Source organism: Granulicella mallensis MP5ACTX8, from assembly GCF_000178955.2.
Taxonomy (GTDB): domain Bacteria; phylum Acidobacteriota; class Terriglobia; order Terriglobales; family Acidobacteriaceae; genus Granulicella; species Granulicella mallensis.
On record NC_016631.1, the window covers coordinates 3,966,011 to 4,023,555 of the forward strand.

Annotated in this window: 52 protein-coding genes and 1 riboswitch (2 of these 53 running past the window's edge); of the genes, 28 read left to right on the forward strand and 24 right to left on the reverse strand. The window is 59.6% G+C overall.

Translation table 11 applies throughout. From position 1 onward, the window contains the following. Positions 1-409, reverse strand: the beginning of a protein-coding gene (locus ACIX8_RS15740) for a transglycosylase SLT domain-containing protein (protein ID WP_223295355.1). The gene continues 1,706 nt to the left of window position 1, outside the view; only the first 409 of its 2,115 coding nucleotides appear in the window; it begins with the start codon at positions 407-409; its stop codon lies off the left edge, out of view. Positions 410-808: 399 nt separating this feature from the next. On the opposite strand from ACIX8_RS15740, the gene ACIX8_RS15745 reads away from it, so the two are divergent. Together ACIX8_RS15745 and ACIX8_RS15750 are read left to right on the forward strand one after the other, a co-directional pair. Continuing rightward, a complete protein-coding gene (locus ACIX8_RS15745; protein WP_014266356.1) occupies positions 809-1,480 on the forward strand; it encodes a sigma-70 family RNA polymerase sigma factor in 672 nt (223 codons plus the stop codon). Further along, the gene (locus ACIX8_RS15750; protein ID WP_014266357.1) at positions 1,477-1,722 is read left to right on the forward strand and encodes an anti-sigma factor family protein; all 246 of its coding nucleotides are present in this window, start codon (positions 1,477-1,479) and stop codon (positions 1,720-1,722) included. Before ACIX8_RS15745 ends, ACIX8_RS15750 begins: the two co-directional genes overlap by 4 nt. Positions 1,723-2,065: 343 nt before the next feature. On the opposite strand, the gene ACIX8_RS15755 is transcribed toward ACIX8_RS15750, so the two are convergent. The 4 genes from ACIX8_RS15755 to ACIX8_RS15770 form a co-directional block, all read right to left on the reverse strand. Continuing rightward, complete coding sequence (locus tag ACIX8_RS15755; protein WP_044178824.1) at positions 2,066-2,986, reverse strand: hypothetical protein; 921 nt, start codon at positions 2,984-2,986, stop codon at positions 2,066-2,068. A gap of 142 nt (positions 2,987-3,128) precedes the next feature. Continuing rightward, complete coding sequence (ftcD, locus tag ACIX8_RS15760) at positions 3,129-4,076, reverse strand: glutamate formimidoyltransferase (protein ID WP_014266359.1); 948 nt, start codon at positions 4,074-4,076, stop codon at positions 3,129-3,131. Between the two features lie 112 nt (positions 4,077-4,188). Beyond that, positions 4,189-4,920, reverse strand: coding sequence for an acyloxyacyl hydrolase (locus ACIX8_RS15765; RefSeq protein WP_014266360.1), 732 nt, complete (start codon positions 4,918-4,920; stop codon positions 4,189-4,191). Positions 4,921-4,991: 71 nt separating this feature from the next. Further along, the gene (locus tag ACIX8_RS15770) at positions 4,992-5,732 is read right to left on the reverse strand and encodes a YebC/PmpR family DNA-binding transcriptional regulator (protein ID WP_014266361.1); all 741 of its coding nucleotides are present in this window, start codon (positions 5,730-5,732) and stop codon (positions 4,992-4,994) included. A gap of 215 nt (positions 5,733-5,947) precedes the next feature. Between ACIX8_RS15770 and ACIX8_RS15775 the strand changes: the two genes are divergently transcribed. Both ACIX8_RS15775 and ACIX8_RS15780 read left to right on the forward strand, forming a co-directional pair. Continuing rightward, a complete protein-coding gene (locus ACIX8_RS15775) occupies positions 5,948-6,232 on the forward strand; it encodes a CopG family ribbon-helix-helix protein (RefSeq protein WP_014266362.1) in 285 nt (94 codons plus the stop codon). After that, entirely contained in the window at positions 6,220-6,513 is a 294-nt protein-coding gene (locus ACIX8_RS15780; RefSeq protein WP_014266363.1) for a type II toxin-antitoxin system RelE/ParE family toxin, read from the forward strand. The genes ACIX8_RS15775 and ACIX8_RS15780 overlap by 13 nt, the downstream gene beginning before the upstream one ends. Positions 6,514-6,548: 35 nt before the next feature. On the opposite strand, the gene lysA is transcribed toward ACIX8_RS15780, so the two are convergent. The 3 genes from lysA to ACIX8_RS15790 all read right to left on the reverse strand — a co-directional run bounded on the left by lysA (position 6,549) and on the right by ACIX8_RS15790 (position 9,429). Next, a complete protein-coding gene (gene lysA, locus ACIX8_RS15785; RefSeq protein ID WP_014266364.1) occupies positions 6,549-7,820 on the reverse strand; it encodes a diaminopimelate decarboxylase in 1,272 nt (423 codons plus the stop codon). Next, complete coding sequence (locus ACIX8_RS25300) at positions 7,817-8,137, reverse strand: PspC domain-containing protein (RefSeq protein ID WP_014266365.1); 321 nt, start codon at positions 8,135-8,137, stop codon at positions 7,817-7,819. Before ACIX8_RS25300 ends, lysA begins: the two co-directional genes overlap by 4 nt. 68 nt (positions 8,138-8,205) lie before the next feature. Continuing rightward, positions 8,206-9,429, reverse strand: a complete 1,224-nt coding sequence (locus tag ACIX8_RS15790; RefSeq protein ID WP_014266366.1) for a tetratricopeptide repeat protein — start codon at positions 9,427-9,429, stop codon at positions 8,206-8,208. A 138-nt stretch (positions 9,430-9,567) separates the two neighbouring features. Here ACIX8_RS15790 and ACIX8_RS15795 point away from each other — a divergent pair, with 138 nt between their 5' ends. The 3 genes from ACIX8_RS15795 (at position 9,568) to ACIX8_RS15805 (ending at position 11,818) form a co-directional block, all read left to right on the forward strand. Beyond that, positions 9,568-9,840: a hypothetical protein gene (locus ACIX8_RS15795; RefSeq protein ID WP_014266367.1), complete on the forward strand. Its 273-nt coding sequence runs from the start codon at positions 9,568-9,570 to the stop codon at positions 9,838-9,840. An 89-nt stretch (positions 9,841-9,929) separates the two neighbouring features. After that, the gene (locus ACIX8_RS15800) at positions 9,930-11,318 is read left to right on the forward strand and encodes a peptidase associated/transthyretin-like domain-containing protein (RefSeq protein WP_014266368.1); all 1,389 of its coding nucleotides are present in this window, start codon (positions 9,930-9,932) and stop codon (positions 11,316-11,318) included. Beyond that, positions 11,315-11,818 (forward strand): DUF4149 domain-containing protein, encoded by a 504-nt coding sequence (locus tag ACIX8_RS15805; protein WP_014266369.1) that lies wholly within the window; start codon positions 11,315-11,317, stop codon positions 11,816-11,818. The genes ACIX8_RS15800 and ACIX8_RS15805 overlap by 4 nt, the downstream gene beginning before the upstream one ends. Before the next feature lie 255 nt (positions 11,819-12,073). On the opposite strand, the gene ACIX8_RS15810 is transcribed toward ACIX8_RS15805, so the two are convergent. Further along, positions 12,074-13,234, reverse strand: coding sequence for a VWA domain-containing protein (locus tag ACIX8_RS15810; RefSeq protein WP_223295357.1), 1,161 nt, complete (start codon positions 13,232-13,234; stop codon positions 12,074-12,076). A 599-nt stretch (positions 13,235-13,833) separates the two neighbouring features. Between ACIX8_RS15810 and ACIX8_RS15815 the strand changes: the two genes are divergently transcribed. Further along, on the forward strand, positions 13,834-15,075 hold the full coding sequence (locus ACIX8_RS15815; protein WP_014266371.1) for an ABC transporter permease: 1,242 nt from the start codon (positions 13,834-13,836) through the stop codon (positions 15,073-15,075). A 271-nt stretch (positions 15,076-15,346) separates the two neighbouring features. Here the strand turns inward: ACIX8_RS15815 and ACIX8_RS15820 are convergent, their stop codons facing one another. Beyond that, a complete protein-coding gene (locus ACIX8_RS15820) occupies positions 15,347-16,417 on the reverse strand; it encodes an IS5 family transposase (RefSeq protein ID WP_014263964.1) in 1,071 nt (356 codons plus the stop codon). A gap of 217 nt (positions 16,418-16,634) precedes the next feature. Between ACIX8_RS15820 and ACIX8_RS15825 the strand changes: the two genes are divergently transcribed. Further along, a complete protein-coding gene (locus ACIX8_RS15825; protein WP_014266372.1) occupies positions 16,635-17,324 on the forward strand; it encodes an ABC transporter ATP-binding protein in 690 nt (229 codons plus the stop codon). A gap of 211 nt (positions 17,325-17,535) precedes the next feature. Here the strand turns inward: ACIX8_RS15825 and ACIX8_RS24685 are convergent, their stop codons facing one another. From ACIX8_RS24685 to ACIX8_RS26360, 4 genes are all read right to left on the reverse strand, one after another. Then, positions 17,536-19,611, reverse strand: a complete 2,076-nt coding sequence (locus ACIX8_RS24685; RefSeq protein ID WP_014266373.1) for a pectate lyase family protein — start codon at positions 19,609-19,611, stop codon at positions 17,536-17,538. Between the two features lie 165 nt (positions 19,612-19,776). Further along, the gene (locus ACIX8_RS24690; RefSeq protein ID WP_014266374.1) at positions 19,777-20,898 is read right to left on the reverse strand and encodes a M23 family metallopeptidase; all 1,122 of its coding nucleotides are present in this window, start codon (positions 20,896-20,898) and stop codon (positions 19,777-19,779) included. Positions 20,899-21,013: 115 nt separating this feature from the next. Further along, complete coding sequence (locus ACIX8_RS15840) at positions 21,014-22,108, reverse strand: serine hydrolase domain-containing protein (RefSeq protein ID WP_190273675.1); 1,095 nt, start codon at positions 22,106-22,108, stop codon at positions 21,014-21,016. A 665-nt stretch (positions 22,109-22,773) separates the two neighbouring features. Then, a complete protein-coding gene (locus ACIX8_RS26360) occupies positions 22,774-22,902 on the reverse strand; it encodes a hypothetical protein (protein ID WP_263053371.1) in 129 nt (42 codons plus the stop codon). On the opposite strand from ACIX8_RS26360, the gene ACIX8_RS15845 reads away from it, so the two are divergent. Together ACIX8_RS15845 and ACIX8_RS15850 are read left to right on the forward strand one after the other, a co-directional pair. Then, positions 22,901-25,378: an ATP-dependent Clp protease ATP-binding subunit gene (locus tag ACIX8_RS15845; RefSeq protein ID WP_014266376.1), complete on the forward strand. Its 2,478-nt coding sequence runs from the start codon at positions 22,901-22,903 to the stop codon at positions 25,376-25,378. The genes ACIX8_RS26360 and ACIX8_RS15845 overlap by 2 nt on opposite strands. 321 nt (positions 25,379-25,699) lie before the next feature. Beyond that, positions 25,700-25,972, forward strand: a complete 273-nt coding sequence (locus ACIX8_RS15850) for a cupin domain-containing protein (RefSeq protein ID WP_052310631.1) — start codon at positions 25,700-25,702, stop codon at positions 25,970-25,972. A gap of 77 nt (positions 25,973-26,049) precedes the next feature. Here ACIX8_RS15850 and ACIX8_RS15855 read toward each other — a convergent pair whose 3' ends face one another. Together ACIX8_RS15855 and ACIX8_RS15860 are read right to left on the reverse strand one after the other, a co-directional pair. After that, the gene (locus tag ACIX8_RS15855) at positions 26,050-26,346 is read right to left on the reverse strand and encodes a YtxH domain-containing protein (protein WP_014266378.1); all 297 of its coding nucleotides are present in this window, start codon (positions 26,344-26,346) and stop codon (positions 26,050-26,052) included. 98 nt (positions 26,347-26,444) lie between these two features. Beyond that, positions 26,445-27,284: a uracil-DNA glycosylase gene (locus ACIX8_RS15860; RefSeq protein WP_014266379.1), complete on the reverse strand. Its 840-nt coding sequence runs from the start codon at positions 27,282-27,284 to the stop codon at positions 26,445-26,447. Between the two features lie 97 nt (positions 27,285-27,381). Here ACIX8_RS15860 and ACIX8_RS15865 point away from each other — a divergent pair, with 97 nt between their 5' ends. The 8 genes from ACIX8_RS15865 to ACIX8_RS15895 all read left to right on the forward strand — a co-directional run bounded on the left by ACIX8_RS15865 (position 27,382) and on the right by ACIX8_RS15895 (position 37,685). Beyond that, positions 27,382-28,671 carry an aldose epimerase family protein gene (locus ACIX8_RS15865; RefSeq protein WP_014266380.1) on the forward strand — a complete coding sequence of 430 codons (1,290 nt, stop codon included), beginning with the start codon at positions 27,382-27,384 and terminating at the stop codon, positions 28,669-28,671. Between the two features lie 156 nt (positions 28,672-28,827). Continuing rightward, a complete protein-coding gene (gene tig, locus ACIX8_RS15870; RefSeq protein ID WP_014266381.1) occupies positions 28,828-30,264 on the forward strand; it encodes a trigger factor in 1,437 nt (478 codons plus the stop codon). Between the two features lie 108 nt (positions 30,265-30,372). Next, positions 30,373-30,963, forward strand: a complete 591-nt coding sequence (clpP, locus tag ACIX8_RS15875) for an ATP-dependent Clp endopeptidase proteolytic subunit ClpP (RefSeq protein ID WP_044176876.1) — start codon at positions 30,373-30,375, stop codon at positions 30,961-30,963. Between the two features lie 243 nt (positions 30,964-31,206). Then, positions 31,207-32,493 carry an ATP-dependent Clp protease ATP-binding subunit ClpX gene (gene clpX / locus ACIX8_RS15880; RefSeq protein ID WP_014266383.1) on the forward strand — a complete coding sequence of 429 codons (1,287 nt, stop codon included), beginning with the start codon at positions 31,207-31,209 and terminating at the stop codon, positions 32,491-32,493. A gap of 228 nt (positions 32,494-32,721) precedes the next feature. Then, complete coding sequence (gene lon / locus ACIX8_RS15885) at positions 32,722-35,151, forward strand: endopeptidase La (protein WP_014266384.1); 2,430 nt, start codon at positions 32,722-32,724, stop codon at positions 35,149-35,151. Positions 35,152-35,305: 154 nt separating this feature from the next. Further along, a complete protein-coding gene (locus tag ACIX8_RS25305) occupies positions 35,306-35,458 on the forward strand; it encodes a DUF3309 family protein (RefSeq protein WP_014266385.1) in 153 nt (50 codons plus the stop codon). Positions 35,459-35,526: 68 nt separating this feature from the next. Then, entirely contained in the window at positions 35,527-36,726 is a 1,200-nt protein-coding gene (locus tag ACIX8_RS15890) for a pyridoxal phosphate-dependent aminotransferase (protein ID WP_014266386.1), read from the forward strand. A gap of 164 nt (positions 36,727-36,890) precedes the next feature. Further along, positions 36,891-37,685, forward strand: coding sequence for a TIGR03435 family protein (locus ACIX8_RS15895; protein ID WP_014266387.1), 795 nt, complete (start codon positions 36,891-36,893; stop codon positions 37,683-37,685). A 170-nt stretch (positions 37,686-37,855) separates the two neighbouring features. Here ACIX8_RS15895 and ACIX8_RS15900 read toward each other — a convergent pair whose 3' ends face one another. The 3 genes from ACIX8_RS15900 to ACIX8_RS15910 form a co-directional block, all read right to left on the reverse strand. After that, positions 37,856-38,137 carry a MoaD/ThiS family protein gene (locus ACIX8_RS15900; protein ID WP_014266388.1) on the reverse strand — a complete coding sequence of 94 codons (282 nt, stop codon included), beginning with the start codon at positions 38,135-38,137 and terminating at the stop codon, positions 37,856-37,858. Further along, a complete protein-coding gene (thrC, locus tag ACIX8_RS15905; protein WP_014266389.1) occupies positions 38,134-39,426 on the reverse strand; it encodes a threonine synthase in 1,293 nt (430 codons plus the stop codon). The genes ACIX8_RS15900 and thrC overlap by 4 nt, the downstream gene beginning before the upstream one ends. A gap of 116 nt (positions 39,427-39,542) precedes the next feature. Then, a riboswitch (SAM riboswitch) is annotated at positions 39,543-39,645 on the reverse strand. A gap of 416 nt (positions 39,646-40,061) precedes the next feature. Next, positions 40,062-41,783 carry an alpha/beta hydrolase-fold protein gene (locus ACIX8_RS15910; protein WP_014266390.1) on the reverse strand — a complete coding sequence of 574 codons (1,722 nt, stop codon included), beginning with the start codon at positions 41,781-41,783 and terminating at the stop codon, positions 40,062-40,064. 193 nt (positions 41,784-41,976) lie between these two features. Between ACIX8_RS15910 and ACIX8_RS15915 the strand changes: the two genes are divergently transcribed. The 4 genes from ACIX8_RS15915 (at position 41,977) to ACIX8_RS15925 (ending at position 44,968) form a co-directional block, all read left to right on the forward strand. After that, positions 41,977-42,657, forward strand: a complete 681-nt coding sequence (locus tag ACIX8_RS15915; protein WP_014266391.1) for a heme exporter protein CcmB — start codon at positions 41,977-41,979, stop codon at positions 42,655-42,657. 26 nt (positions 42,658-42,683) lie between these two features. After that, the gene (gene ccsA, locus ACIX8_RS15920; RefSeq protein ID WP_014266392.1) at positions 42,684-43,409 is read left to right on the forward strand and encodes a cytochrome c biogenesis protein CcsA; all 726 of its coding nucleotides are present in this window, start codon (positions 42,684-42,686) and stop codon (positions 43,407-43,409) included. Next, a complete protein-coding gene (locus ACIX8_RS26365; RefSeq protein WP_014266393.1) occupies positions 43,399-43,530 on the forward strand; it encodes a hypothetical protein in 132 nt (43 codons plus the stop codon). Before ccsA ends, ACIX8_RS26365 begins: the two co-directional genes overlap by 11 nt. A gap of 235 nt (positions 43,531-43,765) precedes the next feature. Then, a complete protein-coding gene (locus ACIX8_RS15925; RefSeq protein WP_014266394.1) occupies positions 43,766-44,968 on the forward strand; it encodes a YncE family protein in 1,203 nt (400 codons plus the stop codon). Positions 44,969-45,204: 236 nt separating this feature from the next. Here ACIX8_RS15925 and ACIX8_RS15930 read toward each other — a convergent pair whose 3' ends face one another. Together ACIX8_RS15930 and queG are read right to left on the reverse strand one after the other, a co-directional pair. Further along, on the reverse strand, positions 45,205-46,164 hold the full coding sequence (locus ACIX8_RS15930) for a YihY/virulence factor BrkB family protein (RefSeq protein WP_014266395.1): 960 nt from the start codon (positions 46,162-46,164) through the stop codon (positions 45,205-45,207). Positions 46,165-46,296: 132 nt separating this feature from the next. Further along, a complete protein-coding gene (queG, locus tag ACIX8_RS15935) occupies positions 46,297-47,412 on the reverse strand; it encodes a tRNA epoxyqueuosine(34) reductase QueG (RefSeq protein ID WP_014266396.1) in 1,116 nt (371 codons plus the stop codon). A gap of 61 nt (positions 47,413-47,473) precedes the next feature. Here queG and ACIX8_RS15940 point away from each other — a divergent pair, with 61 nt between their 5' ends. Together ACIX8_RS15940 and ACIX8_RS15945 are read left to right on the forward strand one after the other, a co-directional pair. Beyond that, positions 47,474-48,208 (forward strand): ZIP family metal transporter, encoded by a 735-nt coding sequence (locus ACIX8_RS15940; protein ID WP_223295360.1) that lies wholly within the window; start codon positions 47,474-47,476, stop codon positions 48,206-48,208. A 133-nt stretch (positions 48,209-48,341) separates the two neighbouring features. Continuing rightward, positions 48,342-49,451 (forward strand): hypothetical protein, encoded by a 1,110-nt coding sequence (locus ACIX8_RS15945; RefSeq protein ID WP_014266398.1) that lies wholly within the window; start codon positions 48,342-48,344, stop codon positions 49,449-49,451. A 58-nt stretch (positions 49,452-49,509) separates the two neighbouring features. Here ACIX8_RS15945 and htpG read toward each other — a convergent pair whose 3' ends face one another. Together htpG and ACIX8_RS15955 are read right to left on the reverse strand one after the other, a co-directional pair. Next, positions 49,510-51,375: a molecular chaperone HtpG gene (gene htpG, locus ACIX8_RS15950; RefSeq protein ID WP_014266399.1), complete on the reverse strand. Its 1,866-nt coding sequence runs from the start codon at positions 51,373-51,375 to the stop codon at positions 49,510-49,512. Positions 51,376-51,588: 213 nt separating this feature from the next. Further along, positions 51,589-52,470 carry an alpha/beta hydrolase gene (locus ACIX8_RS15955; protein ID WP_014266400.1) on the reverse strand — a complete coding sequence of 294 codons (882 nt, stop codon included), beginning with the start codon at positions 52,468-52,470 and terminating at the stop codon, positions 51,589-51,591. A gap of 265 nt (positions 52,471-52,735) precedes the next feature. On the opposite strand from ACIX8_RS15955, the gene ACIX8_RS15960 reads away from it, so the two are divergent. Together ACIX8_RS15960 and ACIX8_RS15965 are read left to right on the forward strand one after the other, a co-directional pair. Beyond that, positions 52,736-54,031, forward strand: a complete 1,296-nt coding sequence (locus ACIX8_RS15960) for a nucleotide disphospho-sugar-binding domain-containing protein (RefSeq protein ID WP_014266401.1) — start codon at positions 52,736-52,738, stop codon at positions 54,029-54,031. A 247-nt stretch (positions 54,032-54,278) separates the two neighbouring features. Beyond that, positions 54,279-55,367 carry an IS30 family transposase gene (locus ACIX8_RS15965; protein WP_014263695.1) on the forward strand — a complete coding sequence of 363 codons (1,089 nt, stop codon included), beginning with the start codon at positions 54,279-54,281 and terminating at the stop codon, positions 55,365-55,367. Between the two features lie 70 nt (positions 55,368-55,437). Here ACIX8_RS15965 and ACIX8_RS15970 read toward each other — a convergent pair whose 3' ends face one another. Next, positions 55,438-56,901, reverse strand: coding sequence for a hypothetical protein (locus ACIX8_RS15970; protein WP_014266402.1), 1,464 nt, complete (start codon positions 56,899-56,901; stop codon positions 55,438-55,440). A 285-nt stretch (positions 56,902-57,186) separates the two neighbouring features. Here ACIX8_RS15970 and ACIX8_RS15975 point away from each other — a divergent pair, with 285 nt between their 5' ends. Further along, positions 57,187-57,545 carry the start of a TonB-dependent receptor gene (locus tag ACIX8_RS15975; protein WP_014266403.1) on the forward strand. The gene runs 3,079 nt beyond the window's last position, so only the first 359 of its 3,438 coding nucleotides appear in the window; the start codon lies at positions 57,187-57,189; its stop codon lies off the right edge, out of view.

Below are 57,545 nucleotides of genomic sequence, written 5' to 3' on the forward strand. Positions count from 1 at the left end.
TCCCAAGGTAAGCGTTCGCCAGCAGGATGGGCGCGGTAGGCACAAACAGGCTCCCCGGGTGCCGCTCCGCAAAGTGATCCAGCAACGCATAGGCATCGCTCGCCCGGTTTCCCTGCACCGCTGCCTGGGCTCCGAGGTAGTCGGCATAATCATCCAGCGACTGACCGCGCTGCCCTGCCTGCCGGAACGCGCTCTCCGCCTCCGCATAGCGGTGGTCCAACATATAGGCGTGTCCTACCGAAAGGTCCGCCGCCGCGCCGGCCTCCCCCGAGTGCGACGACGCATAGCCCAGCACGCCGTTGTAGGCCGCCGCGCTGCGTGTCGCGATGAGCTGCTGCGCCATGGGCCGAAGCTGCGCGGACGCCGTAAAGGCCAGCGTAAGCCGCCGGCTCTCCGCCGTGGGCGCCACTTCAACCCTCATGCGTGCGTGGTGGCCCTTTGAAACCACAACTTCGCGATTTCTGCCACGCGCGTTCTTCCCCCTGGCTCCCTTTGCCGATGCCTTGCGGCTCGTTCCCCGGCCCGCCTGCGAAGCGTGCGAAGTCGTTTTAGATCTGTGAGTTGCAACCGAACCCGAAGCCTTTTTCTTATGTTTGCCGGATGTTTGCGCTGAGACAACACTCGTATTTGCCAGCACAGCCAGCAATCCTATCGCGACAAATCTGACGCCCCACCACCTACCGCTCATGCTGTCCATCATCTCTTTAGACTTTAAGGCGCAAACGCTCCTTGTGCCTTTCTGACCTGAAGCTGCGCGAACCATGCGAGGTAACTGGCCCGCGTCCTGTACACTTACAAGCAACGCACTATGGCTGTTCAAACCCAATCCACTACGGAAGACCTGACCGACCTGCCGCCTGAAATTGTTGCGACGCTGCAGGCGGAGCCTCCCCATCCGGACCTTGAGCTCGTCGAACGCGCCAAGGCGGGGGATACGAGCGCCTTCGAGCAGCTCGTCCGGCAATATGACCGCCAGATCTTCCGCACCGCCCAGCACATCACGCAGAACCGCGAAGACGCTGAAGATATTACCCAGGACGTCTTCTTCAAGGCCTTCCAGAAGCTCGACCAGTTCCAAGGAAACTCCAAGTTTTCCACATGGCTGGTCCGGATCGCCGTCAACGAGAGCCTGATGCGGCTGCGGAAGCGGAAAACCTCCAAAACGGTCTCCATGGACCAGGATGTCCAGACCGACGAAGGCTCGATCCCCCGGGATTTCGCCGAGTGGAGGCCCAATCCGGAGCAAAATTACTCCCAATCGGAGCTCGCGGAGATCCTGCGCAAAACAATTGCAGGTTTGCCCCCAGGATTTCGCACCGTTTTCACGTTGCGCGACATCGAAAACTTGTCGACCGAAGAGACTGCGGAGGCGCTCGGACTGAGCGTCCCGGCAGTCAAGTCTCGATTGCTGCGTGCTCGCCTGCAACTTCGCGAGCGTCTCAGCCGTTACTTTCGGAAGACGAAAGAAGGCTCCAAGTGAATTGCACGGATTTTCTAGCCAAACTAACCGACTACTTCGACGGACAGATCATCGACGCCGAGCTGCTTGCGGAAGTCAAAGAACACCTCGGCACGTGCCATCACTGCGAGGTCGTGGTCGACACGACGCGCAAGACCATCGACGTCTATCGAGGTCACCAGCCCTATGAGTTTCCTGAAGAGCTCTCCGAGCGGCTGCGCGCAGCCGTCATGACCCGATGCAAAGCATCGGTCAGCAAATAAAACTTCGGCTCCCGGAGTAACCATCCCTCGACTCACCGAGGAACCGTCATTCTGAGCGAAGGAGCTCGCGCACTTTGCGAGCTCCGCAGTCGAAGAACCCCAACACCCTTCACATTGCCCCTGCATCCCGAATCTTTTCCACCTCTAACTCTCGTGCTCCAGCCCCTTCGGTTGGAACGGTCTTAGCGGTAGAGGTAAGACGAACTCTTCGGGGTCCTTCGACTTCGCGTCTCGCAAAATACGCGAGACGCTACGCTCAGGATGACGATTCTGTGGGGTTTCCGAAAAATAAAGAAAGAGGCGGCCCGAAGGCCGCCTCTTCTGTTGTCCCAAAAACTCTCGACTACTTGACTACCGACTGGAACAGCGGCGAGCCCAGAAGGCTGGCAAACTGGCCATCCGAGGAAGAAAAGTCCACGGTCAGCGTACCGGCGGCGGAGTCGATCTTCGTCTCGTCCATCGCCGACTTCTCGATAGGCGAACCTGAGGTCTGCTTCATGATGGCTACGCCCTTCATCAGGGTCGCCACGGTCGCGGCCGTAATCGTGTCCGACATCACAACCGACATATTGAAGCGAACACCGTTGGTGAACTCCATCGTGTAGCGGGAGCTCCTCATACGGTTCTTCACCGTATCGTAGTCCGCCAGCTGCGCGGCCTCGCCCAGGGCGCTCTTCATCATGGTCTGTGTGCCCTTCTGGTCCAGCAGGCTCCAGACGGCGCGATTGTCCACAATCGCCATCTCGTTCATCATGTCGCTGTTCTGCAGGAAGTTCGGGGTCAAACCGTCACGCGCATCCAGTGCAGCCTTCACAGCCTCGTGGTCGCCGAAGACCATCGTCGTCTGGTTGAGGAACACGACGCTCATGCCGCCCGAGCCCATGGGATAGACGCTGTTGTTGCGAATCATCATCGGCTTGGTCTTCTGCTTGGCAAAGTTGGCCATAATGGCCTGGGTCTGGAACTGACCCTGCGCCACGCCAACGATTCGCGTACCGGCTCCGCCGGGTGCATTGAAGGCCGCAAAGGCCAGCGTTTCGGCATCCTGGTCGACCTTGAGTCCTGAGGTCTTCAGCGCCGTCTCCAGTCGCTTCAACTCAGGCGGCAGCACGCGATCCTTCAACTGCATCGCCGCAGGAGAGTTCTGCATGGCCCTGTAGTCAACCACGATAATCTGCTGTACATCTTTCGGAATCGACGACCGCGCATCCCCACCCAGTTGGGCAGCCTGGACCGCCATCGGTGCCATTGCCATAGCCGCCATTGCGGCTACCGCCGTTCCGTACTTCCAATTCTTCCAGATCGTCACGTTTGTGCTCTCCAAAAGGCGCGCGATTCCGCGCACCCGTCTTATTCTTGCGTGAATCCACCCGAGCCGCAAGCGAAATCTCCGGTGCAATCTGGCTCTATGGCCAGTCCAACGGCTGTTTCAGCCGCCGCTCGAGCACCTTCCGCTCTGGATCGAAGTTAATGGTTTGACGTACCCACTCGGCGTTCGGCTCATAGGCTTCTTCAGGAATTAATCCAATGACTTCGCCTTCGCAGATCTCAGCGCCATGCCGTTTTGCGACCTCTTCCACCGTCGCATGGACCTTGGTCATCGGAGTCCGCTGAAAATCGGTGATGTTCATGCTCACCTGGGCCCGGCCATTGGCCATGACGCCCATCGCCTTCACCCCGAACAAACCGCCGTTCGACGCTCGAATCTCCCGCGCAATCGCCCGCGCCAGGCTTACATCCGGCTGCTGCAGGTAGATATTGTAAGCAATCAGGAATTTACGAGCCCCCACGGCACTGGCCCCCGCGGTCGAGTGCAGCTCCGGACCGCCGATATCTGGCCGCCGGGTCGCATCCTTAACCGATTCGCGCAGCAACCCCTCGAACTGACCCCGGCGCACATCCTCGAGGTTCACGCGGTCAGGCCTCGCGGCGGCAGCCTCGTAGAAATACACCGGCACCCCAAAACGCCGCCAGATGGCCATCCCCGCCTGTCGGGCCAGCATGACACACTGCACCAGGGAGAGTCCGCTCACCGGAACGAAAGGAACCACGTCCGCCGCTCCGATACGAGGGTGCACCCCCGTCTGCTGCGTCAGGTCGATCAACTGAGCCGCCTTGCCGACTCCCCGCACCGCAGCCTCGACGACGGCCTCAGGAGAACCCGCAATCGTCACCACGGAGCGGTTGTGGTCCGCATCCCGCGACCAGTCCAGCAGGTGTACCCCGTCGACGCGCATCGCGCGGATGATCGCCTCCAGCTTTCCCGCGTCGAGCCCCTCCGAAAAGTTCGGAACGCACTCGATGATCTGCGGTACTGTCGATGCCTCTCCGTTGCTGTGCTTTTCGTCTGTCAACTGGTCCTTGCTTTTGCTCTTGCTTTTCTTTCTGTCATTCCCGCAGACCGGGGTCCCCAGAGAGCGTTCTTTGCTCGCTGGGGTGGAGCGAATCTGCTTCCCCCCGCAGCTTCTACTTCCACCAGCTATAGCCAATCGACATCTGCAGGCTCACATTTACGCCCGGGTTCTTGTCGCCGAGGCTGGCGCTCGAGATATGCACCGCATTCGCGCTGAAGTCGATTGAGCGGCGCGGTTTGACGAAGTAGTGAACGCCTGCGCCTCCCTGCGGCGTAAAGTTCCACACGCTGGTGTTCGCCTGCGGGCCTGTCTGCGTCGGATCGCCCGCGTTCAGGTTGCCCACAGCGGGATACTTATGGTTCGTCCAGACCACACCGCCGGCCGCCTGCACCCACGGCATAAGACGCCTGCCGTGCGTAAAGTTCCAGCGCACCATGATCGGGGTAATGCTGGCTCCCGTGTAGGTACCGCCTACGGTGTAGGGATTGCTGCACTGGGCCGCGACCGTTGCGCCCGTGGGGCAAGCGAGCCGCTGAAACTTCGGCGTATACGACTGCCAGAACGGAAAGACTTCGACGGCGTACTCAACGTTTCCCTTGAAAAGGCCTGTGCCGATCTCCGGGGTAAGGATCTTGCCGGCATGTCCACCGACGAGCAGGAAGCTATAGTCGGTCCGGTCCTGCAGACCTACACCGCCCTGCAGCAGCGCGCCGTAGTCCCACGAGGTATTCGAGGCGGCATCCGCCACCGGCGAGTTAGCCAGGTGAGCCTGGGCTCCGGCTGGTACGCCGATTGCCAGCGCAAACACACATACGACACGACCCACAAACTGCTCAAACTTCATTCCACTCCTCACAGTCGAAAGCCGCCATTGGAATGGCGGCTTTCGCATCTTCCAAACATGAGATGCACTAGCTAAGCCGAAATCGTCTCTTCATTCATATCGAAGTTCGAATACACGTTCTGCGTGTCGTCGAGGTCTTCGATGGCATCCAGCAACCGCGACATCGCCGTAGCCGTCGTGCCTTCGAGCTTGGTATAGGTCGAAGCGATCATCGTCACTTCGGCGTGCTCCGGGGTCATCTTCGCGGCCTTGAGAGCCTCGACAACAGCCTCGTAGTCCTTGGGCGACGTAATGATCTCCCAGTTCTCGCCCTCGTCGCTCAGATCGTCGGCGCCGGCCTCGAGGACCACCTCGGTGATCTTCTCCTCGTCAGCCACCGCCTTCGCGACCACGATGACACCCTTCTTCGAGAACATATAGCCCACCGAGCCGGTTTCGCCGAGGTTGCCGCCGTTCTTCGAGAAGGCGTGGCGAATCTCGCTCGCAGCGCGATTGCGGTTATCGGTCAGCACTTCGACGATGACCGCGACGCCACCCGGGCCATAGCCCTCATAGGTGATCTCTTCGTAGGCCGCGCCTTCCAGCTCGCCGGTACCCTTCTGGATCGCCCGTTTGATGTTGTCGGCCGGCATGTTCTCGGCCTTGGCCGCAGCAATAGCGCCGCGCAGGCGGGGATTACCGTCCGGATCGCCTCCGCCGCCCTTGGCAGCGATGGTGATTTCCTTGATCAGACGCGTGAAGATCTTGCCGCGCTTGGCATCGAGCGCGCCCTTTTTATGCTTAATTGTCGCCCATTTTGAGTGGCCGGACATCGAGTGAACCTCTACTACCTGTGAAATCGTATCCGCTTGAAAAGGCACGCCAGCAGCGGCCATCCATGCGTCTTCGTCGTTCGCGATTGTAGCATGTAGAGGCTAAGTTTTTCGCCTCTTCAACCCTTCGCCCGGCGTCACGAGGCCGTTGCGGTGCCTCCGCAAAATGCGTATTCTCGAAAAGTAACACCTTGTAACACATAGGGGCACCCGACATGGCTACAGCTTCTACAACCAGTCTGAAGCTCGATCTCGAGCTAAAAAAACGCGTGCAGCATTTAGCCGAATCGAGACGCAGAAGCTCCCACTGGCTCATGATTGATGCCATTGAAACGTATGTCGATCGCGAAGAAAAGCGAGAAGAATATCGCCAGGCCGGCCTTGCCGCCTGGAACAACTACCAGACCACAGGCCTGCACCTGACGGCAGAAGAGGCCGATAGCTGGCTTGCAAAATTGGAAAATGGCGAAAAGGCCAAAGCTCCTAAATGCCACGTCTAATCTGGTCACCTGAAGCCGTTGAGGATTTAGTTCGCCTGCACGCTTTTCTGGTAACCAAGAGCCCTGATGCGGCCAGACGCGCTATCAAGGCAATTCGTCAGCAGGTAAAGCCTCTGGCACGGCACCCTGAAGCTGGCCGATTCATTGAGGACATGCTGCCAGAGTTCATGGAATGGTTCATTGAATTCGGCAGCAGCGGCTATCTTGCCCTCTACCACTTCGATGGCAAAAAGGTCGTCATTCTGGCTGTTCGTCATGGACTTGAAGCAGGGTATCAATAGACAAAGCGGCCACTGACCGCCTTTGCCTGGATTAGTTATATGAGCTCCGCAGCCAGCAGATCGTCCAGCGTTTCCCGTCTCCGGATGAGCCTCGCCCTGCCCTGCTCGACCAGCACCTCTGCCGGCCGGACACGCGTGTTGTAGTGCGAAGCCAGCGACATCCCATAGGCTCCCGCGTCCAGCAGCACTACCAGGTCGCCCTGGCGAAGCTCCTGCGTCTCGCGGTCGCGGGCAAAGAAATCGCCACTCTCGCAGACCGGCCCGACGATATCCGCCACCTGGACCGCGCGCTCGTCCTTCACCACCGGCACGATCTCGTGGTGTGCCTGGTAGAGCGCCGGACGTATCAGGTCGTTCATCGCGGCATCGGTAATCACAAAGTGCTTCTTGCCGTTCTGCTTCGTATAGAGCACCCGTGTCAGCAGCGCCCCCGCCTGGGCCACCAGAAACCGTCCCGGCTCCAGCAGCAGGTGTGCGTTCAACCCGTCGAGCACCTCGCGCAGCGCCCTGGCATACTCCGCCACCCGCGCCGCCGGATCGAACTCCGCCTTGCCGTACTCGATACCAAACCCACCGCCCGCATCGACATAGCGAATATCCATACCATCGCCGCGCAGGTCTTCGACGAGCGACCGCACCCGCCGCACCGCCTCCGCAAACGGCTCGACGCTACGAATCTGCGAGCCGATATGCACACTCACGCCCGCCGGCTCGATGCCCTGCATCCGCACCGCGCGCTGGTAGACCTCACGCGCGCGTTCAATCGCAATCCCAAACTTATGCTCGCGCAGACCGGTGGAGATATACGGATGCGTCTCCGCAAAGACATCGGGATTCACCCGCAGCGCAATCCGCGCGATCTTGCCCAGAGCCTGCGCGCGCTCTGCCAGAACCTCAAGCTCGGCCTCGCTCTCGACGTTGAACAGCAGAATCCCCGCGTCCAGCGCGGCGTCCATCTCCCACGCCTGCTTGCCGACGCCCGAGAAGACAACGCGCCCCAGAGCCTCAGGAGCAGCCCGGCGAACCCGCTCCAGCTCTCCCCCCGAGACGATGTCAAAGCCGCAGCCCAACTCGCCCAGCATGCGCATGACGGCCAGCGAAGAGTTGGCCTTCACTGCGTAGCAGATCGTATGCAGCACACCGGCAAACTCCTGCTGCAACATCCGCGCGCGCTCTGCGATGGCGTCGCCTGAGTAGACATAGAGCGGCGTGCCGAACTGCGCTGCCAACTCACTGAGGTCAGCGCCTGAACACTCCAGGCGCGACCCGGCATAGACAAAAGGACGAGGGGAAGAGATCGAACTCACGAAGCAGTTGCACCTGTGGCCTGTGACGGCTGCACGTACTGAAGATTCGGCATCAGTATCCATGCGATGAAGTAACCAAGAATAGGACTACCCGCGCCGCACAACACCACCAGGCAAAGTACGATCCTCACCAGGGTGACGTCCCAGCCGTAGTGCTGCGCAAAACCCGCGCAAACACCTGCAATCATGCGGCCCTCGCGCGGACGGACAAGGCGTCCCTGCGGAGCGGAAAAGGGTTCATAAGCGAAGGGATTGCCACAACTGCTGCAAAACTTCGCGCTGGAATTTGTTGAATTACTGCATGCCGTGCAAACCATCGTGGCCTCCCACTAAACTCATTGTTTCATACGGCTAATGAGTGCTCGTGGTTCCATAGCGCGAAGCCTTACTTCCCCGTAAACGGCGTCTTCTGATACTTCCTCGCCGCCTCTGCCTGCGACTGGTCCCCACCCGACGCCGCAGCCATCTGGTACATCTGCACCGCCTTGGCGCGATCATGCAACAGGTCATACATCTCGCCCGCATTCAACTGCGCGCGCTTACGCAGCCAGTCGCTGCAATTGGTCTGCATGGCGGCCTGCATGTACCCTTCCGCCGCAGCGTGAATGTCGTTGTATCCCCGCTGCGTATCGGCCAGGCCAAACCACGCCATCTGCAGACGCGGGTCCACGAAGTACCCGGGCTTCTGCGCCAACTCAAGCACATGTTTGTACGCCTCGATGGCCTGCAATCCCTGCCCCGAATCCTTCAACAGGTTCGCCACCTCAAGCTGAAAGAGGTAGTCGTGCGGATACTGCTCCGCCAGCCCGCGCTGCGTCTGCAACGCCTCGGCATAGCGGCCATCGTGCCGCAGAAACAGCGACAGCGTCGTGCGCGACTCGATACCTGTAATCACGCCATGCGCCGCAGCGTCGCGCAGCATGTCGAGACCCTTTTCCTTCGATCCGCCCACGCCCATGATGCCCACCATGAGCCGCACAAAGCGCGGCAGGCTCGCCACCGCAAACTGCTGAATGCCGATCGCCATCTTCGCATCCGCATACTGCGGATCGATCTTCAGCGCGGCTTCACTGTCGTTGCGCGCCTCGTACCCCTGCTTCGCCGCGGAGGCAAACGAGTGGTCCACCAGCGTAATAAACGCCGAGTGCATACCATGCGCATAGCCCCGCGCAAAGTAGGCGTTCTTATCGTTCGGATTGTTCTTGATCCGCGCGTCGCACATCGCGATGACCTTGTCGGTCAGCGAGTTGATCTGGTCGCGCGTCGCCTGCGGAACCTCTACCTCGCGCTTGGTCGAAAGAAAGCTGTCATGCGCGTAGTAGGTCGTATCGAGCAAGTCCTGGTGGTAAAGCTCGCGGAAGATCGTCGCCATCAGCACGTAGTTCCAGGACATCGGCTCCTGGGGATGCTGTTGCGTAGCCTGGTTGAAGTACTTCAGCGCACCGTCGTAGTCGAGGTTGTAGAAGCGCTCATACCCCTGCCGCACGACGGGGTCGAGGTTCAGGGGGTCGGTATGCGCCGCAGCCTGCGCCCTGCAGTTCGCAGCCATCCCACCCAGGGTCATGACCGCCATAAGGACTGCCAGCACCACACGCCGACTTCGACTCACCAGTAGAAACCTCCTGCCGCTCCACCCGGTTTCAGGCGAAAGGGCAACCGCAGATACACTATACCTTCGACGCACGAAAATCGGCGCCGGCTTTCTCCCGCCGCCACTCCAGGTCTGCGCCGAACCGAGGCCGCTGCTATGAACACCCAGATCATCCTCTCCGTCACGCTCCTCTCCATCGGCTGCTTCGCCTACATCTTCTGGCCGCAGCAAAGGCTGGCGGCCGTCGTAGAAAAGACTCGCCTCGACTACCTGCGCGAGCGCAAAGAGGTCGTCTACGACAACCTGCGCGACCTGAACTTCGAATACCGCGCAGGAAAGTACCCGGAAGACGACTACGCGAGACAGCGCGCCTCTCTGGAAGCGGAAGCAGCATTGATCCTGAATGAGATGGATTCCCTCGGCGGCTAGAGCAGGGTTCAGGGCCCAGCAAACTTTTCTTTGCATTCTGAACCCTAAGCCCTCAGCCCTGGCCCCTCGCTCCTGAAGTATCCTTAGTTGTGCCCGCATTCAGAACTCTCTTCCGCAGCCTGACCGTCCTCGCACTCACCCTGCCCATCGCCGCCTTCGCCGCCGACTCCATCACCGGCACCGTGACGAACCGCACCAACAACCGGCCCGCCGCCGGCGACGATGTGGTGCTCATCCGTCTGCAGCAGGGCATGCAGGAGTCCACGCGCACCAAGACCGATGCGCACGGTCACTTCAAGCTCGACGTTCCCGACACCGGCATTCACCTCGTCCGCGTCACGCACGACAAGGCCAACTACTTCCGTCCCGCGCCTCCGGGAACCGACTCCGTCGAGATCGACGTCTACAACGCCGCCCCCAAGGTCAAGGGTGTGAGCAGCGAAGCCGACGTCATGCGCATCCAGACCGATGGCAGCGGCAACGGTCTGCACGTCGTCGAAAACTTCTTCGTCAAGAACGAGTCGACACCGCCCATGACCCAGTTCTCCAACGAGCCGTTCGACTTCTGGCTCCCCGAGGGCGCCATCGTCGAAGGCTCCGCCGCGCTCGCGCCGGGCGGCATGCCCGTTCAGGCCGCGCCCGTGCCGCTTGCCGAAAAGAACCACTACACCTTCCTCTTCCCCATCCGCCCGGGCGAGACGCGTTTTCAGGTCACCTACCGTCTTCCCTACTCGGGCAAGTTCAACTTCGCGCCGCATCCTTCGATGACCACCGACACCATCGCCATCATGCTGCCCAAGAGCATGACGTTTGCCCAGGCGCCGAATACCCCCTACACCTCAGTCACTGACGAAGTGAACGCGCAGACCTTCGTCGCGCGCAACGTCTCCCCCGAACAGCCGATGGGCTTCACCCTCTCCGGCAGCGGCCAGCTTCCGCGCGACACGGGCGCTCCCGACCAGGGCGGCTCGCAAGCCCAGGGCCAACCCCAGGCACAGGGCGCCGACTCCGGACAGCCTATCCCCGAGACCGAAAACAAGATGCCCGGCCGTGGCCTGCAGAATCCGCTGGACCCCGAAGGCACCCGCGACCCGTGGGCGAAGTACAAGTGGTGGATCCTCGGCGGCCTCGCCGTGCTGCTGACTGCCGCCGCAGGCCTGCTGCTGCGCAAGCCCTCCGGAGCCCCCAGCATCGGAGGCGCACCTCAGCCGCAGCCTTTCACTCGCGTCCTGACCGAAAGCGACATGCAAACCCTCCTCTCCCCGGAGCCCCATACCAGCAGTAACAACGTCCTGGCGTGGGAGAAGACGGTGATGACCGTACTCAAAGAAGAGCTCTTCACCCTGGAAACCGAACATCTTCAAAACCGCATCTCAGAGAACGAGTACCAGGAGCTCAAAGCCGCACTGGAGTTGATTCTGCGCCGCGCTCTGAAACGCGCACAGGCAACCTCAGCAGGGACATCCGTTTCACTATGACCACTCTTCTTCGCATCCTTCGTTCCTTCGCCGCTACAACCTGGGTCGGTGGTCTCATCTTCTTCGGCTTCGTCACCAAGGTGGCGTTCAGTTCCCTGCCCAACGCGCACGAGGCCGGCATCATCGTCCGCGGCACGCTGAGCGAGCTGCACCATATCGGCCTGATCGCGGGCCTTCTGTACCTGCTTCTGACGCTGACCCTGCTGGCGACCCAACGCGACAGTCACCCTGCCCGCGCGGCAGAGTTGGTGCTGGTCATTGTGATGCTCATCATCACGCTCTACTCGCAGTTCTCGATCCTGCCGCGCATGGAAAACGACCGCCTCTCCGTCGGCGGAGACATCGCCACCGCATCGCAGGATCTACCCGCCGTACATCACTTCGGACGGCTGCACGGACTCTCGGTCAAGATGGAAGGCGCAGTCCTGATCGAAGGCCTCCTGCTCCTGGTCCTCGCTCCCATCCACGGCCGCGAAGACTTCGACCGCTTCGTCAGCTAACACCAAACCACAAGCCCCAAATCGGGAGTCGGGTGCCCCATCCTCGACGCGCGTCTTTTGCGCGGCAGGGTGGGGTATCGTGCGGGAGCACGACCGCTTTCGGCTCGTAGTGGAGATGGTGCCTGTATTGGAAAGTACGGTCGTTTGCTACCGCAAACGATCCCCCCAACGCAGAGCGCGCTTCGAAGATTTGTGGGATTCGTTTAGCGTCTATACCCCACCCGGCTTGGGCACAATCTCAAAAACCACAGCCCCTTACTCCACCGGCAGCTTCGCCCGATACCCATCCCTTGCAATAATCGAATACTTCAGCGGCTTCCCTTTCTCATCCTGCATCTTCAGCGGCTTCCCCTCGTTGTCCACGAGATAGATCTTCACCTTCCGAAAGGTGCCGTCATTCTTATTGTTCGTCGGCTTGTAGGTCAGCACGTACTGCGTGCGGATCGACTCGTTGATCTGCGAGAAGATATCCGGCAACTCCCCCTGGAACAGGGGCTGATAACTCGCGCCTCCGGTCATCTGTGCAAAGGTACGCATCTGATTGTCGGCCTGCAGGTAATTCATGCGCGTCGAACCACCCATCTGTCCGCGAGCATCGCTCAACTCCCGCGCCAGCCCCCCGGTACTGATCGTGTAGATCGTTACATTCGGAGTCGCCTTGATCTTCGCCATCATCTGGTCGAGCGTCAGGCGCGACATCGTATCGCGCCCATTGGAGATCAGGATGATGTACTTGCGCCCCTCCACGCGGCTCAAACGGTCGAGCGTCTCATAGAGCGCGTCGAACTCGTTGGTCTCCCGAAAGCCCGGCATCGTGAGACTCTGCAGCGCCTGGCGAATCGTGTCCTTGTTGTTCGTGAAATCGGTCAACACATGCATGCGCATGTCGTACGTCTCGACGGCGACATAGTCGTCCGGCTGCAGCGAGTGGAAGAAGCTGGCCGAAGCGTTCTGCATGTCCTGGATGAACGCATACGAGTTCGAAGCAAACTCCAGCAGCATGACCGCCGTAATCGGCGTCCGTGCCGTGCGGATGGTCTGGACTTCCTGCTCGATCCCATCCTCGACCACCAGGAAGTTATCCGCCTTCAATCCCGGAACAAACGCATGCGTCCTGTCCAGCAGCACACTGACATCGAGGTTCACGATGGGCACATCCACCCGCATCGAGAAGACCTCTTCGCCGGGGTTCTTGACCTTCTCTTCAGCGGGTGCCGGAGGAGGCGGAGTCTCCTCTTTTTTCTTCGGCAACACGATGGAGCCGTTATCTATGACGGGGCCGCCCTCATCGGTCTGAGGGACCGTGGGAACTGGAGCCGGGGAGGTCGGGGCCGGAGGAGCGGGCTTGGTCGACTGCCCCTGGGCAGACAGCACCGCTACCATCATCGCCAAGCCAAGAATGAGTCTCTTTCGCATGATGAACACCTGTCCTGCCGGGTCCGAGTCTCTGACGTAGTGATTTACAAGTGAGTTTAGACCCAATCCCGGTGTTTCTTCCAGCGGAAGAACGATGCACGCATAGCAAGCAGCTCTGCTGCTGCTGTTATTGTTGCCTTTGCCTTTCTTGTTGTCATTCCCGCAGGGAATCTGCTGCCTGCCAGCACAGCCCATCTATTTGGAGACACCCGCAAGAACCCGACTCAAAGCATGCCCTGTCCATCCCTGCCCCACGAAAAACTCCTATGGCACAAACAAACAGCAGATTCCCTGCGGGAATGACAACAAGAAAAGCAACAACGCTTCCTCGCCACAGATCCAAACCCGCCACCGATCCCTTAAACACAATGGGCCGCTGGGGGGTGCCAGCGGACCCATTGCTTTCAAATGGCGCCTCCTATCAAGGGATGCAACCGGTGGGGGGTCGTCCCGACCAGAGGCGCCCGAAAATTATCTCATAATCGTGTTTCACTTGGATATCGCACAAAAGAAAATAACACTCAGTTCCGGCCGACCTTTCCACACCCCTCACATCCTTCCACATCAAACCAAAGAACTTGCTCTACGATAGCGACTGAGTGCGCTTCGAACTTTTCATCGCCGCCCGGTATCTCCGTGCCCGCCGCCGTCAGGCTGTCGTGGGCTTTATCACCGTCATCTCCATCATCGGAGTCGCAGCCGGGGTCGCCTCCCTGATCGTCGCGCTGGCCATCACCAACGGCATGCGCCGCGACCTGCAGGAGCGGCTCGTCGGGTCCACCGCCCATGTCATGCTGATGCGCACGGCGGGCGATGGCATCCACAACTGGCGTCCCCTGATGGCACAACTGGCCCAGATGCCGCATGTCCAGGCCGTTGCCCCCGGACTCTTCGGCCAGGTACTCATCTCGCGCGGCGCCCACTCCGGCGGTGCGCTCATCAAGGGCATCATCCCCGCTGACGAGCTTAAGGTTGGCGATCTGCTGCAGTCCATCAAGCAGGGCTCCGCCGCCGAACTCGAACCGACCGCGACCGCCGGCAACGAACTGGCACCCCCCATCGTCATCGGCAACGACCTTGCGGAGACCCTCGGCGCGACCGTCGGCGACGCCCTGCTCGTTACCAGCCCTCAGGGCGAACTCACCCCGCTCGGCCTGGTTCCCCGCTATCAGCGCTTCCGTGTGGTGGGAATCTTCGCCTCGGGCTTCTACCAGTACGACTCCAGCTATGCCTTCATGCGGCTGTCGGATTCGCAGCGGCTCTTCTCCGAGCCCGACCTCATCAGCGCCATGAGCTTCCGCATCGACGACCTCTATCGCGCGCAGGAGGTCGGCCAGACACTCGAACAGGCCGCCGGACCGGGCTTCCAGGTCACCAACTGGATGGAGCAGAACCGAGAACTCTTTCGCGCCCTCAAGCTGGAACAGGTCGTCACCTTCATCGTGCTGGCCCTGATCGTGGTCGTAGCCGCACTCAATATCCTCATCGCTCTCACCATGATGGTGATGGAGAAGACCCGCGACATCGCCGTCATGATGAGCTTCGGCGTAAGCGCCGACCAGATACGGCGCGTCTTCCTCTTCCAGGGCCTGCTGATCTCCTCGCTGGGCACGGTGCTGGGCATCGTACTGGGCTACGCCGCCAGCGTGGCCGGCTCGCACTACAGCTTCATCCACCTGGACCCCGGCGTCTACTCGATCGACCACCTGCCCTTCGCACCGCGCATCGTCGATGCGCTGATCGTAGCGGCCGTCTCGTTGAGCATGAGCCTGTTGGCGACACTGTACCCGTCCTCCTCCGCGGCACGCATCCTCCCGGCGGAAGCGCTGCGCTACGAGTAGAACAATCTGCAAATTGAGCATTTGTTTTAGGCATGTCATCCCATTGCGCGGAGCGCGTTCCGCGACGCTTCAGCGTCGCGGAGACGGAGGGAGCCGTAGCCTTTAGGCTACGGAATAAAGGACAAGCAAGAATTGGGCTTTAGACGCTGCTGAAGAAGTGGCCTTTTCTTTATCGAAGATGGCTGACGGTTTTTGGGGTTGAGGATTTGCGTTATTTTTTGCCGAGTTTGCCGCTTAGGTGTTTCTGAGAGTGGTGTTTTTTGGGGGGAGCTCAGCTGACTGCGGTGAGATTGGCCATGCGGACGAGGTTGTAGGCGGCAGCGGCGAGGGTGAAGTTCCAGTGCAGCTTGCGATGCCCTTTGTGTCTTGTTTTGGCCAGGTTCGCGGTCGTCTTCAGCCAGCCGAAGAAGCGCTCTACCCACTTCCGCTTCTTCTGGCTCACGGCGTACTCAGGTTGTTCATAGAGCGCCGGATCGACCAGGCAGGGACGTTTGCACCTGTATCTCGGCACATGCGCCTCCACCCCCATCTGCCGCATCGCGCCTATGAAGTCCTGCTCATGATAGCCCTTGTCGGCAGCCACGATCTTCGGCTTCACCGTCTGCTTCAGCCGCCGCATCATCCGCACAGCAGCCACTCGCTCCTGGGTGGGAGAACAGGTGGTGACCTCGGTAGCCACCACTAGCCCATGCTGGTTCTCGCTCACTACGTGTGCCATGTGCCGCAGACGGTAGCCCATCCGCATACCCTTGCGATACAGCCGCGCCTCCGGATCGGTCTTCGACTCGTGGGTGTCAGACTTCAACACGCTTCCACCATGGCCTGAGCCCTTGCCCTTAGGCGGCCGCGGGCCAGCCTTGGGCTGATAGCTCTTCTCCGAAGCCCACGCCTCGATCAACGTGCCGTCCACCGTGAAGTGCTCATCGGACAACAGCCGCAGCTGCCGCGCCGACGCCACCACCGCAGAGAAGAACACCTGTGCCACCTCCCCCGACAACAACCGCTCTCGGTTCTTGGTGAAGCTGGTCGCGTCCCACACGCGGTCGTTCATGCCCAGACCCACGAACCAGCGGAACAACAGGTTGTACTCCAGCTGCTCTACCAGCATCCGCTCGCTACGCACCGAGTACAGCATCTGCAAAACAAGCGCACGCAACAACTGCTCTGGCGGTATCGACGGACGCCCCATCCGCGAATACATCCCCTCAAATCGCGTCTCCAGGCTCCCCATCACCTCATCGGCCATCGCTCGCACTCGCCGCAATGGATGATCCAACGGCACTCGCTGGCTCAGGCTCCCGTAGCTGAACATCTCTTCCTGTTGCTGCTCGTCTCCACGCATGACTCCTTCCTACCAAATCACCCTGTTTAAAACCTAGAGACTTCTTCAGCACCCTCTTTAGCCCCGGGCCTTTTGTTCGCAGCCGAAAGAAAAACAGGCAACGGCAAAAACGCACTCACAGCCGCCCTTTCGAAACGATGCCTTCTAAAATAGGCATCATGTCTATCCGGCTCCACGACACCAAACCTGAACGCTATGGCGTAACCTGGAGCCCCCGTTGACCTCCCCCGTTCTCCGCGCCCTCGCACTCGAAAAAACCTACGCCCCGCTCTCCACCGGGGCGACCGGTCTGCAACTCTTCCGCGACCTCTCGCTGGAGGTCTCCGCCGGAGAGATGGTCGCCATCGTCGGCGAAAGCGGCGCGGGCAAGAGCTCTCTGCTGCACCTGCTGGCCGCGCTCGATAAACCCACCTCCGGCCAGGTCTGGTGTGGCGACATCGAGGTTACAGGGCTAAACGCCAAAGAGGCCGCAGGCTTCCGCAATCGCGACATCGGCTACGTCTGGCAGTTTCACTATCTGTTGCCGGAGTTCACCGCGTTGGAGAACGTCGCCATGCCCCTGCTGGCCCGAGCAACTCCGCACAAGCAGGCCATGACACAGGCTGCGCTCTGGCTGGACCGCGTAGGTCTGGGCGGACGCGGCCATCACCGTTCAGGAGAGCTCTCCGGCGGCGAACAGCAGCGTGTATCCATCGCCCGCGCACTGGTGACGCAACCGAAGCTGTTGCTGGCAGACGAGCCCACCGGAGATCTCGACAACGCCACCGCCCAGCGCGTCTTCGACCTTCTGATGGGCCTGCATCGGGAACACTTGCTGGCCAGCGTCCTGGTAACGCACAACCTCGACTTCGCCTCCCGCTGCGACCGCGTTCTGCGGCTGCGAGAGGGGCGGCTGGTGCAGGCATAAAGCCAACCCAGACCACTCGCAATCCCAGCCATCTTTACCCACACCACAAAATCGTCATCCTGAGCGAAGTAGCTCGCGCACTAGGCGAGCTACGCAGTCGAAGGACCCCGAAGTCTTCCGCATCACCGATACACTCAACACCTTTTCGACCTCTGAAGCCACGGCCACGGCCTCCCGGGGAAAACGGTTCAACAGCCGGAGCAGTAACGGCCTACTCCTCCCGGCCTCCGACCTCATCAGGCGATTGAATGATGTGGCCAGTACCCGTCCGAACTTCGTTCACGATCCGTGCATCCGTGGAGTCCCGCTGAGGAGACACCGCCCCCGCACCGGCCAGCACTTCCCTGTATGCAGTAGCCGCAGAGGTGCTGGAGATCGCTGGCGCAGGAAAAGGTTCTGGAGCCGCAATGGTCTCTCGTGTGAAGTAAAACCCCGTCGCATGCCAGTTATCTTCCGTTGCCCGCGTGTTGCCCTCAAGAACGTTGCCAGTAAAGAAGAGAGAAGCTGGAGCAACGGACTCGATACCGTTCAAAAAGAGTTGAGGCTTCTGAGCAGTGGAGGTCCCAGGCTTGAGATAGTTGCCGACATAGTTGAGCCGGTCGAACTCTCCGTAGCCGGCGGTCTCGCCCCAGTCGTAGATCACGTTGTTGCGGAAGTCGGCGTCGACAGCCCCCTGAAACCGTGGATTGCGGCCCAGGTTATGCGCGAACAGATTGTGATGCCAGCTCACACGGTTCCCACCCACGAGAGACGCAAACCCATGCTGGTCAAGGTTCAGGGCCTCGCTGAGGATGCACCACTGCACGGTAATGCGGTCGGCAAACTTGGTGGTGGAAAGGATCTTATTAGTCGACCAGCTGAGCGAAAGATGATCGGCAATCGCATTGGCGGCGCCTTCGGTGAAGTAGAGAGCGTACTCACCGTCACCGCTGCCGTATCGGACGCTCTCGTCCTCGCGACGCACATCTTCGTCTCCGATTCGAATCCGGAACTGCCGGAAAATGACATCGTGGGTGTGGACCTCCAGCCCATGCCGTCGCAGGGTAATGCCCGGCGCAGGAGCCGATGAAGCGTCGAAGGTCAGGTACGGACTTCCGATCACGATGGCGGACTGCAACGAAATCGTGCCGCTGACACGAAAGGACACAATCCTCGGACCGGAACTTTCAAGGGCCGCACGCAGACTGCCTGCTCCCGAATCATTGAGGTTCTCCACGTAAAGTGTCCGGCCGCCTCGTCCCCCTGGCGTGTAGGCCCCATAGCCTTCCGCCCCCGGAAAAGCTGAAACTCCAGTCGAAACCGTGAGCGGATAGATCGGATGCCCATACCATGAAGGCTCGGGCAGAGGACGAACCGGGAGAGTATGGCTGACAAGCGCGTCGGCTGCATAGACCGATTGGTTCCGAAGCACGACATCATGCCCGGAGCTTCCTCCTTTGTAAGTAAGCGTCCAGCGATACGTGCGGCCGGCATAGTCGGCGGCGATCTCTGCGCCTTCGGGAAGATCGCTGAAGGTGCCGCGAGTTGCGACGCGGCTGGCTACAAGAGTGATGTCGTCGCGCGGCGGGACGGCACTCAAAGAGACTCGCAGTCTGCAGTGACTCGTAGCATCGTGCTCGATACGCAATCCGCTGAAGCGGGACGATAGGGAGATCGGTGTCACCCCGTGCTCGTCGACCGTGTACGAAAGAGTGGCCTCCCCTGGCCTGCCGCTGGGATCGGCTTCAGCCTGGAGGGCCACGAACTCAAGCGCGCGAATGGCCGCTGCCTGTGAGCCTTCCACCGACAAGGTGGACTGCGAGCCGAGACCCTCCCCCACCGTGAGCGAGAGACCGATCAGCGTGCCGCCGCGGACCCGAAGGACGCTATGATTCATACGCTTGGAGGAGCCTGTCGCTCCTCCCACAAAGACATCCATCACACTTTCGAGGAGGCCGGAGTTCAGCGTAAATTCAGCGCTCCCGCCCGTGTATTCGCCAACGATGAGCGAATCCTGCCGGACGAGCAGATGGCCGCCATCCAGCGAAACACGGGCATGATCTCCAGGCTCGGTGCCGACATTAAGCCGGGCAACGGTGAAATCCCCGTCAGGAACGGTAACGGCACTCTCTCCGCCAACAGTGGCCTCCGTAAACACCGTAGGAAGTCCGTGGCTCCAATGGGCGGTCGAGGTCCAACGACCTGTTCCGGTCCACCTGCTCACCGGCGCTTGTGCATTGGCAAGCACCGGCATGACAGCGAGGGCCAGCAGAAGACACCGAAATAAAGGGACGCAGATCCGCGACATGGAAGGGTTTACGAGACAGGGCCATTGTAGTGTTCCCCTGTCGATGAGCGACAGGGCTCAGGGTCCTGAGCGTACTTAGCACTTCCGTTACAAAACAGACCGGAGACATGATTTACAGCGGAGCGCGACGGCGACAATTCCCCCGCATTGGGCAACGCACCACGCCTACGGAAACTCGATCACGGCACCATCAAGCGGCATCGATTCCTGCAGTTGGACAGGATGCGGAGTCCATGCTGCGGACGGCGACAACACTACGTCCTCGCCCGCCGTCCCTTCATTTGTGAAGCGAGCGAAGCGGAATGGGAGACCTTCGGACTCTTCAAAGGTGGGCCTGTTGCTCAGGTGGAAGTGCAGGTGTGGCGCAGCTGAATTTCCAGTGTCACCAAGGTGCGCGAGCACTTCTCCACGATGGACATGCTGCCCTGCGCGGACGCACAGGCTGCCAGGGCGAAGGTGCGCGTAATGTGCGAAGACGTCAGGCGCTATCTCCAGCACCACGAAGTTGCCATACAGCCCGCGGGCAGTCAGGTCACTCTCGTCTCCATGCTTGGACATTGGCTTGCCGTCTGGCTGACCGTCGCGTGCATCGCGCACTACGCCGTCCGCCACGGCCAGAACTTCGCTGTCGTAGCCGAACCAGTCAACATTCGCGGAGTCGTGAAGCTTGTCCGGGTCCACTTCCAACGCGTGACCGCGTTCATTCAGACCAACGAAGTCGATGGCGTAACGCTGCGGGATCGTTACAACTCCGTTGAGAGCGAGAAGGCTGCCCCAGTGATGCGAGTGCGAATTGCCGGGGCCCTCGCTGACAAGCCAGTTACGCCCTCCGCGCAGCGGCGGCGCGATAGTGATGGCTGCTCGTTGAGGAAGCGCCACGTTGACGCCCTGCAGTGTGCGCTTCACACCCTTCGCATCCTGAAAGCTCATGCGATGCCATAGGCTTGCGGGCGTCGCAGCCCCTTCGGGCAGCGTAATCCAGAGGAAGAACACCGTGCGACTGCCTGCGAGAAGCGTGACACCGTCCGGAGTCTCTTCAGGATGCGGCTTTGCGATATCAGCCAGTTCTTTTGCCTTGTAGGTAGCCAATGGCGTCGAAGAACTTTCAGAGAAGATGCTCAGTTCGCTCAAATGAAGTGGGCCGTTCGATGCGTAGAAATTCGTCACGTGCAATTCATATTCCAAATGCATACGGCCATCGCTGCCGCGGACGGGTGTCGGCGCCATGGGCACGCGGGCCTCGACCGGGGCGCTGAATTGCTGGGCTACAGCGGAGCCGGATTCCATCCCTATACACAGGAGACACGCAAGGCCGGCATTTAAGATACTCCTTGTTCGTTTCTTTCGCACTCGCTTCCGCCTTCTCTGAACTTGTTTGTTACGTTGCGCCATTCGGCGGGTGCTAGACCTGCGCCTCTAGATAGCTGATGAAGTCAGGGTCAGCGTTCAACATCTTCAGGATAGGCAGAATCACTCGCGGTCCGTTCGCGCTGTTGGTAAAAAGGATCACTCCAGCGCGCGATCCGGTTTCGAAGAAGCCCAGGGTAAACACGCCCTCGTCGAGGCCTGTGTGCATCAGGAACGTCTTGCCATGCGTCTTGATGACTTCCCATCCGGCACCAAAGCCCACTTCATCCGGGCAAACTTTGGCCAGTTTTCCAACGCACATCTCTGCCTTGCGATCGGTCAGTACGCTGTCGCGCAAGTTGCGGATGGCCGGCGTTTCACCTTCGCCGTACATCAGGCTTTCGACAAAGCTCGCGTACTGCGTGGGCGTCGTGTAGACCAGATCGGCGGCGACGAATTGAGTGGCGATCTGGGGCTTCAACCACTGGCCATCTTTATCGGTGGGCTGCGCGATGTTGCCGTCCATCCAGAGACGATGCGTGTAGGCGGTGTGAGTCATCCCCGCGGGATTGAAGATGAGGGTCTGAGCAAGGCTCTCGAAGGATTCGTCCGTCTTCTTTTCGGCAAAACGCGCTACATACTGATAGCCCTCGCCGGAGTACCCGAACGCTTTGCCGGGATCTTGCGTGAAGGCCAGCTTGCCATTCGTCTCGCGTCTCCAGTTGGCAAAGCCGGTCTGATGGTCGAGCGCCATCCGGGGCGTCAGCAGCTTTGCTCTAGGATCATCGGCAACATCCGGGTCCACCCAATACTTGTACATAGGCTCGTCAAGAGAGAGACGGCCTTTCGAAGCGAGGCGCAAGAGAACTTCCGCCGAGATGGGCTTCGACATGGAGGCGATGTTGTAGAACGTGGCGGTGCTCGTGGCTACTCCGGAGCTCTGCTCTCCGTAAGCTTCGGCAAGAGTCGTCTTCCCTCCCACGATCTGTGCGAAGGAGACGCTCGCTACGTGCTCACGCTGCAACAATGCGGGAATCGTTTGCTTTCGATCAGAGGATGACGTCTGCGCCGACGTCTGAAAGCCTTGAAAGACAAGGGACGTGACGAAAATTGGAATCAGAAATGTACGGACGCGCAGGCGGTAAGCCACGATAAGAAAAGCTCCTCTGTTCTGCATGAGCAGTGATGCTAAGTACGTATGGCTGCGGGGTTTGTTCCCGGAAAACTGCAAGCGAGCCGATTGGCCCTCTTAAGCGCGCTTCTCGTCAGTAATAAGTCTCGATGAGTGCATCATCGCAAATCCACTCATTGACCAGCGATGAGAACCGATGAGCATCTCTTGTCGGGTGCCGCACCTTGCAGTGGGGTGACGGCATATCGTTTTATCCAGCATTGCCGCGCGAAATGCAGGCCATGTAAAGGACAGAGCGTGGAAAGAATGGAAAGCCATGAATCCGGCTTCCCGCCCTTCCCACACTCTTTGGAAATCCCTACGCCCTCGACGACTGGATGTATGTCTTCTCATACCCACTCAGCTGGAACCATCGGCACCACAAGGGGGTTGTAACGGATGTCTCAGGTCCACAACGTAACGCCTGTCCCGCTACACTCAGTCCAGAAGACTTTGGGTTCTGAGCCCTGAACTCTGGGCCCTATGCCCGCTAATCCCTATATTCCCTGAGCCCTAACCCCTGGTTTGCGACCCTTTTCCCACAGGCGCGTCCAATCTCTATCCCTGAATCTTCGCCGGGGCTTCGTTTTCACGGTCCGGCGCGGATACACTAGGAGGCAACTCGCTGGCGGCCATAACGGCAGTCAGTCCTCTCCGCCGCAAAAGACCGCGGTGGTGGCCACGGTAATCGTCATTCGCAGACCGCGTCCTTGTTTCTGGTCCTGGTAGTTTTCAGCTCCATACGCGGGGGCGGCGGTTCGAAGGGGGAGCATGTTCGAACGCTACACAGAAAAGGCGCGGCGCGTTATCTTCTTCGCGCGCTACGAAGCGAGCCAGTTCGGCTCGCCCTACATTGAAACCGAACATCTCTTGCTGGGTTTGCTGCGCGAAGACAAGGCGCTCACCAATCGCTTTCTGCGCTCGCACGCCTCAGTAGAATCCATTCGCAAACAGATTGAGCAGCACACCACCGTACGCGAGAAGGTCAGCACGTCCGTCGACCTGCCTCTCTCCAACGAGTGCAAGCGCGTGCTTGCCTACGCGGCCGAGGAGGCCGAGCGTCTTTCGCACAAGCACATCGGCACAGAGCATCTTCTGCTGGGCTTGCTGCGTGAAGAAAAGTGCTTTGCAGCAGAGATCCTCACCGAGCGCGGCCTGCGCCTCCCCACCATTCGCGAGGAGTTGCAGCGCACCACGCAGGAGAAGCCCGCGCAGCAAAGCGGCGGCTCCAAGCAGCGCGGCGGTCAACAGGAGCAGTCTCTGCTCGCCGAATTCTCACGCGACCTGACCCAGGCCGCAGCCGATCAGCAGCTCGATCCGCTGGTGGGCCGCGACTTTGAAGTCGAGCGCGTGATCCAGATCCTCTGCCGCCGCACGAAAAACAACCCCGTGCTCATCGGCGAGCCTGGTGTCGGCAAGACCGCCATCGTCGAGGGCCTCGCGCAGAAGATCGCCGACGGCGAAGTTCCGAGCTTCCTCGCCGACAAGCGCGTCCTCTCGCTCGATCTATCGTTGATCGTCGCGGGCACCAAGTACCGCGGCCAGTTCGAAGAGCGCCTGAAGACCATCATGAAAGAGCTGATGGAGAATCAAAACTCCATCGTCTTCATCGATGAGTTGCACACGCTCGTCGGCGCTGGCTCGGCCGAGGGTTCGCTCGACGCCGCAAACATCCTCAAGCCCGCGCTCAGCCGTGGCGAGATCCAGTGCATCGGAGCCACCACCCCGGCGGAGTATCGCAAGTCCATCGAGAAAGATCGCTCGCTCGAACGCCGGTTCCAGGCCGTCAAGGTCCCGCCGCCGAACGAAGAAGATGCGATCAAGATCATCATGGGCATCCGTGAGAAGTACGAGAAGTTCCACGCCGTCAGCTACACCGACGACGCGATCACCTTCTCCGTCTCGCACTCCAACCGCTACATCCCCGACCGGTTCCTGCCGGACAAGGCGATCGATCTCATCGACGAAGCCGGTGCCCGCGTGAAGCTGCGCCAGACCACGCTTCCCGAAGAGCTCACCGAGGTCCAGAAGCGCATCAAGTTCATCGTGCACCGCATGGAGAACGCCATCGCGAACCACGAGTTCGAGAAGGCACGCTTCTACTCCGACGAGGAGCGCAAGGAGCGCGAGAACCTTCGCGTGCTGCGCGACAAGTATCACCTCGACGAGAACTCCGCCGGCATAGTCACACGTGAGGACATCGAAGACGTTGTCTCGCGCTGGACGGGCGTTCCGATCACCTCGATCAAGGAAGAAGAGACCCAGAAGCTGCTCCGCGTGGAAGAAGAGCTGCACAAGCGCGTCATCGCCCAGGACAAGGCCATCAGCGCCCTGGCCCGTGCGATCCGCCGCTCCCGTGCCGGTCTCAAAAATCCCGCTCGCCCCATCGGCTCGTTCCTGTTCCTCGGACCGACCGGCGTCGGCAAGACCGAAGTCGCGCGCACCCTGGCGCAGTTCCTCTTCGGTTCGGAGAAGTCGCTGATCCGCTTCGATATGTCGGAGTTCATGGAGAAGCACTCGGTCTCCAAGCTCATCGGCTCGCCTCCGGGCTACGTCGGATACGAGGAGGGCGGCCAGCTCACCGAGCGGGTCAAGCGCTCCCCCTACTCCGTCGTGCTGCTCGACGAGGTCGAAAAGGCTCATCCGGACGTCTTCAACCTGCTCCTGCAGGTCTTTGAAGACGGCCAGTTGACCGATGGCCTGGGCAACACCGTCGACTTCAAGAACACGATTATCGTCATGACCTCGAACATCGGAGCCAAGCACCTCATGAAGCGCGAGGGCCTGGGCTTCCAGTCGAGCAAGGACGAGATTGTGCTCGAGAAGATGCAGGAGATGGTGATGAGCGAGGTGAAGAGAACCTTCAACCCCGAGTTCCTGAACCGTCTCGATGAGGTCATCGTCTTTACGTCGCTGTCCGACTCCGACCTCATGCAGATCCTGGAGCTGCTGGTGCAGAGCCTCAACAGCAACCTGGTGCACAAGGCCATCACCATCTCGGTACAGGACGACGCCAAGCGCTGGATCCTGGACAAGACGCTGGTCGACCGCAGCTACGGTGCACGTCCGCTGCGCCGGGCGCTGCAACGTTACATCGAAGATCCTCTCTCCGAGGCGCTGATCGCCGGCCTGATCGCCGAACGGCCAGCCTTCCTGGAGGTCTACCTCGAGAACAACCAGCTTCACTATCGTCCGGTCGCCGCCGACGGCGAAGAGAAGGCAGCCGGCATGGCTCTCACGACCGTCTAACCGTAATCATTTTCTTGAAAACAATACGCTCCTGCCTGACAGCAGGAGCGTATTGTTTTACAGGAGGTGATTTACCAAGATGGATCGACGTGAATTTGCGGCACTTCTCCCCACTTTGCTCGCCGTTGGGGCCCTGCTTCCCGAAGCGGCCACCGCTCAAACCGGCACCATGGACCACCCAGTCATGGAACCCCCACCCCAGGCCCCACCAATGGCAATAAGCCCAAGGGAGTTCTTCCGGAGCTTATCTCCGGCGTCTACACTCCGGGCAAATCCTACGGCTCACAACCCAAGCGCACCTCCCAGCGATACCTCGCCGGAATGCTCAAAGCGGGCAACATCCAGATCGAGATGCACGAGACCCATCAGGAGGTCGGCGCTCTGCACGAGCCCACCGACAAGCATCTGCACAACGAGATCTGGCTGGTCAGAGAAGGTGTCTGCGAACTCACCACCAATGGCGTTACACGCCGCATGGAAGCAGGAGATATTGGCCTCTGCTGCGCCGGCGATCTGCACTACGTGCGCAACGCCGGCGACACTCCCTGCACCTATTTCGTCGTCACGATCGGCCCACCCGAACAATACAGTTAGAACAACTAAAAGCCCCATCTCACCATGCGTAGAACGCGTAGTGAGATGGGGTTTCTTGATTTATCCGTAGATCTGCTTCAGACCAGCTTCTGAACCGACTTCGCGGCCTTGGACGCAGCCCCGCTGGCTGCATCTAGCGCATCGTCAAACTGATCTTTGCTGCGTTCGATCAGCTTCTGAGCCTCACGGCTCAGATACTCGGCCTGATCCCTGAGGTAATCGCCGGCCTCTTCCAACGCCTCTCCGGCGTCTTCAATCCCGCGCTTCAGCTTCTTGCGTGTCTGCGCTCCCGATTGCGGAGCGTAGAGCAACGCGGCAACACCCCCAGCCAGGGCTCCGAATCCTAGCGCGATCCAAAATTCCTTATTACGCATGGCATACCTCCGTTTGGTCTAACTCACTAACTCAGCAGGTGAGATTCAAGCCTATCGCAACAGGTTGGTCACTCCCGTTATTTTCTGAAAATACCGGCTCAAACGAGACCGGCGATCTCCATCGCTTTCACAAAGACTCGCGCAAACATCACCCTGTCCAATCGACCGGTGTTCGTGTTCCGCAAGGAAGGATGATAGCTGCCCAGCAGCGTAACTCCGTGGGGCAGAAGATACTCCGCCCCGTGCCCGAAGACATAGGCAGACCTGCGTTCGATCACGCCGCTGGCCACCAGATGCGCTAAATAGCCATCCCAGGCGATCTTCCCGAGGCACACCACCACGCGCACTCCCGGCAAGGCTTCGATCTCAGCCGTCAGGTGTCCGGAGCAGTTCCGTATCTCTTCCGGCTTCGGCTTATCCCCCGGTGGAGCGCACCGAACGACAGAGCTGATCCAGAGATTGCGAAGTTTCAAGCCATCTTCACGTGCGACAGCCTTTGGCTTGGTCGCCAAGCCCAGCTCATGGAGCACCGGATACATGAAGTCGCCGGAACCATCCCCCGTAAACGGCCTTCCGGTCCGATTGGCTCCGTGCGCTCCCGGAGCCAGACCCATGACATGAATCCTGGCCTTCGGGTCGCCAAAGCCAGGAACGGGCCGCGCCCAATAGACCTCATCCCGATAGGCTTTGCGCCGTGTCTCGCCGATACCGCGGCAGTACTCACGCAGGCGCGTACAGCGTTCACAAGTGGTGATTGCTTCGTGTAACTCCTGCAATACCAGCAATTTCTTCGAAGAGCGTGTACTCTTCCCTTGATTGATTTTTGACTGTTTGTCCAAAAGCTTCACGTTGGCCGATGATAGAGCAGTTCGCCTCCTGGTGCACCCCGAAGACATCGGAGAGAATAGCTCTACGTCAGGATTTCCATTTGCATCCAACCATCAGATCCTGATGGCGTCTCTTCCATAGAGTCACCATCAGGCATTTGCTCGTACAGCGGGGCCGGGCAAAGCCGGTCCAAGAGAGATTTGCTCCATGAAGTTTGAAATGCCTAACTCCGGCAGCTCCCGTTCCTCCTGGTTCGGGCGCTGGAGCACTTCAGGCTGGATGACCCCCAGTTTGATCGCTACGGTTTGCCTGATCCTCGCACTCGGCTCCTACGAACACTCCCAGGGCAATCTGCATCGTCTGCGGGCAACGTCCACGAATCACGTTCAACCGCAAGGGCCGGGCGGTCAGGATCCAATCCGCATCTCGCGGTCTCTCCGCGAAAACGGCGATGGGCCTGAGTTCATCTCTGCCACGCTGTTGCCGGGTCGAGGCTTCAACCTTTGGCAGCTCACCGCTTCCCTCCCGGGCCGAGGTGAGGTCTCCCTGCTGGTCTCCCCGCCTGTATCCCAGGCCGCGCAGATCCTCTCCGGGCTGGACAACGATGACAACGGCAGCGCCTCGACCAACTACGGTGGCGCCTTCCTCGCTCCCTGGGCAGCGCAACTGACCGGCTTTCCGGCGCCGGGAAGCGGCGTCCTGCAAACTGTCTGGGAAGGGCAGCGGCTCACCTTCCCTGCCAGCATTCCTGGTAGCCCTGTTTCGACGGAAGGCCTTCTGCTGGCACGCGGTGCAGATGCCGTGAAGACGTCTTCCCTGCCAGACGGCCAATCCGCGGAGGCAACCTTCAGTGCCAGTTCGTTTTCCGGCAACTGGCCCTCCAATACCGATGTCACCATCCTCGTCGAACTTTCAGGCCACTCCCTCGACCTCACGATGACGGCGCATAATACCGGCAACACCTCTGAGCCGATGGGACTGGGATGGCATCCCTACTTCGCCATCCCCAGCGGAGACCGAGCCCATGCCATGCTCGTCATCCCCTCCCTCAACCTTGTAGAGGCCGCGGATCGCTCCACTGGCGTATCCAGCGGACGCATGACTCCGATTCAAGGCACGTCCTACGACTTCCTCCACGCCAGCGGAACTCCGTTGGGCCACATCTCGCTGGACGAAACCTACGTCAATCTTCACGGCAGCCTCATCTCCGATGGCCCGATTGCGGAACTGCGGGACCCGGCGGCCGACTACGGCCTGCGCGTCATTCCACTGACCCCTAACATTACAAACCTGCGCGTCATCGCCCCCGAAGACAAACCCTGGGTCTCGATCGGGCCCAACACAAATCTCAGCAACCCGTTCGGCAGCGAATGGGGACATACGGACATGAGCAAATCGGGCATCGCTATTCTGAAGCCCGGCGAAAGCATGCAATGGAAGGTACGCGTCGAAATCTTTTCCTTGACAGGCCCTTGGCGTCCCTCCCACAACCACTAAGCCCGGCGGCAACGTCCCGCGTGCACAGCTTGCCGTTTGACCCTACCGCCGCAGCCTCGTATCCTTGTCACTGGCGAGCGGTTACTGGCACGCGGCGCAATCTCTGCGCTTTTTTGAAGGCAATGCCACCGCCAAAACCTCTGGAAGGCAACAAACTTGACCCCCTCAAATACGATTCAAGACACGAACGAAGAGACTCTTGCCCCTGCAGTACAGCCCTCCGACGCGCTCGAACAGAGCCACGAAGGCCATGATCACGATCACGCAGGCCACGATCATCAGCACGCGCCCACGCTGAACCCCGAGCTCACACGCTCCATCGAAGTCGAAGCGCCTGCCGCTGACGTCGATAAGGCCTTCCGCCAGGTGATCAAGCGCTACACCAAGCTGGCGCGCATTCCCGGCTTCCGCGCCGGCAAGGTGCCCGAGGCGATGATCAAGTCGCGCTTCGGCAAGGAAGTCCGCCAGGAAGTTCTCGAGTCGCTGGTCTCCGACCGTTTCCGGAAGGCTTTGGAAGAGCAGAAGATCAACCCTGTCTCGCAGCCCCAGGTCTCCGAACTGTTCCTCGTTGAAGGTCAGCCCCTCCGCTTCAAGGCCACCTTTGAAGTGCTGCCGGAGATCAATATCGACGGCTACGATTCCATCTCCGTCCAGCGCCCCGACTCTACGCTGACCGAGGAAGAGTACCAGGCCGAGCTGGCCAATGTTCTCGACCGTCACGCCACCGTTGAGCCGGTTGAAGAAGACCGTCCGCTCGTCGACGGCGACTGGGCTGAGATCGGCTTCCAGGGCCAGGTTCAGGAACTCGCCCAGACCGTAACCGAAGACGGCCTCGAGAGCGCTTCGAACGCTCAGCCCATCACCGGCGAAGACGTACTCATCGAGATCGGCGGCAAGAATACGCTGTTCGCGTTCACGGAAGCTCTGCGCGGCGCGAAGGTTGGCCAGGAGCTTACCTTTGAGGCCAGCTATCCCGCCGAGTTCGGCGAAGCTCGCCTTGCCGGCAAGACCGTCAGCTACGACGTCACCGTGAAGTCCATCAAGCGCAAGGACTACCCCGAGCGCGACGAAGAGTTCGCCAAGCAGCTCGGACCCTACGAGAACTGGGGCGACTTCGAGACCAAGCTGCGCGAGCATGCCGGCTCACGCAAGAAGGACGCGCTCGAAGCCCAGGCTCGCGACAAGATGCTCGATGAGTTGGTGGAGAAGTTCAACTTCCCGCTGCCCGAGACATTCGTCCAGCAGCAGATCGATGCCCGCCTGGAGCGCGGCCTGCGCGCACTCGCACAGCAGGGCATGAGCTCCGATGCGATGCGTCAGCTCGACTTCGGCCGTCTGCGCGAAGCGCAGCGCGATCAGGCCGTCAAAGAGGTCAAGGCCTCGATGATCCTGGACCGCGTGGCCGAGCGCGAGACTGTTGAAGTCTCCGACGAGGACCTGGAGCGCGAGCTCTTGATGCTCTCCATTCAGTCGCGCGAGCCCTACGACGCGCTGCGCAAGCGGCTCACCGAGGACGGCTCTCTCGATCGCATCCGCGAGCAGATGCGCCGCGAGAAGACCGGTGCCGCCCTCTTCGAAAAAGTCGCCTCCTAGTGCTTTCGGGCATGACCTCCTCGTAGTGGATTCAAAGCCACGAGGAGGTCATGCTTTTCCCCAACCCACCTGCCTGTATCCTGAGCAGGCTGAAAGAAAGAGAGAGCTATGGGACTCATACCAATGGTGCTCGAGCAGACGAGCCGGGGCGAACGCTCCTACGATATTTACAGCCGTCTGCTGCGCGACAACATCATCTTCCTGGGCACGCCGATTGACGATAACGTCGCCAATCTCATCATTGCGCAGATGCTCTTCCTCTCCGGCGAAGACCCAGAGAAGGACATCCAGCTCTACATCAACTCTCCCGGCGGCTCGATCTCGGCAGGTCTCGCGATCTACGACACCATGCAGTACATCAAGAACGATGTCGTGACCTTCTGCATCGGCCAGGCCGCGTCCATGGGCGCCTTCCTGCTGATGGCCGGCAAGAAGGGCAAGCGCTTTACGCTGCCCAACTCGCGCATCCTCATCCACCAGCCGTCGATGGGCGGTCTGGGCGGACAGGCCACAGACATCGACATCCATGCCCGCGAGATCCTGCGCATTCGCGAACTCACCAACCGCCTGATGAGCGCCAACACCGGCCAGCCGCTCGACCGCATCGAGCGCGACGTGGAACGCGACTTCATCATGACCGCACCGCAGGCCAAAGAGTACGGCATCATCGACGACATCATCGACCGGCCGCGCACATAGAACGAGTGACAAGTGGGAAGTGATAAGTGGCAAGTGACCTCAATTGAGGTCACTTGCCACTTATCACTTCCCACTTGTCACTCGTTTTTACCCCGTACCACCCTCGACACCCAGTATCTAACTGCATAGGTCTGCCCTGTTTCAAACCGGTTTTCCCGCACCCGCAGGTGTAAACTCTAGGTTGTTGCGTGGCGATCTGCCGATCACTTGCGGCAGCCTGACACAAAGGAGTTACACCCCACTATGAAGACCTCCCGGGGCTCGGAAGATTCCCTCCGCTGTTCGTTTTGCCACAAATCACAGGATGCTGTCGCCAAGCTGATCTCTTCGCCCTCCGACTATCCTCGTGCCTATATCTGCGACGAGTGCGTGGCTGTCTGCAACTCGATCCTCGAAGACGACAAGGGCGATACCCAGGCCGGCGCAGCCCCTGCGCATCTTCCCAAGCCTGCGGAAGTGAAAGCGTTCCTCGACGAGTACGTCATCGGCCAGGAGATCACCAAGAAGAAGCTCGCCGTTGCCGTCTACAACCACTACAAGCGCGTGCAGATGAACCGCACCCGCGGCAATGACGTAGAGCTTGCTAAGTCCAACATTCTATTGGTCGGCCCCACAGGCTCCGGTAAGACCCTGCTTGCCCAAACGCTGGCCAAGATGCTCGACGTTCCCTTTGCGATCGTCGATGCGACCACGCTGACCGAAGCCGGCTACGTCGGCGAAGACGTCGAGAACATCCTGCTCAAGCTGCTGCAGGCCGCCGAAGGCGACGTCACGAAGGCACAGCAGGGCATCATCTACATCGATGAGATCGACAAGATCGGCCGCAAGGACGAGAATCCCTCCATCACCCGCGACGTCTCGGGCGAAGGCGTGCAGCAGGCGCTGCTCAAGCTGCTCGAAGGCACCGTCGCCAGCGTTCCGCCCCAGGGCGGCCGCAAGCATCCGCACCAGGAGTTCACCATCGTCGACACGACGAATATCCTGTTCATCTGCGGTGGAGCGTTCGTCGGACTTGAAAAGGTCATCGGTCGGCGCATCGGGAAGAAGGCGCTGGGTTTCAAGGCCATCTCCGATCCCAACGCCAAAGAGGCCGACGTTACCCCCATCCGCGCCCAGCGCGATTCCGAGCTGCTCCGCAAGGCCGAACCGCAGGATCTCCTCAAGTACGGCCTGATTCCTGAGTTCGTTGGCCGTCTGCCCGTGCTGGGCATTCTCGACGAGCTGGACGAAGCTGCGCTCATCGAGATTCTCACCAAGCCGCGCAACGCCATTCTGAAGCAATACGCGAAGCTGTTCGACTACGAGGGCGTCAAGGTCATCTGGACCGACGATGCGGCCCGTGCCATCGCGCGCGAGGCGTTGACCCGCAAGGTTGGCGCGCGCGGCCTGCGCATGATCCTCGAAGAGCTCATGCTCGACCTGATGTACCACGTCCCCGGCAACAAAAAGGTGAAGGAACTCATCATCACCGAAGAGATGGTGCTCTCGCGTGATATCACCATGCCGGTGATTCTCGAAAAAGCCGGATAACGGTAATCAGAGCTATTTAGCGATACGAAAAGGGCTGAAGGCTGGATTTCCTGGTTATTAACCAGGAAATCCAGCCTTCAGCCCTTAAATTTTTCTTCGGCCTAACGGGCTATTGGCCATAAATCGTCGTCCCATGTGCAATTCCCCGCCCCGGAGTGCGCGTACAATTTCCTCCATGCCGGGCTCGCGCATCGTTCCTGCGTGATGCACGTCTAATCGGGAGACCTTATGACTAACGACGAACGCAATCTACTCAACGGCGCTCAACGCAAACTCCCGATGATGCCCATCCGCGAGATGGTCATCTTCCCTCACATGATGGCTCCCTTCGTCGTCGGCCGCGAATCCAGCGTCCGCGCCCTCGAAGAAGCCCTCAACGGAGACCGCCGCATCTTCCTCGCGACGCAGCATGACGCCGCTGTCGATGAACCCACCGCCGAAGACATCTACACCGTCGGTGTCATCGGCAACATCGTCCAGTCCGTGCGCATGCCCGACGGCAATATCAAGGTGCTGGTCGAAGGCGTCGAGCGCGCTCGCGCCAGTGCGGTGAACGACGACGATGGCTTCTTTGTGGCCACCGTGCGCACCTCGCTCGTCGAGCTCACGCCCACTCCGCAGACCGAGCAGCTCGTCGTCCGCGTGCACCAGCTCTTCGATCAGTACAACAAGCTCCAGCAGTCGCTCAACCAGGAGACGACAGCGGCGCTGCGCACGGACGAGCCCGCCAAGCTGGCGGACGTCATCGCCGCAAACCTCCAGCTCTCCATCGAAGAGAAGCAGCAGATCCTCGAAGTCTTCGATCCCGAGGTACGTCTCTCGCGCATCGCCGACACTCTCGACATCGCCATCGAGAAGCTGAACATGGACCGCACCATCTCCTCACGGGTAAAGCGCCAGATGGAACGCGCCCAGAAGGAGTACTACCTCAACGAGAAAATCAAGGCCATCCAGAAGGAGCTCGGCCGCGGCGAGAAGTCCGAGTTCGATGAGCTGAAGAAGAAGATCGAAGAAGCTGGCATGACCGCCGAGGTCAAGGAAAAGGCCCTGCAGGAGCTGAAGAAGCTCGAAGCCATGCCGCCGATGTCCGCCGAGTCCACCGTCTCGCGCAACTACCTCGACTGGCTGCTCGCCGTGCCCTGGAAGAAGCGCAGCAAGGAGATTCGCTCCATCGCAAACGCGGAGCAGACCCTCAACGAAGACCACTACGGCCTCGAGAAGATCAAAGACCGCATCCTGGAGTTCCTTGCGGTACGCCAGTTGGTAAAGAATCCGAAGGGCTCGATCCTCTGCTTTGCCGGACCTCCGGGCGTCGGCAAGACCTCGCTTGGCATGTCCATCGCAAAGGCTACCGGCCGCAAGTTCGTACGTATGTCGCTCGGCGGCGTGCGTGACGAGGCCGAGATTCGCGGGCATCGCCGCACTTACATCGGCGCTCTACCGGGGCAGATCATCCAGTCGATGAAGAAGGCCGGCACCAAGAACCCGGTCATCATGCTCGACGAGATCGACAAGATGGCCTCGGACTTCCGCGGCGATCCAGCCAGTGCCCTGCTCGAAGTGCTCGACCCCGAGCAGAACAACACCTTCCAGGATCACTACCTCGACGTCGAATACGACCTGTCCCAGGTTCTCTTCGTCGCTACGGCGAACGTCCTGCACACCATTCCCGGCCCGCTGCAGGACCGCATGGAGATCCTGCGTCTCACCGGCTACACCGAAGTCGAGAAGCTCGAGATCGCCAAGCAGTACCTGGTGAAGAAGCAGCTCGAAGCCACCGGCCTCAACGCCGAGCAGATCAGCTTCACCGACGATGCCCTGCGGGAGATCATCCGCAACTACACACGCGAGGCCGGCGTCCGCAACCTGGAGCGCGAGATCGGCAATCTCTGCCGCAAGGTAGCGCGCAAGGTCGTCGAGAACTCCGCGCATACCATCGTAGTCACCCCAGAGGTCCTGAACGATCTGCTTGGCGTGGCCCGGTATCGCGATTCTCAGGTGCAGGAGAAGTCCGAGGTCGGCCTCGTCACAGGGCTTGCCTGGACGGAGATGGGTGGCAGCATCCTGCAGACCGAGGTCCAAGTGCTCGACGGCAAGGGCAAGATGACTGCCACCGGCCAGCTTGGCGACGTGATGCAGGAGTCCGCACAGGCTGCCCTGACCTACATCCGCTCGCGCTCGCAGCATCTAGGCCTGCCGCGTGACTTCTATCGCAGCATCGACATCCACGTCCACGTTCCCGAAGGCGCTATCCCCAAGGACGGCCCGTCAGCGGGCATCACGCTGGCCACGGCTCTTGCCAGTGCGCTGACCAAGATTGCGGTGCGTCGCGATATCGCCATGACCGGCGAGATCACGTTGCGCGGCAAGGTACTGCCCATCGGGGGCCTGAAAGAGAAGCTGCTCGCGGCCCATCGCGCGGGCATCTTTGAGGCGATCCTTCCTGCCGACAACCGCAAGGACCTGGCGGACTTTCCCGAGCTCATCAAGAGCACGATGAAGCTGCACTGGGTCGAGCAGATGGACGAGGTGCTGGAGATCGCATTGACCTCCAAGCTGCCGAAGCTCGCAGAGGAGTTGCCCGAAGCACTCGCGGATGCAGTTCCCTTGATTCCGCCTTCGCACGAAGCCTCGGCTAACATCAGCCCCCACCAGTAAGCGAAGCATTCGATCTGTTTGTAACTCAGAAGGGGCGACCTAGGTTCATATAGGTCGCCCCTTCTGAGCCTTGAAGACCATCAAACCCACCACCAGATAACAGCGACGGCCCTCGTTGCATCTACCTCTTAAATCGCTGTACTGGAGGCTGGACGTGGAAACTATCGTTGTCGTGATTCTCGCCCTTTTGCTGCTCGGTTCACTCCCTCTCTACCCATACTCGCGTGGCTGGGGATATCGCGGCAGCGGCGCCCTGGGCACGATCCTTATGATCGTCATCATCCTCTGGCTGCTGAAGTGGTTCTAATCCGGTAGTGCATTCCGGATCTTCGCGAATAAGATGAAGGGGCGCGGTACGGAGCGCCGCCCTTCATCATGATCACTGCCCCTACGACCTCGACCAACCTCTACCTCAGCGATCTCGCACCCAACAGCACGCAGTCCGAGATACGCGCCATGACAGTCGCCTGCTCTGCGGTCGACGGCATCAACCTCGCGCAGGGCGTCTGCGATACCGATCCGCCGCACCCTGTCGTCGAAGCTGCCATCGCTGCCATCCGCTCCGGCCATAACATCTATACGCGCCTCGACGGCATCGCTCCTCTGCGCGAGGCGATCGCCCAGAAGTTCGCCACCTTCAATGGCCTGTCCGTCGATCCGGACCGCGAAGTCCTCGTTACCAGCGGAGCCACGGGTGCGCTGCACGCCGCCCTGCTCGCGCTGCTCAACCCGGGCGACGAGTGTCTGGTGCTGGAACCCTTCTACGGCTACCACGTCAGCACCCTGCGCTCGCAGCGCGTCCTTCCTGTCATCGTTCCGCTTGATGCCCCAGACTGGCGACTCGACCTCGACCGCCTGCGGGCCGCGATCACGCCGCACACTCGAGCGATCATCCTCAACTCCCCGTCGAACCCCTCCGGCAAGGTCTTCACCCAATCAGAGCTAGAAGCTCTCGCCGGGTTCTGCATCGAGCACGATCTCTTCGTCTTCACCGATGAGATGTACGAGTACTTTCTCTACGACGGCGCGCGTCACATCAGCCTCGCCACGCTGCCCGGCATGGCAGAACGTACCATCACGATCTCCGGCTTCTCCAAGACCTTCTCGGTCACAGGATGGCGTCTCGGCTATCTCGCAGCCGACGCGCGCTGGCTGCCGTCCATCGGCTACTTCCATGACCTCACCTACGTCTGTGCACCATCGCCCCTGCAACACGGCGCTGCCGCAGGCCTGCTGGCCCTGCCTGCGTCGTTCTACGAAGAGATGGCTGTTGAATACCAGGCCAAGCGTGACGCTATCTGCGCGGCCCTGATGCACGCGGGTCTTACTCCTTCTATCCCCACAGGCGCGTACTACGTGCTCGCCGACGCAACTCGTATCCCGGGCGCGGATGCCAAACAGAAGGCCCGCAGGTTGCTCTCCGATACAGGCATCGCGGCTGTCGCGGGTTCAGCGTTCTTCGGCAGCAATGCGGATGGGACGAATCGTGGCGAAAACCTTTTGCGCTTCTGCTTTGCGAAAAAGGAAGAGGAACTGGAAGAAGCGTGCCAACGATTGACCTCTTATCGCAGTTAGATATTTTGTGCCAGATACTGAGGATCGCATGTACGCTTCCACCTCAACGCTCTGAGATACTGGATCGCTTAGGGAAGGCAGGGGCTATGGCATTTCGGAATCGAACAGTCACTCGCGTTGGTCTGCTTTTAGCTACAGTTGCCGCAATAACGCCAGGAGCCCTGGTGACCCACAGCAATGCGCAGCAACCCACTCCCCCGTCTTTTGAAGTGGCCACGGTGAAACCCAGCGATCCCCAAAAGCCTTTGCCGCCTTCTCTCAGATTCTCGCCCAACAGACTTAGCGTCGGCAGCATGACGCTACAAGACCTCATCTCCATTGCCTACAACCTGACTTATGGTGCCGATCAGCAGATTTCAGGCGGGCCAGATTGGATACGCTACGAGAAGTTCGACGTCGTGGCAAAAGAGGATGAAACCGTCGCAGCACATCTCCATAAGCTTCCCCTTGAACAGCAAGGAGACGAAAACAGGAGGATGCTACGCGAATTACTCGCAGAGCGGTTCGCACTAAAAGTGCACCATGAGACAAGAGATTTATCTACTTATGTGTTGTCGATAGCAAAGGGTGGGCCAAGACTGAAGCCTGTCGTATTGGATCCACATCTTCCTGCAAATATTCCCCCCAACCGGATAAACGTTATGGGACGGGGGTTTCTGGTAGGACATGATGCCGATACCGCTTTGTTGGTGAAGGTGCTCAGCGGACAGCCTGAAATGGATGGTCACATAGTGATCGACAAAACGGGACTTACCAGAAGATATGACTTCACCTTAAAGTGGGAGCCTGACTCGATGACAGACGGCCCATCATCCAAGGCTGAAACCAACAGTCAATCGGAGTCTTTACCTTCGTTTTTCACCGCGCTGCAAGAGCAGCTTGGCCTCAAGCTGGCCTCCTCTAAGGAGCCTGTAGATGTGGTGGTGGTCGATTCTGCTGACAGACCTTCTGAAAACTAGAAAATCTCCTCTGAAGTGGACGAGATCGGCAACGTGACCATAATGTTTACGCCCCTCCGAATGCGGGGGTCCTTCGCCGATGGCTCAGGATGACGGCGAAAAACAAGCAACAACAAAGACAAAGGGCGACGAGAATCTCTCGTCGCCCTTCATCTTTCGCTAAACCCTACTTAGAAACTTCCACCCGCAATCGACGGGATCAACATCACTTCATCCCCATCTTCAAACTGGTGCGCATCTCCGCCGAGAAACCGGATGTCTTCATCGTTGATGTAGACATTGATAAACCGGCGCAGCTTGCCGTTCTCATCCTTCACGTTCTGGGCCAGAGCGGGAAACTTGGTGTCGAACTCCGCAATCAATGCGGGAAGATCCTTCGCCTCTGAATCAAACGCCTTCTGACCTTCCGTATGCCGCGCCAATGCCGTCGGCAACACTACCTTCACGCTCACTGTACTCCTCCTGCCAATACCAGTTCCTGGGCCGCACCCACAAGCGAACCGTCAACCTCACGAATGTACTCATCGAACGCCGCAAGCTTCGGCTTGACCGCGCGCTCCACTTCAAAGCGGCCTTCCAGCGCATCGGTCGTCTTGAGGCCGTTGCCCGTAATGCACACCACTGTCGTTTCGTCGCGAGAGATGCGGCCATGCGAGTAGAGCCGCGCCGTGACAGCCGTCGTGACGCCGCCGGCAGTCTCGGTAAAGATGCCTTCTGTCTCGGCGAGTTCCTGAATGCCGGATACGATCTCGACGTCCGAAACGTCCTCGGCCCATCCGCCTGTCTCGCGAATCATCTTCGCCGCCGCCGGACCGTCCGCGGGATTGCCGATAGCCAGTGAACGTGCGATGGTGTTCGGACGCTGCGGCTCGATGTAATCCCAGCCCTCCTTCACCGCGTGCGAGATCGGAGAGCAGCCCGTGGCCTGTGCACCAAAGAAGCGCACATTCTTGTGCTCTACCAGACCCAGGGCAATCAACTCCCTGAAGGCCTTGCGAATCTTGCGAATCAGCGAGCCGCCGGCCATCGGCACAACGACGTTGTCCGGCAGACGCCAGCCAAGCTGCTCGGCGATCTCATAACCAACCGTCTTCGAGCCCTCGGCGTAGTAAGGCCGCAGATTTACGTTCACGAAGCCCCAGTTGTACTCATCCGCAATCTGCGTGCAGAGGCGGTTCACGTGATCGTAGTTGCCGTCGATCCGCACCAGCCGCGCGCCATACACCTGGGTGTTCAGAATCTTTGCCGCTTCGAGATCGGACGGGACGAGGATGCAGGCCCGCAGTCCCAGGCGCGCGGCCTGCGCCGCCACCGAGTTCGCCAGATTGCCCGTCGACGAGCAGCCTACCGTCGTAAATCCAAACGCCTGAGCGTTGGCCAGCGCGACGGAAACCACGCGGTCTTTAAAGCTCAACGTAGGAAAACACACGGCGTCGTTCTTTACGTAGAGATTGTCAGCGCCGATGCGCTTGCCCAGGTTCTTCGCGCGAACCAGCGGCGTGAAGCCTACCGGCAGGTCGGGCTGGAAGCCCTCGGGGATCGGAAGCAGCTCTTTGTAGCGCCAGATGTTCGCGGGCCCCGCAGCGATCGACTCGCGCGTAAAGCGTCCGCGCACGGACTCCAGGTCGTACTGGACTTCCAGGGGAGCAAGGCACTCGGAGCACGCCGAGAGAGGAACATTGCCATAACTCTTACCGCACTCGTTGCAGCGCAGTTCATACTTCGTACAAGAAGACACCATCATCAGCTCCGATGGCCGAAGGGTTCTGGTCTTGTGAACGCCACTCTCAATTGTCTGGGAATTGGGTACGGAGAATCGTGGAATACAGGCTCAATAGACGGGTCTGCTTCCACCGAACCTCATGTGCCCTGTTCCCAGGAGAGAGTTGACACCGGTACTTTATTCTGTCCGGTTGTCGTGGCGTCACAGGGCTCGTCCCTCAACCACTCTGCATGAAATTCGACCCGCCGAAGCGGATGGAATAGATATTTTGTATCACGTCGACAGAGCCATCGCAAGCTTTGGCCAAATAACTTTGGTGTCAGTCTTGGCACAAAAGCAAGATAGAGGGGCCTATTTGCTCTTGTTCACGCCCCCTACAGAAGCGTCATCCTGAGCGTAGCGCCTCGCGCTTTCTGCGAGGTGCGCAGTCGAAGGACCCCGAAGGGATTCATCTCACCCATGCTACTAGAACCTTTTTCAGCACGAAGCTCCAGGCTCGAGCGCCTGAGGTTGAAAAGGTGCGAAGGATATGGGCAATAGAGCACTCTCGGGGTCCTTCGACTCCGCGTCCCAAAAAACCGGGACGCTTCGCTCAGGATGACGAATCTGTGGTGAGGTAAAACAAAACTACGATACCGCTACCTTGATATCGATTAGTAACGCCAGGACTTTACGTCAGCCCCCGCTGGAGCTGACTGGATCATGTGATCGGCCATCAACGGCAGCACGCGCTGAGTCCAGTTCGCACTGTTCTGCTGCATGGTGTATTCCGAAGGCCCACCCGTGTAGCAATGCGGCATACCGGGGCCATACTGGAACGTCGCATCGGAGTGCGGGTTTGAGGTCGCCTCAAGCTGGTTCTGGAGCAGATGGACAGCATTATTCAGGAAATACGTATCGCCGTCGCCTACTGCAATATGTAGCTTGCCTTCCAGCTTCGGTCCCAGGGTGCTCCAATCCCGCTTGAGGATCGCAGCCATATCGTAGTGATCGTGCCAGTAGGCCACTACTTTTTTATCGATCACGCCCGTAACCGGATCGAGAACCTGGGCAGGATAACCGTCCGCACCAGCGGGCGAAAAGATCGCCTGCCAGATGGCCCATTGCTCCGTCGAGCGGCCGTGGGTCCCGAGGACATTCTCGAAGGCAAACTCTCCCTCGGCCGTGGCAATGACGGTGCCATCCGGCTTGCGGTCTCCGGCGGTAGGAATCTGTGCAAAATCGCCGTCCAGATGGAAGGCATTGGGGCTGTCGTAGAGATTGATGTTCTGATAGGCGTGAAAGTCGACCGGATCGGGGCAAGCGGCATACGCGCCGTTGTAGTTATCGGGGTAGAACACCTGCGTTGCAAGCGCCTCCCAGCCGCCCGTTGAGCCGCCGTAAGTCGCGCGGGCCCAGCCCTGTCCGATGCCACGGTACATCTTCTCAACGGCCGGAATCAGCTCGTCATTGACTGCTGCGCCGTAAGGTCCAACGTTCGCCGAATCGACGACGTAGGAGTCGTCATAGTAGGGGTTGGCATTCTGCACATAGAGGATGATGACCCGCGGCAGGCGGCCCGAGGTCCAGTCCTGAAACAGGCGATATCCGGCATCTCCGCCACGACGACTACGGCTAGCCTCTGCGCTGGGCTTGGTGGCCAGGAACGCAGGCCCCGAACTCGCATGATAGTGGTCCTGATAAACGACCAGCGGATACTTTGCGTCCGGATGCTCATCGAAGCCGTCGGGCAGCAGAATCCACGCGCCTAGATAGGTGTCCCGCCCCCAGAACTTGCTCAGCTTCTCGCTCTTGAACTTCATGTACTTGAGCCACTTGGCCCCAGGGTCTTTGGCGGCCATCACAGCAGGGTCCTGATCCGTGCCTTCGATGGGAGGAATGACCTTGTCGAGCGTGATCTTCAGATTCAGCGGCGATTTCGCGTCGACATGGAGCTTTACCGGCGTGCTGTAAGGATTGCCCGGCTTGCGGTTCCACTTCTGGCCTTCTCCCTTGTCGGGAGGAAGCCAGACGTTCTTGCCGGTCTCAAGATGAAACTGCTCGTAGACATTGAAGACCGCCTGAACGCTGTAGTCTCCCGGCGGAAGCTCCGTCAGAGAGTGCAGAGGATAGCCAAAGGTCTTGGCATCGATCACGATCGGCTTGCCGGGAGTAACGCCCTCCACGTCCACACCAAAGCCCTGCGCAGACTGGTAGTTCTCCGACAGCTCCATGCGCGGCTCGGTGCGGTCGTTTTTGGAGATGACCAGAATCAGGCGGCCATGAAGCGGAGCCGTGCCTGGAACGCTGACTTCAATGCGCTGAGCGAGCATCTTCGCCCCGGTAACAGCAAGAGCACAGCAGACAAACGCAATGGAGAGGAGAGGCTTCCGCATAAGATCCTTCAGGCAGGAGATGTGTCGAGACGGACAGAATAGCAGTCCACCTCTACGACTCACTATCACCTGCACGGCAAGTAATCCCACGCATTCGTAAATGCCATACCGTGGGATATCCCGGCGACCCTCTCGACGTCCATGAGATCCTGTCTGGCCCGGCCACAGGCCAACGCACGGTACGATAGAACTTATGAGCTATACACGACACGTCGTCTCGCACCTGCGGAAAGACCTCCGCATCGAGTGGCGCGCGAAGGATTCGATCAACGGCATGCTGTTCTTCTCGCTGCTGGTGGTCGTCGTGTTCTCGCTGGCCTTCGATCCGACGTCCTACCCGACCGTTGCCCGGCAGATCAGCGGAGGCCTGCTGTGGGTCGGGCTGCTCTTCGCCGCGATGACCGCGCTCAACCAGTCCTGGTCGCGCGAGCTGCGGAATCACGTCCTCGACGCCCATCGGCTCGCTCCGTCGTCGGCCTCGACCCTCTTCCTCGGCAAGGCGCTGGCAAACTTTCTCTTCGTCAGCGGGGTCGAGATCGTGCTCGCGCCGGTCTTCGCGATCTTCTACAACCTGCACCCGCTCGGACAGGTCTGGTACCTGCTGCTGATCCTGCCCCTGGGCACCTGGGCCCTGGTCTGCAACGGAACCTTCTTCGCCGCGCTCAGCCTGCGCACGCGCAATCGGGAACTGCTGCTCCCCCTGGTGCTCCTGCCCATCTCCGCTCCGGCCCTGTTGGCGATGATCCAGGCCACCACCGCCGTGCTGACGGGCGACTCCGAACCCGGTCTCTGGCTGCGCGGACTCGTCGGCTACGACCTCATCTTTACGACACTTTGCATACTGTTATTCGACCTCGTGCTGCGCGAGGACTGAGGCCCTCAAGATAAACTGGAGGCATTGTGCAGACACGCAGTATCCCGAAACCCCTTATCTGGCTATGGCTCATAGCGACCTTTGCCGTTCTGGCAGAGGGCTATCGTCAGGCCATCTTCATCTCGCCTGCGGAAGCCACGATGGGCGACATCTTTCGCATCTTCTTTTATCACGTCCCCAACGCCTCCCTCGCGCTGATTCCTCCCTATATCAACCTTCTGGGGTCATTCGGCTACCTCTTCTGGCGGAACACGAATCCGGAACGCGCTCAAGCTTCAGACGCGCTCGCTATCGCCGCCGCCGAGGTAACCCTCGTGCTCACCAGCATCGGTCTCGTGACCGGCATGCTCTGGGCGCGGCCGATCTGGGGCATCTGGTGGACGTGGGACGAACGCCTGACTACCTATCTGCTGCTCTGGCTGCTCTATGTGAGCTACGTACTGCTGCGCCGCCTGTCGTCCTCCGGCCAGACCCACACCCTGGCCGCTGTGCTGTCGATCTTCGCCGCGGTAGACGTGCCCATTACCTTCATGTCCATCCGCTGGTGGCGCACCCAGCATCCCGGCCCGGTGCTAACCAGTGGTCAGGTAGACAAGAGCATGCTTCCGGCTATCTTCTGGAACATTGCCGGTTGGGGTATGTGGTCAGCCGCTGTACTCTGCTTCCGTTACGCGCTCGAACGCCGCCGGCAGAAGCTGGACGCTGTGAAGTCACAAGAATTTCTCGCCGAGGGAGACGCCCGTGGATATTGAAAACTTTACCAGGGTTCATCCCATCGCCTACGTTCACATCGCCTACGCTGTCGTGTGGGGTTTTCACTTCGGATATGCCCTTTGGATCGCCATACAGTGGCGAAAGACGCCCAAGGTATAAAAAAGCAACGGAGCCAGGCAGAGTGCCCAACCCCGTTGTTCCGAGGAGTCATGCGTGGGCCCCGGCTTGGCTTGCTAGCCGCCGGGCTGTTTCCCTGAACACGCTATTTCTGAAAATGTTGCACCGGCAGTAAAAAGTTTTTAAGCGAGCAAAGCTTCCTACCTCAACCTCCGGTTGCAGCCACCTCTCCACACCCATACACTTCCAGACAGTGCCCATTGCCTCCAGACGCTATATGAAGCTCGCCACAGCCGCGCTCCCGCTGCTGATGGCGGGGCTTACGAGTTGCCACGGCAACGCCTTCCCCGACCACCAAGCCGGGTACCACGAGTACGCCTACGTTGCCGATGGCGACGCTGATACGGTCGCCGTGCTGGACCTCGTGTATCTGCGCCAGGATCGCATGCTGCAGGTGGGCCATCGCCCCACGGGCCTCGCCGTCAATCCCGTGCGCAACGAAGTGTATGTCGTCAACACCGGCAGTGACTCGGTCAGCGTGATCGACGCCGAAGATAATCGTGTCGCCGCCACCATCGGCGTGCACCATACGCCATATTTCATCGATGTTGCCCCTGACGGCAAACGTGCCTATGTCGCGAACTCGGCGTCGAATACCGTGAGCGTGATCGACTTGGACAAGCGCCGCGAGATCGCCGTCGAGGCAACCGGAGAAGGCCCCGGCATGGCCCGCGTGGCTCCTGACAACCGCACCCTGGTCGTCAGCAATCGGATTGCGGGCAGCGTCTCTGTCTATTCCATTACAGACTCCGACAGACATCCGCTGGAGTTCCGGGAAGCCTTCTCCGGCTGCCCCGGAGCGACAGACATCGCCATCGCAGCCAACTCCACTTCGGAGCCGAAGTCGGGAGCTAAGGCGTTCATCGCCTGCTCCGGCGGCCACCAGATCATGGACATCTGGCTCGCCGCCTCTGCCGATTCATGGCGCGGCCAGCAGGACCATTCGCTGCAGCACGATCAGATGCTGGCCCTGCTCGACGTCGGCAAGACTCCGACACACCTCGCGCTGAAGCCCGACAGCGGCGAAGTCTTCTCGACCAACTTCGACTCCGATAGCATCTCCGAGATCTCGACCTGGACCAATGAGGTAAGCGGCACCTACGTCATCGGCGCCAAGCCTTCGCGCGCCATCGTCAGCGGCGACAACACGAGCCTGTGGGTCACGAACTTTGGCGCGGACTCCACCAGCCTGTACAGCATCGATGACGGCAGGCTGATCACCGGCATCCGTACCGGCTCGCGCCCCGATGCCATCGCCTTCTCCGCGGATGAACACCTGCTGCTGGTCGCCGCCTCAGGCGCCAGCGATGTCGCGGTCATTCGTACCCAGAGCAAGAGCGGCCTTCCGCAGCTCTTTACGATATTGCCCGCGGGCAAGCATCCGAACGACATCGTCGTGAAGGCGTTTCAGGCGAAGTAGTTAGCTTTTGCTTTTCTTGTTGTCATTCCCGCAGGGAATCTGCTGCTTGTTCGTGCCAACAGTTCTTTGTGGATGCGGAGATGGAACAAGGCGAGTCATACCCGTTTCGGGATTGCCTCGCAAAATATCGGTGCTATGCCAACAGACAGCAGATTCCCTGCGGGAATGACAACAAGAAAAGCAAAAACAACAGCAAGAAAACAACGGCAGGCCTTCGACTTCGCCCCTCCAAAGGGTTAACGCTGTTCGGCGATCTCGTCAGCGCGCGTCTCGCGCAGGGCCTGCCGTGTGGCCGAGACATAGGCTCCTGCCAGTAGCAATAGGCCTGAGATAAAAGCCCACATGATCAGGCTGACCGACACCTCAAACGGCCCATAGACCGAGCGAAAATCGAGGTGCGGCAGCGCGAGAACGTAGAGATACTTCGCGCCCTCCCACAGTAGACCGACGATGATCGCCGTCGGCAGAACGGCCCGTGCAGGAATCTTGCGGTTCGGCAATACCCAATAGATCAGGAAAAACAGGCCGATACTGGCGATCGTCGCGCATAGCTTCATGAAGATATGCGCGATGAAGTTGAAGACCATCCCATCGGTGTGCCCGAAGAAGATCCAACTCATCACGGTGCGCTGTCCCGCGCTAAGCGCAACCGACGACATCGCCAGAGCAGCAACGCCCACAGCCAGGCCAATCGATACCACCTGGTTCTGCAGGTAAGAGCGATTCTTGCGAACGCCCCAGACGCTGTTCAGCGCAACCTCCAGCGGGAGGAACACGCCGGTTGCCGTAATGAAGAGCATCACCACCGAAACGAGCTTAGTCTTGGTATGCGCATACGCCAGCACGCGCATATTCCGCATGACGAAGTCCTGGTTGTTGGGAAGAAAGTGGGTCATCATCTCGCCGACGACGTCGAACATCTTCGCCGAGTGAAAGACCTTCTGCGACAACGTGAGCATGAGCACGATAAAGGGAAACAGGGAGAGAATCACCTGCGCCGCGACACTGAAGGCATAGGTATGCACCTCGGTCTTGGTCATGTAGAGGCCGAGCGCCTTGACCTGTCCCCAGGTTCCGCTCGCATGCACGGGATGTGCAGGCGCCGCGACGAGGTTCGTCGCAATCTTCTCGTCCCCGGCCTCGGGAACCGTTGCAGGAGCGACGCTGCGCGGCGCGATGGAGATCTCAGGGGGCATACTCATAGTTTACTTGGATGGCAGTATGGGAATGGAAAGACATGCCGGTGTCTTTTTTGTTGTTGCTTGTTTTTCGTCATCATCCTGGATGGCGACGAAAAACAAGCAACGACACTCACGCTATCGTCTGCTCTATGAAAGCCGGCGAATCGCCCACGCCGCGGCCTCCGCAAGCACAGCGTCATCCCCCGCAGCCCAACTCTCAAGCTGCGGTAAGAACTCGTGTTCGCCGCTATTCCCCATCGCAATCGCAATGTTGCGCAGAACCCGCTTGCGCCGCGTGCGTTCGAGCGGTGATCCACGAAACCAGCGATTGAATGTCGGACCATCCATTCCGGCCAGCCACTCGAGCGCTGGATTCACCAGCTCGCGCCGTGCAGGCAACGCAGGCGAAGCCGCTACCGGTGCGCGCCGGTTCCACGGGCACACATCCTGGCAGATATCGCACCCGAAAACCTGCCGTCCCATCAGTGGGAGCAGGTCTTCATCAAGGCTTCCCTTCTTTTCGATAGTCAGGTAGGCGATGCAGCGTGAGGCGTCCATCTGTCTTGGAGCAACTAGGGCATCGGTAGGGCAGGCATCGATGCAGCGCGTGCAGGAGCCGCAACGATCGGCCGCGGGCACAGCCCACGCGTCCGTCGCAAGCTGGAGCGATGTAACGATCACGCCCAGCAACAGCCACGACCCCTGCTGCTGGTTGATCACGCAGGTATTCTTGCCAATCCATCCAACACCTGCACGCTCGGCATAGCCGCGCTCCAGGATCGGGCCGGTATCGACATAGCAGCGCGTCTCGCAACTCTCTCCGAAGCGCTGCTTCAGCTCGGCCTCCACGGCACGAAGCTTCGGCAACAGCACCTCGTGATAATCGCTGCCTTTGGCCTCGTGGCTGGCATCCGCCGACTCTCGGCCACTCCACGCGTAGCGCGCAATCCACCCTGCAGTAGCAGGTGCGGGATCGATCGATCGTGGCTCCTCCGCGTTGTAGTTCACGGCGCAGACGATCACCGATTGCGCCCAGGGCATGGCACGGTGCAAATCTCCGCGAAGCAGTTCTCCTGCCTCATTCGCCCGCTTCAGGTACTCCATCTCGCCTGCGCGACCGGCCGCAATCCACTCCGCGAAGCGGCGGTCGTTCGTATCCGCTTCCGGGCTGCTCTCCGCGGGCACGGCGGCAATTCCCGCGAGATCGAAGCCCGCAGCCTGGGCACGTGCTTGAATCCAGTCCCGGTCTGCGCGCATCAGCATATTGTTATTTTCGCCGACCAATGCCAATAAGGTAGTCTTAAGTTCTAGCTCCAACCTGCCCGTGCCTATTCTGCTACTCATCATTCCCGTGCTGTCCACTCTCGCGGGAGGCCTTCTGGCCATTCGCTTTCGGCGGTCGCTGGCCCTGCTCATCGCGCTCGGCGCGGGGTTACTGCTCGGCGCGGCCTTTCTCGACCTGTTGCCCGAAGCCATCCTGCTGGGCGAACCGACCGGATTCAACCCCACGAACGTCCTTGGCGTCGCCCTAATCTCCTTCCTGCTGTGCCTCGCTCTCGGCAACGGGCTGGATGCCCTGGCGGCGCGCTGGGAGTCCACCGCCTTCTCCCGCCGCACCATCGGCAGGATTGGCGGCACCATGCTGATCTTTCACAGCTTCCGCGATGGCATGGCCATCGGGCTCGCCTATGCCGCGTCGCACGAGGCCGGATACGCCGTCGCAGCAGGCATCGCGGCACACGACCTGGGCGACGGCATGAACACGGTCCTGCTGACGAGCGGCGGAGAACATGCCCAACCGGCGGACTATGCGTTCCTCATCGCCGACGCCGTCGCTCCATTGCTCGGAGGCATGGCTACCGTCTGGTGGACGTTCTCCACGAAGAGTTCGGTGATCCTGCTCGCGATTGCCGCCGGATTCTTCATCCAACTGGCAACCAGCGACTTCCTCCCCGAAGCCCGCCGCCGCGAAGGCCCACGCACAGCGATCATGGCCGCAGTGTTCCTCGGCTCAGCAGGAATCTATGTTGCGAACCTGCTGATCGGGCATTTGCATTAGGGTGTGTCATCCAACTGCTATCCGAACTAGTGCTTGAACCGTGCAAAGAGTTTCCTGTGGCAAGCCCCGTTGGATGCAAGCAGAGAAGCTTATCCATATGAGCTTTATGTCAGCACGATAAGATGGTCCCATCATGCCGGATATCGCAGCACAGTCCGCTGAAGTGACCCTGCAAGGATCGGTTCTGGTGTTGTTGCAGTTTGACGTGTGCGAGGCCATTCGCCTCGACCAGTTGCGCGAACTCATCCTCGCCCGTACCGTCACCCCGCTCCCGCAGAAGCGTCCCGCGCCGGGATCTGTCCGCTACCAGCGGCCCCCGGTGGTAGAGCCGCTGGAGACTCTCGTCCTCGAGAGTGGCGAGCGGCTCCAGGGAGAGATCAAGTATTACGACTACGGTGTATTGAGCGTAGTCTTCGAGCTCCCATTTATCGGAGGCTGGGACAAGCTGACAGGCCTTGCCAGCCGGTGGGTGTGGGACGTTGACTTCGCGGAGCAGGCGACCGAGATCGTGCGCGGACGGTTGCAGCATGCCGGGCCTGCACTGATCAAGCCCTACAAAAAATGGCTGAGCGAAGACTACCTGATCTTTCATATCCGCGAGATCGACGGTTCCCCCTCCGTCACGGATATCATCCAGCAGCATGGTCCGCGCATCGCGCAGGTGGTTCGCGGAGACACCGGAAAGCTGGCCGAGAGCGAATGCAATGAAGTCCTGCAATCGCGCATCTCCTATTACGCCAACGACCTGACCGTAATCGGATGGAACGCCGCGTTCCTCTACGACAGCACCTCAGGAGCCCAAACGGCTATCCAGCTACTCGAGTATGCCAACTCGCAACTACTTGATTTCCGGCACTATGACGATCTGCTTACCGCAGAGCTCGAACGCGTGTATCTGCTGCTCGATGAAGGCACAGGCCTCCTTGCGAGATGGCGTCTGGCAAGGTCTGCAACCCGCCTGCATACAGTCCTGCTCGACGTAGCGGAGCTGACAGAGCGTGCCGATAATGCCATCAAGTTTCTCAGCGATATGTTTGCGGCTCGGCTTTATAAACTGGCGGCAGCAAAGGTAGGTGTGCCTGACTATAAAGACCTGGTAACCCAGAAAATACGCACCGCCGAAGAGCTATATCGCTTCATGGTGGACCAGTTCAATCAGAGCCGGGCATTCTTCCTGGAAGTAACAGTCGTGGTCATCCTCGTCATTGAATTGATCTATCTCTTTCGCGGTAAAGCGATATAGAACTTTCGTCAATCCATCCCGCCGGCTGCGTGCGAATACGCAGCCGGCGAGAAACGGGCTAGATGGAAAGGTTAAGGATGCGGTTGAGGCGCTGCACGAAGAGGGCAGGGTCCGGCAGCGGCACTCCTTCCATCAGAAGAGCCTGATCGAAGAGCAGCCATGCGGCGTCCTCAGTCGTAACATCGTCAGGACGCGCCAGCAGCTTCTTGACGATCTCGTGATCGGGGTTGATCTCAAGAGTGGGCTTCAGGGCAGGAATATCCTTTTGCCCCATGGCGCGCAGCATCTGCTGCATCTTCATGGAGGGCTCCGCCTCGTCTGAGACGATGCAGGAAGGACTATCCGCCAACCGCACCGAGGCCCTCACCTCTTTCACCCGATCTCCGAGCGTGGCCTTCAGCTTGTCGAGCAGGGGCTTGAGGGTCTCGGCCTTGTCAGGCTCAGCCTCATCCTGCAGATCCTCGCTGGTAGAGGCCTTGTTCACGGCCTTGAGATCGATGTCGCCGTACTTCTCGACTCCCGAGAAGACAATCTCGTCAATGTCGTCATCCAGGATGAGGACTTCGAGATCCTTCTTCTTATAGATCTCAAGCAGCGGCGAGGTGCGCAGCAGGGACTCGGCGCCACCGGTGATGTAGTAGAGACTCTTCTGCCCTTCCTTCATGCGCGACTTCACATCAGCAAGACTGGTGAGGCCTTCCACCTTCGTGGACTTGAAGCGAATCAGGTCGAGCAGCGTCTCGCGGTTTGCGAAGTCGCTGTACAAACCTTCCTTGAGGGGACGATTGTACTCAGCAATGAACTTCAGATACTGCTCGGGCTGGTTGGCTGCGATGTTCTTCAGCTCCGAAAGAATCTTCTTCACGCTGGCCGTGCGGATGCTGGTGAGCACGCGATTCTGCTGCAGGATCTCGCGGCTGACGTTGAGGGGAAGATCTTCGCTGTCGATGATGCCGCGAACGAAGCGCAGGTACGACGGCAGAAGCTCCTTGGCGTCGTCCATGATGAAGACGCGTTTGACGTAGAGTTTTACGCCCGTCTTGTATTCCGCCTGGTAGAGATCGAGCGGAGCCTTGGCGGGTATGTAGAAGAGCGTTGTGTAGTCGAGGCTGCCCTCCGCCTTGGTATGGAACCAGAAGAGAGGGTCTTCCCAATCACCGGAGATGGACTTGTAGAGTTCCTTGTAGTCCGTCTCGGTGAGCTCGTTCTTAGGACGGCGCCAGAGAGCGCTGGCCGCGTTGACCTGTTCGGTCGTGTGGGTCTTCTCCGACTTCTTCTCGGCGTCGTTCCACTCGCTCTTGTCGTAGGTAAGAAAGATCGGGAAGGCGATGTGGTTGGAGTACTTCTTCACGACCTCCTGCAGACGCCAGCTATTGGCGTACTGCTCGCCTTCTTCGTTGAAGTGGAGTGTGACGGTGGTGCCGGCGACCAGGCGTTCCGCAGGCTCGATATCGAAGCCCGTCTTTCCGTCGCTGGTCCAGCGCCACGCCAGTTCTTCGCCCGCCTTGCGGGAGACGACCTCTACGCGGTCGGCGACCATGAAGGCGCTGTAGAATCCGACTCCGAACTGCCCGATGAGGTTCGAGTCTCTCTTGGCATCGCCGGAGAGCTGGGAGAGGAAGTTCTTGGTGCCGGAGCGCGCGATGGTGCCGAGGTGCGCGACCAGGTCCTCTTCATTCATGCCGATGCCGGTATCGGCAATCGTGAGAGTCTTGTTCGCTTCGTCGAGCTCCAGGTCGATCCGCGGATCGAAGGCAAGGCCCTTGAAGGCGTCATCGGTCAGGGTCAGGTGGCGAAGCTTATCCAGGGCATCAGAGGAGTTGGAGATGAGCTCGCGCAGGAAGATCTCTGGATGAGAGTAGAGCGAGTGGATGATGAGTTGCAGCAGTTGACTGACTTCGGTCTGAAATTCGCGTTTCGACATAGGTACTTACCACTATAAATAAGAGATAAAGGTCTCCCATCACACAGAAGGTTGTAACTCTTCTCTTCAGGAATGGGATGTTCCTTGTCTCAATTGTTGCAGTGCTCTGCGTTCCGTGTCATCCATCCGTCGCATCGCACGTCGGGACTTTCGTATCGCGGAATGGACGATGCCGGCGAAGGAGATTCCTCGCCGGCATCGTCGTCCATGCAGCTACTTCTGAGGTTGCAGCCAACCGTGCAGCCGCAGCCAGTTGGTCAACTGTGACGTCCACTCCGACAGGGCCGGGTAGCTCTGCGCCAGTGCTGTTCCATGCGGGCCCTGCTCGAAGATGTGCAGTTCCGCAGGCACACCAGCCTTCTGCAGCGCGGTATAGAACACCACGCTCGAAAGGACCGGCACACGCTGATCGGTTCCAGTCGCATAGAGGAAAAATGGCGGTGTCTGCGCTGTCACATGCTTCTCCGGTGAGACAGCCTCCAACATCGCCGCCGGGGGATGCGGCCCCATCGGACCCGAGGGGTCCGGCTTTACCACGGATGGGTCGGTTGTCAGCGCGCCATAGGCGCTGATCGCAAAGTCTGCACGATCGCTCACGCGTTCCACCGGGTCGGTTGCCGAGGCATTGCCTGCATCGAAGTGTGTCCCCAGCATTCCGACCAGATGACCACCCGCCGAAAATCCCCAGAGACCGATCCGGTCGGGCGCAATGGCATACTCGGCGGCATGGCTTCGCACCCAGCGAATCGCGCGCTGCCCGTCCAGCAAGGGCGCGGGAAACTGGTAGCGCGGCGAAAGCCTGTAGCTGAGCACAAAGGCCGAGATGCCCTGCAGGTTCAGCCACTCGGCGATCCGCGTCCCTTCCTTGTCATAGGACAGGTTGGTATACCCGCCCCCTGGGCACACGATCACCGCCGTGTGCAATCCGTCTTTCAGCTTCGCGTCAGGAGAGGCACCAAAGAACTCCAGGTGCGGCTTGTCCTGTTCCTGTGTTCCTGCTGCCCCCGGCGCACCTTCCGGCCAGAGCAGAATCGTGGTTCCATGCGGAACCTCATCCGCCAGGGTACGAACGGGCGGATGCTGTGCAAAGGCCATAGAAGCAAACGTAGAGACCAAAAGGCAGGAGAGTAAAGCGAAAGTTCGAGTTGTCCTCATCTCCTCAGACCATCGAGACCCTGTTATCAGATGTCACGATTACGTCTTTCCTCTGTTAAGAGAATTTGATTTTGCGCTTCCCTCTCGCTACGCAGAGAGCGACTCTATCTGCTCCTATAACGCCGGTGACATTCTTCTGACAAGTTTTGCTAACTCACGTTCTGTAAGTTAAAGATGGGCTCATTCTTGCGTCCGGAGGGTAATTTTGGCACGTATAGGCTTCTTGTGTTTATCGGCAACAGGACATCTCAACCCCACCATGGCGCTGGCAAAGGCGCTGCAGGATCGCGGCCATGAGCCTGTCTTCTTCAATATGATCGACAACGCTCGCAAGATCACCGAGCTCGGGCTGGGCTTTGTCCCCTATGGATTGACGGAGTATCCGGAAGGAACGCTCAAGCTGATCTTTGAAAAGATCAGCAAGCTGAAAGGGATCGAAGGCTTCCAGTACTTTATGGAACGCATGCTGGTGCAGGCGCAGGTGAGTTTCCGTGAGCTGCCGCAATCCATCACAGAGGCAAAGATCGATGCCCTGGTCATCGATCAACTCTTTCCTGGCGGCGCAACCGTGGCCCAGCATCTCGGCCTGCTCTACGCCTCACTGGCGAACGCCCTCGCGGTGAACCACGAGGACGGTGTTCCGCCTCCAACCCTGCCCTGGGGCTATGAAGAGACGGCCGCCGCAGAGACCCGCAACGCTGCAGGCTGGAAGCAGATTGCGCAAGCCTTTACGCCGTGGCGCGAATGCGACAACGCACAACGCGCCCTCTGGGACCTCGAACCATACAACGATGTGCTCGAAGACAGCTTCTCTCCTTTTGCACAGATTGCCAACCAGCCACAGGCCTTCGATCTGCCGCGCAAGAACCTGCCGGAGAGCTTTTATTACGCGGGTCCGTTGCTGCACGCCGCTGCCCGGCAGCCGTTGCAGTTCCCCTGGGGACAGCTCGATGGACGCCCATTGATCTATGCCTCCATGGGGACGCTGCAGAATGGTCTGGACTGGGCCTTCCGCGCCATCGTCGCAGCGTGCGTGGGGCTTGACGCACAGTTGGTACTCTCACTCGGTGGTGGTGTACTTACATCTACAGAGCTGGGCGAGCTTCCTGCAAACGCCATCGTCGTGCCGTATGCGCCGCAGCCGGAGATTCTCGAGCGGGCTGCCCTATGCATTACGCACGCTGGACTCAACACAGCCCTCGAGTCGTTGACCTATGGCGTACCGATGGTTGCCATCCCAGTGACGAACGATCAGCCCGGAGTAGCAGCACGCATCCGGTACACGCAGACCGGAGAGGTGATTGCTCTCGATCAGCTAACGGCGGAAGATCTACGCGAGCAGATCGTCAAGGTACTGGACGATCCCGCGTATCGCGAGCGCGCACTGCAGCTAAAGCGTGACTTCGCCTCCGAGCGCCCGCTCGTGCGGGCCTGCGAGATCATCGAAAGCGAAGTGCTCTCGAAGATTGCAGCGTCTGAAGCGGACATGGCGAGAATATAAGCTCCCAAGGAGCAAAATCATACCTCCCAGGGGCTATTGTCTTTGCTTTTCTGGTTGTCATTCCGAGCGCAGCGAGCGAACCTGCTGTCTCCCGTTTTTCGTCTATGCTGTCGCAAATGTTCCGCGGCAGCACCAGGCTTTTCGGTTCTTGCTGCCACTTTGGGGGGCATGAACAAAGAACGGGAGGAAGCAGCTTGGATTCAAACTGGAAGTGCAACATTTTCTTTTCTAAGGAGGAAGATGTTGCATGGGTCGAACGTACAAGCAGTTTTCTATGGAGGAGCGCTGTCTTCTGCAGACGCAGTTATCGATGGGTTGGAGGCCGGCGGCGATAGCCGCCGGCCTCCAACGGGCGCGGTCCACGGTCACCCGGGAGATGGGTCGTAATGGCTGGCACGTTGCGCAGCCTAGTCCGAAGGGCGGTCGCCGGTTTATCGCCGGAGGCTATTCTGCGGTGACGGCAGATCGACGTGCCCGAAGGTTGCAGCGCATGCCGCGGGTTGCGCGCAAACTGGTTCCAGGCACCCTCGTGTGGGACCTTGTCGTGGCCGAGCTTGGCCGGGGCTTGAGTCCGGAGCAGGTTGGGTTCACACTCAGGCGTATGCCCGATCCGGTGCGTCTGTCGCACGAGACCATCTACACCGCGCTCTACGCCATGCCACGGGGAGAACTCCGCGCCCGCGTGATGACGATGCTGCGCCGCCGCCGGATGAGCCGCAGATCGCGCTCCAAGGCCGCTGTGGACCCCAACCGCCGTCACTTCATCGACCCCATCAAGCTCATCGACCAGCGGCCCGAGGAGGTGGGGCTTCGCCTGGTCCCGGGACACTGGGAAGGAGACCTGATCAAGGGCAGACTCAACCAGTCCCGCGTCGGAGTGCTGGTGGAGCGAACCACGCTATTCCTCGCCCTGGTCAAGCTCGAAGACGGCTCGGCAAAGACCTGCGCGGAAGGCTTCGCCCGCATCCTCAACCGCTTCGCCTCCCAGATGCGCCGTTCCATGACCTACGATCAGGGACGAGAGATGGCCCAGCACAAGTGGCTGGAACAGCAGACTGGCATCGAGGTCTACTTCGCCCATCCCCACTCGCCATGGGAGCGCGGCATCAACGAAAACACCAACGGCCTGCTCCGACAGTTCCTGCCCAAGGGACAAGACCTCGGTCACTTCTCACAACAGCAGCTCGACGATATCGCCATGCTCATGAATGCTCGCATCCGAAAATCACTCGGAAAACGAGCTCCAGCTGAACTCTTCCTCCCAGAAGGAGCCTTCGACTTCGTTGAGTTCTGGCAAAATCCTGGTATGTTCACAAATGTTGCACTTGGGGCTTGAATCCAAGCTGCTTCACTCGCTGCGCTCGGAATGACAACCAGAAAAGCAAGAGCAAAGACGGGGGCTAAACTTACTCGTGCAAATGAAGAGCCACCACTCGCGCTGGCCCCGCGCCTTCGCCCAGCGTGTCGCTCTCGATCAACATCTCGAAGTGCGGAATCGATCCGTCAGGCTTGCGGATATTCCCCAGCATGGGCAGGATCCGATCGTCCTCGGTGACCAGATCGATAGCCGCCTCCGTTCCAACCATCGATAGCCCCTCGACGATCAGCACATTTCCATTGCCACTCAGGTTCGGCAGAAAGGCGATGACGCCATAGACCTTCGTGCTCGTCGCGGGAGTGTAGGAGCTGTACTCCTTGATCTCTTCGGCCTGCGGGTTCCGATTGAGGAAACTGGAATGCTTATCGGGATTGTCCGTGCTGAAGACGAAGTCCATGTGTTTCTCAAAGAGTTCCACCCATGGAACAGCTTCCTGCGCTCCGATCATGATGACGTTGTCGGAGTTGAAATCCTCGATGTGCATGTCGCGGCTGTAGTGAATCAGCGTCCGTTCCGGAATGGCCTCGGGCAGACGTACCAGGCGGGAGAGCGTGGTCGCGTCGACCATGCTGGTGTAGCGGCGCCCCAGCAGAAACTCCGCAAACTGTGGAGTCACGCGAAACGCTGGGTCCACGCGTTCGACGAAGGGGAGCTGCTTACTGTAGTCCTTGCTCAGATAATCGTGCAGGCTTACGTACTGCTTCGTCACCGCATGAAAGAGAACCAGGCCGGAATCACCCAACACGATCTGGGTGGGACGGTCCTCGGTAAAGAGCCGGGACCAAAGCAGGTGCCGGCGATTGCGCTGAAAGTGCGTTCGCATATGCAGCGTAAACGCAACACTGACGGCTGCGGACAGGATCACCAGAAACAAGGTCAGAAAACGGTAGCGCCAGACAATCGGAGTCTGACGAAGGAACCCGAGAGGAGACGAAGCCATCGGCTTTCCTGCCACTTCGCTCTCCAGCCGGGGTCCGCCTGGCCGTTCAGAGACTGACCTGAACGCCACGGGAGGTTGAGCCTCGAACCTCTCCAGCGCAACCTCGTCCGCTACAGATCCAATCTCTCCGGCACCGGCAAGACCAGCACCCACGGGAGAAAGCTGCTCCGGAGCAGGTAGGAAGACGGGGATATAGCTTCCTTTGGGAATAACAAGGTGGAGGGATTCGCCTCTTCCGGCCTTCTGGAAGTACTGCTCGAGACGGCGGCGCAGGCGAAACGCATGAGAACGAACGATGGTATCGGCCGCCGAGTCGTAGTCAGGCTCGCGCCCGAAGACCTCAACCCCAATATGCTGTTCGCTGAGATTCCGCCCTGGGTTCTCGAAGGTAGCTGTACAGATATAGGAGAGAAACTTCGAGATCTGCGGAGAGCGGACAAAATCCGGAGTAGAGAGAATGCGCTCCACCAGTTGATAACGAGGATCTTTTCCCGGCAATCTATCGCCTTCGCCGTTTTCCTCCAGCAGCCCCGCAGAAATCTCCTTCGTCATCACTTTCCTTCAGTTACGCCTCCATTACTGTACCCGCCTGACGGTTACATTTCGGTAAATCACCTTCGTTTCACCCCGATGGTTAGCGGTGCTCCGGCCTTCGGTACACCCCTTTCTTTTCTTCAGCCGCCAGTGAAGCGAAAGGAAATCTCCGAGAAATCACTGAAGGATTCCGAAAGGCCTCAGCTAGGTTCAAAAGGGCGAACCGGAGAGACTTCCGCCTTGCTAACGTTCCCAAACTGAAACTCAATGATCTTTTTTCTGGCTAGTGGAGGATACCTTTCAATGAAAGACAGAAGTCTAAAATGGCTCCGTTACCTGAGCGTGCTCGTTCTGGTGTTGCTATCCTTCCCGATGTTCGGGCAGGATACGGGCGCCAGCCTTCTCGGAGTCGTACGCGACGGCGCAGGTTCAACCCTGGGCGGTGCGACCGTCACCGCAACCAACATCGCGACGAATGCACGCACGGTTCAAACATCCAATGACAAGGGAGAGTACTCGCTGCTCAACCTCCCTCCCGGTACCTACACCCTGCAAATCCAGGCGGCAGGTTTTGAAAGCTACGATCAGCGTGGAATCCGGCTCGATCTCGGACAGCATGCGAGCCAGGATGTCATGCTCAAGGTCGGACAGGTACAGCAGAC

What these genes read in the sequence shown, in the direction of transcription:
- ACIX8_RS15745 (WP_014266356.1), top strand. Translation starts at nt 809, where the DNA reads ATGGCTGTTCAAACCCAATCCACTACGGAAGACCTGACCGACCTGCCG.
- ACIX8_RS15755 (WP_044178824.1), bottom strand. Translation starts at nt 2,986, where the DNA reads ATGGCGGCTATGGCAATGGCACCGATGGCGGTCCAGGCTGCCCAACTG.
- ACIX8_RS15765 (WP_014266360.1), bottom strand. Translation starts at nt 4,920, where the DNA reads ATGAAGTTTGAGCAGTTTGTGGGTCGTGTCGTATGTGTGTTTGCGCTG.
- ACIX8_RS15770 (WP_014266361.1), bottom strand. Translation starts at nt 5,732, where the DNA reads ATGTCCGGCCACTCAAAATGGGCGACAATTAAGCATAAAAAGGGCGCG.
- ACIX8_RS15775 (WP_014266362.1), top strand. Translation starts at nt 5,948, where the DNA reads ATGGCTACAGCTTCTACAACCAGTCTGAAGCTCGATCTCGAGCTAAAA.
- ACIX8_RS15780 (WP_014266363.1), top strand. Translation starts at nt 6,220, where the DNA reads ATGCCACGTCTAATCTGGTCACCTGAAGCCGTTGAGGATTTAGTTCGC.
- ACIX8_RS25300 (WP_014266365.1), bottom strand. Translation starts at nt 8,137, where the DNA reads ATGGTTTGCACGGCATGCAGTAATTCAACAAATTCCAGCGCGAAGTTT.
- ACIX8_RS15795 (WP_014266367.1), top strand. Translation starts at nt 9,568, where the DNA reads ATGAACACCCAGATCATCCTCTCCGTCACGCTCCTCTCCATCGGCTGC.
- ACIX8_RS15805 (WP_014266369.1), top strand. Translation starts at nt 11,315, where the DNA reads ATGACCACTCTTCTTCGCATCCTTCGTTCCTTCGCCGCTACAACCTGG.
- ACIX8_RS15810 (WP_223295357.1), bottom strand. Translation starts at nt 13,234, where the DNA reads ATGCGAAAGAGACTCATTCTTGGCTTGGCGATGATGGTAGCGGTGCTG.
- ACIX8_RS15820 (WP_014263964.1), bottom strand. Translation starts at nt 16,417, where the DNA reads ATGCGTGGAGACGAGCAGCAACAGGAAGAGATGTTCAGCTACGGGAGC.
- ACIX8_RS24685 (WP_014266373.1), bottom strand. Translation starts at nt 19,611, where the DNA reads ATGTCGCGGATCTGCGTCCCTTTATTTCGGTGTCTTCTGCTGGCCCTC.
- ACIX8_RS24690 (WP_014266374.1), bottom strand. Translation starts at nt 20,898, where the DNA reads ATGGAATCCGGCTCCGCTGTAGCCCAGCAATTCAGCGCCCCGGTCGAG.
- ACIX8_RS15845 (WP_014266376.1), top strand. Translation starts at nt 22,901, where the DNA reads ATGTTCGAACGCTACACAGAAAAGGCGCGGCGCGTTATCTTCTTCGCG.
- ACIX8_RS26360 (WP_263053371.1), bottom strand. Translation starts at nt 22,902, where the DNA reads ATGCTCCCCCTTCGAACCGCCGCCCCCGCGTATGGAGCTGAAAACTAC.
- ACIX8_RS15850 (WP_052310631.1), top strand. Translation starts at nt 25,700, where the DNA reads ATGCTCAAAGCGGGCAACATCCAGATCGAGATGCACGAGACCCATCAG.
- ACIX8_RS15855 (WP_014266378.1), bottom strand. Translation starts at nt 26,346, where the DNA reads ATGCGTAATAAGGAATTTTGGATCGCGCTAGGATTCGGAGCCCTGGCT.
- ACIX8_RS15865 (WP_014266380.1), top strand. Translation starts at nt 27,382, where the DNA reads ATGAAGTTTGAAATGCCTAACTCCGGCAGCTCCCGTTCCTCCTGGTTC.
- clpP (WP_044176876.1), top strand. Translation starts at nt 30,373, where the DNA reads ATGGGACTCATACCAATGGTGCTCGAGCAGACGAGCCGGGGCGAACGC.
- clpX (WP_014266383.1), top strand. Translation starts at nt 31,207, where the DNA reads ATGAAGACCTCCCGGGGCTCGGAAGATTCCCTCCGCTGTTCGTTTTGC.
- lon (WP_014266384.1), top strand. Translation starts at nt 32,722, where the DNA reads ATGACTAACGACGAACGCAATCTACTCAACGGCGCTCAACGCAAACTC.
- ACIX8_RS15890 (WP_014266386.1), top strand. Translation starts at nt 35,527, where the DNA reads ATGATCACTGCCCCTACGACCTCGACCAACCTCTACCTCAGCGATCTC.
- thrC (WP_014266389.1), bottom strand. Translation starts at nt 39,426, where the DNA reads ATGGTGTCTTCTTGTACGAAGTATGAACTGCGCTGCAACGAGTGCGGT.
- ACIX8_RS15910 (WP_014266390.1), bottom strand. Translation starts at nt 41,783, where the DNA reads ATGCGGAAGCCTCTCCTCTCCATTGCGTTTGTCTGCTGTGCTCTTGCT.
- ACIX8_RS15915 (WP_014266391.1), top strand. Translation starts at nt 41,977, where the DNA reads ATGAGCTATACACGACACGTCGTCTCGCACCTGCGGAAAGACCTCCGC.
- ACIX8_RS15925 (WP_014266394.1), top strand. Translation starts at nt 43,766, where the DNA reads ATGAAGCTCGCCACAGCCGCGCTCCCGCTGCTGATGGCGGGGCTTACG.
- ACIX8_RS15930 (WP_014266395.1), bottom strand. Translation starts at nt 46,164, where the DNA reads ATGCCCCCTGAGATCTCCATCGCGCCGCGCAGCGTCGCTCCTGCAACG.
- queG (WP_014266396.1), bottom strand. Translation starts at nt 47,412, where the DNA reads ATGCTGATGCGCGCAGACCGGGACTGGATTCAAGCACGTGCCCAGGCT.
- ACIX8_RS15945 (WP_014266398.1), top strand. Translation starts at nt 48,342, where the DNA reads ATGCCGGATATCGCAGCACAGTCCGCTGAAGTGACCCTGCAAGGATCG.
- htpG (WP_014266399.1), bottom strand. Translation starts at nt 51,375, where the DNA reads ATGTCGAAACGCGAATTTCAGACCGAAGTCAGTCAACTGCTGCAACTC.
- ACIX8_RS15955 (WP_014266400.1), bottom strand. Translation starts at nt 52,470, where the DNA reads ATGGCCTTTGCACAGCATCCGCCCGTTCGTACCCTGGCGGATGAGGTT.
- ACIX8_RS15965 (WP_014263695.1), top strand. Translation starts at nt 54,279, where the DNA reads ATGGGTCGAACGTACAAGCAGTTTTCTATGGAGGAGCGCTGTCTTCTG.
- ACIX8_RS15970 (WP_014266402.1), bottom strand. Translation starts at nt 56,901, where the DNA reads ATGACGAAGGAGATTTCTGCGGGGCTGCTGGAGGAAAACGGCGAAGGC.